The organism is Streptomyces sp. NPDC037083, assembly GCF_055606485.1.
Window position 1 is genome coordinate 1 of sequence record NZ_JBVJSQ010000003.1, and the last position, 56022, is coordinate 56022.

The 56022-nt window shown below is 72.4% G+C and carries 53 protein-coding genes, 2 tRNA genes, 1 pseudogene and 2 riboswitches (1 of these 58 only partly in view); of the genes and pseudogenes, 40 read left to right on the top strand and 16 right to left on the bottom strand.

All coding sequences use genetic code 11. From position 1 onward, the window contains the following. From ACZ7DE_RS08610 to ACZ7DE_RS08630, 5 genes are all read left to right on the top strand, one after another. The coding region (locus tag ACZ7DE_RS08610; protein ID WP_470759004.1) for a flavodoxin-dependent (E)-4-hydroxy-3-methylbut-2-enyl-diphosphate synthase at positions 1–702 on the top strand (702 nt) is incomplete at its 5' end. A gap of 26 nt (positions 703–728) precedes the next feature. Next, positions 729–2651, top strand: coding sequence for a 1-deoxy-D-xylulose-5-phosphate synthase (gene dxs / locus ACZ7DE_RS08615; protein WP_470759005.1), 1923 nt, complete (start codon positions 729–731; stop codon positions 2649–2651). After that, complete coding sequence (locus tag ACZ7DE_RS08620) at positions 2648–4033, top strand: aspartate aminotransferase family protein (RefSeq protein WP_470759006.1); 1386 nt, start codon at positions 2648–2650, stop codon at positions 4031–4033. Before dxs ends, ACZ7DE_RS08620 begins: the two co-directional genes overlap by 4 nt. Positions 4034–4104: 71 nt before the next feature. Next, the gene (locus ACZ7DE_RS08625; RefSeq protein WP_470759007.1) at positions 4105–4737 is read left to right on the top strand and encodes a helix-turn-helix domain-containing protein; all 633 of its coding nucleotides are present in this window, start codon (positions 4105–4107) and stop codon (positions 4735–4737) included. Further along, complete coding sequence (locus ACZ7DE_RS08630) at positions 4734–4856, top strand: DUF6126 family protein (protein ID WP_470759008.1); 123 nt, start codon at positions 4734–4736, stop codon at positions 4854–4856. The genes ACZ7DE_RS08625 and ACZ7DE_RS08630 overlap by 4 nt, the downstream gene beginning before the upstream one ends. 20 nt (positions 4857–4876) lie before the next feature. Here the strand turns inward: ACZ7DE_RS08630 and ACZ7DE_RS08635 are convergent, their stop codons facing one another. Then, positions 4877–5674 (bottom strand): tyrosine-protein phosphatase, encoded by a 798-nt coding sequence (locus ACZ7DE_RS08635; RefSeq protein WP_470759009.1) that lies wholly within the window; start codon positions 5672–5674, stop codon positions 4877–4879. Positions 5675–5897: 223 nt separating this feature from the next. On the opposite strand from ACZ7DE_RS08635, the gene ACZ7DE_RS08640 reads away from it, so the two are divergent. From ACZ7DE_RS08640 to ACZ7DE_RS08650, 3 genes are all read left to right on the top strand, one after another. Further along, a complete protein-coding gene (locus ACZ7DE_RS08640; RefSeq protein WP_470759010.1) occupies positions 5898–7973 on the top strand; it encodes an alpha-galactosidase in 2076 nt (691 codons plus the stop codon). Between the two features lie 304 nt (positions 7974–8277). Continuing rightward, a riboswitch (cyclic di-AMP (ydaO/yuaA leader) is annotated at positions 8278–8435 on the top strand. A gap of 4 nt (positions 8436–8439) precedes the next feature. Continuing rightward, positions 8440–9393, top strand: coding sequence for a M23 family metallopeptidase (locus tag ACZ7DE_RS08645; protein WP_470759011.1), 954 nt, complete (start codon positions 8440–8442; stop codon positions 9391–9393). Between the two features lie 308 nt (positions 9394–9701). Further along, complete coding sequence (locus ACZ7DE_RS08650) at positions 9702–10487, top strand: SGNH/GDSL hydrolase family protein (RefSeq protein WP_470760050.1); 786 nt, start codon at positions 9702–9704, stop codon at positions 10485–10487. A 264-nt stretch (positions 10488–10751) separates the two neighbouring features. On the opposite strand, the gene ACZ7DE_RS08655 is transcribed toward ACZ7DE_RS08650, so the two are convergent. Next, entirely contained in the window at positions 10752–11372 is a 621-nt protein-coding gene (locus ACZ7DE_RS08655) for a TetR/AcrR family transcriptional regulator (protein ID WP_470759012.1), read from the bottom strand. 171 nt (positions 11373–11543) lie between these two features. Continuing rightward, positions 11544–12722, bottom strand: a complete 1179-nt coding sequence (locus ACZ7DE_RS08660) for a Glu/Leu/Phe/Val dehydrogenase dimerization domain-containing protein (protein ID WP_470759013.1) — start codon at positions 12720–12722, stop codon at positions 11544–11546. A gap of 128 nt (positions 12723–12850) precedes the next feature. On the opposite strand from ACZ7DE_RS08660, the gene ACZ7DE_RS08665 reads away from it, so the two are divergent. The 6 genes from ACZ7DE_RS08665 (at position 12851) to ACZ7DE_RS08690 (ending at position 19345) form a co-directional block, all read left to right on the top strand. Next, positions 12851–14080, top strand: a complete 1230-nt coding sequence (locus ACZ7DE_RS08665; protein WP_470759014.1) for an MBL fold metallo-hydrolase — start codon at positions 12851–12853, stop codon at positions 14078–14080. 327 nt (positions 14081–14407) lie between these two features. Then, entirely contained in the window at positions 14408–17197 is a 2790-nt protein-coding gene (locus ACZ7DE_RS08670) for a sensor histidine kinase (protein ID WP_470759015.1), read from the top strand. A 65-nt stretch (positions 17198–17262) separates the two neighbouring features. Further along, positions 17263–17694 carry a roadblock/LC7 domain-containing protein gene (locus ACZ7DE_RS08675; RefSeq protein WP_470759016.1) on the top strand — a complete coding sequence of 144 codons (432 nt, stop codon included), beginning with the start codon at positions 17263–17265 and terminating at the stop codon, positions 17692–17694. Positions 17695–17696: 2 nt separating this feature from the next. Next, positions 17697–18068, top strand: coding sequence for a DUF742 domain-containing protein (locus tag ACZ7DE_RS08680; RefSeq protein WP_470760052.1), 372 nt, complete (start codon positions 17697–17699; stop codon positions 18066–18068). Then, complete coding sequence (locus ACZ7DE_RS08685) at positions 18046–18714, top strand: GTP-binding protein (protein WP_470759017.1); 669 nt, start codon at positions 18046–18048, stop codon at positions 18712–18714. The genes ACZ7DE_RS08680 and ACZ7DE_RS08685 overlap by 23 nt, the downstream gene beginning before the upstream one ends. A 61-nt stretch (positions 18715–18775) precedes the next feature. Further along, positions 18776–19345, top strand: a complete 570-nt coding sequence (locus tag ACZ7DE_RS08690) for a GAF domain-containing protein (protein ID WP_470759018.1) — start codon at positions 18776–18778, stop codon at positions 19343–19345. 46 nt (positions 19346–19391) lie between these two features. Here ACZ7DE_RS08690 and ACZ7DE_RS08695 read toward each other — a convergent pair whose 3' ends face one another. Further along, positions 19392–19997 carry a GPP34 family phosphoprotein gene (locus tag ACZ7DE_RS08695; protein ID WP_470759019.1) on the bottom strand — a complete coding sequence of 202 codons (606 nt, stop codon included), beginning with the start codon at positions 19995–19997 and terminating at the stop codon, positions 19392–19394. A gap of 348 nt (positions 19998–20345) precedes the next feature. Here ACZ7DE_RS08695 and tdh point away from each other — a divergent pair, with 348 nt between their 5' ends. The 11 genes from tdh (at position 20346) to ACZ7DE_RS08750 (ending at position 30251) form a co-directional block, all read left to right on the top strand. Beyond that, positions 20346–21374, top strand: coding sequence for an L-threonine 3-dehydrogenase (gene tdh, locus ACZ7DE_RS08700; RefSeq protein ID WP_470759020.1), 1029 nt, complete (start codon positions 20346–20348; stop codon positions 21372–21374). 28 nt (positions 21375–21402) lie between these two features. Next, positions 21403–22614: a glycine C-acetyltransferase gene (locus ACZ7DE_RS08705; protein WP_470759021.1), complete on the top strand. Its 1212-nt coding sequence runs from the start codon at positions 21403–21405 to the stop codon at positions 22612–22614. A gap of 44 nt (positions 22615–22658) precedes the next feature. After that, positions 22659–23561, top strand: coding sequence for a LysR family transcriptional regulator (locus ACZ7DE_RS08710; RefSeq protein WP_470759022.1), 903 nt, complete (start codon positions 22659–22661; stop codon positions 23559–23561). 46 nt (positions 23562–23607) lie between these two features. Next, positions 23608–24195 carry a helix-turn-helix domain-containing protein gene (locus ACZ7DE_RS08715; RefSeq protein ID WP_470759023.1) on the top strand — a complete coding sequence of 196 codons (588 nt, stop codon included), beginning with the start codon at positions 23608–23610 and terminating at the stop codon, positions 24193–24195. Next, a complete protein-coding gene (locus ACZ7DE_RS08720) occupies positions 24192–24713 on the top strand; it encodes a GNAT family N-acetyltransferase (protein WP_470759024.1) in 522 nt (173 codons plus the stop codon). The genes ACZ7DE_RS08715 and ACZ7DE_RS08720 overlap by 4 nt, the downstream gene beginning before the upstream one ends. 30 nt (positions 24714–24743) lie before the next feature. Next, complete coding sequence (locus tag ACZ7DE_RS08725) at positions 24744–25103, top strand: MmcQ/YjbR family DNA-binding protein (RefSeq protein ID WP_470759025.1); 360 nt, start codon at positions 24744–24746, stop codon at positions 25101–25103. Between the two features lie 110 nt (positions 25104–25213). Beyond that, positions 25214–25287, top strand: a tRNA-Pro gene (locus ACZ7DE_RS08730). A 650-nt stretch (positions 25288–25937) separates the two neighbouring features. After that, on the top strand, positions 25938–27167 hold the full coding sequence (locus tag ACZ7DE_RS08735) for an ABC transporter substrate-binding protein (RefSeq protein ID WP_470759026.1): 1230 nt from the start codon (positions 25938–25940) through the stop codon (positions 27165–27167). A 70-nt stretch (positions 27168–27237) separates the two neighbouring features. Beyond that, on the top strand, positions 27238–28197 hold the full coding sequence (locus ACZ7DE_RS08740) for a carbohydrate ABC transporter permease (RefSeq protein WP_470759027.1): 960 nt from the start codon (positions 27238–27240) through the stop codon (positions 28195–28197). Continuing rightward, positions 28197–29030: a carbohydrate ABC transporter permease gene (locus ACZ7DE_RS08745; RefSeq protein ID WP_470759028.1), complete on the top strand. Its 834-nt coding sequence runs from the start codon at positions 28197–28199 to the stop codon at positions 29028–29030. Before ACZ7DE_RS08740 ends, ACZ7DE_RS08745 begins: the two co-directional genes overlap by 1 nt. 33 nt (positions 29031–29063) lie before the next feature. Beyond that, positions 29064–30251, top strand: coding sequence for an ABC transporter ATP-binding protein (locus ACZ7DE_RS08750; protein ID WP_470759029.1), 1188 nt, complete (start codon positions 29064–29066; stop codon positions 30249–30251). 271 nt (positions 30252–30522) lie between these two features. Here ACZ7DE_RS08750 and murJ read toward each other — a convergent pair whose 3' ends face one another. The 6 genes from murJ to ACZ7DE_RS08780 all read right to left on the bottom strand — a co-directional run bounded on the left by murJ (position 30523) and on the right by ACZ7DE_RS08780 (position 36722). Next, entirely contained in the window at positions 30523–32166 is a 1644-nt protein-coding gene (murJ, locus tag ACZ7DE_RS08755) for a murein biosynthesis integral membrane protein MurJ (protein ID WP_470759030.1), read from the bottom strand. A gap of 140 nt (positions 32167–32306) precedes the next feature. Next, positions 32307–32705 (bottom strand): (2Fe-2S) ferredoxin domain-containing protein, encoded by a 399-nt coding sequence (locus tag ACZ7DE_RS08760; RefSeq protein WP_470760053.1) that lies wholly within the window; start codon positions 32703–32705, stop codon positions 32307–32309. A gap of 59 nt (positions 32706–32764) precedes the next feature. Continuing rightward, positions 32765–33304: an NUDIX hydrolase family protein gene (locus ACZ7DE_RS08765; RefSeq protein WP_470759031.1), complete on the bottom strand. Its 540-nt coding sequence runs from the start codon at positions 33302–33304 to the stop codon at positions 32765–32767. Positions 33305–33311: 7 nt separating this feature from the next. Beyond that, positions 33312–34454, bottom strand: a complete 1143-nt coding sequence (locus tag ACZ7DE_RS08770) for an amidohydrolase family protein (RefSeq protein ID WP_470759032.1) — start codon at positions 34452–34454, stop codon at positions 33312–33314. Between the two features lies 1 nt (position 34455). Beyond that, on the bottom strand, positions 34456–35859 hold the full coding sequence (locus ACZ7DE_RS08775) for a type I glutamate--ammonia ligase (RefSeq protein ID WP_470759033.1): 1404 nt from the start codon (positions 35857–35859) through the stop codon (positions 34456–34458). A 77-nt stretch (positions 35860–35936) separates the two neighbouring features. Next, the gene (locus tag ACZ7DE_RS08780; RefSeq protein ID WP_470759034.1) at positions 35937–36722 is read right to left on the bottom strand and encodes an SAM-dependent methyltransferase; all 786 of its coding nucleotides are present in this window, start codon (positions 36720–36722) and stop codon (positions 35937–35939) included. 122 nt (positions 36723–36844) lie between these two features. On the opposite strand from ACZ7DE_RS08780, the gene ACZ7DE_RS08785 reads away from it, so the two are divergent. Continuing rightward, positions 36845–37714 (top strand): Cof-type HAD-IIB family hydrolase, encoded by an 870-nt coding sequence (locus ACZ7DE_RS08785; protein ID WP_470759035.1) that lies wholly within the window; start codon positions 36845–36847, stop codon positions 37712–37714. A 96-nt stretch (positions 37715–37810) separates the two neighbouring features. After that, positions 37811–39055: an amidohydrolase gene (locus ACZ7DE_RS08790; RefSeq protein ID WP_470759036.1), complete on the top strand. Its 1245-nt coding sequence runs from the start codon at positions 37811–37813 to the stop codon at positions 39053–39055. 27 nt (positions 39056–39082) lie between these two features. Here the strand turns inward: ACZ7DE_RS08790 and ACZ7DE_RS08795 are convergent, their stop codons facing one another. Genes ACZ7DE_RS08795 through ACZ7DE_RS08810 form a run of 4 tightly spaced genes read right to left on the bottom strand, consistent with a single transcriptional unit; the run spans position 39083 to position 41042 of the window. Next, positions 39083–39415, bottom strand: a complete 333-nt coding sequence (locus tag ACZ7DE_RS08795) for a DUF3140 domain-containing protein (protein ID WP_470759037.1) — start codon at positions 39413–39415, stop codon at positions 39083–39085. Between the two features lie 34 nt (positions 39416–39449). Next, positions 39450–39932, bottom strand: coding sequence for a Dps family protein (locus ACZ7DE_RS08800; protein ID WP_470759038.1), 483 nt, complete (start codon positions 39930–39932; stop codon positions 39450–39452). After that, positions 39929–40186, bottom strand: coding sequence for a WhiB family transcriptional regulator (locus ACZ7DE_RS08805; RefSeq protein WP_470759039.1), 258 nt, complete (start codon positions 40184–40186; stop codon positions 39929–39931). The genes ACZ7DE_RS08800 and ACZ7DE_RS08805 overlap by 4 nt, the downstream gene beginning before the upstream one ends. A 55-nt stretch (positions 40187–40241) precedes the next feature. Beyond that, a complete protein-coding gene (locus ACZ7DE_RS08810; RefSeq protein ID WP_470759040.1) occupies positions 40242–41042 on the bottom strand; it encodes an alpha/beta hydrolase in 801 nt (266 codons plus the stop codon). Positions 41043–41162: 120 nt separating this feature from the next. Here ACZ7DE_RS08810 and ACZ7DE_RS08815 point away from each other — a divergent pair, with 120 nt between their 5' ends. Together ACZ7DE_RS08815 and ACZ7DE_RS08820 are read left to right on the top strand one after the other, a co-directional pair. Further along, positions 41163–42350 carry a thiolase family protein gene (locus ACZ7DE_RS08815; RefSeq protein WP_470759041.1) on the top strand — a complete coding sequence of 396 codons (1188 nt, stop codon included), beginning with the start codon at positions 41163–41165 and terminating at the stop codon, positions 42348–42350. Positions 42351–42423: 73 nt separating this feature from the next. After that, a complete protein-coding gene (locus tag ACZ7DE_RS08820) occupies positions 42424–43197 on the top strand; it encodes a sulfite exporter TauE/SafE family protein (protein ID WP_470759042.1) in 774 nt (257 codons plus the stop codon). A gap of 29 nt (positions 43198–43226) precedes the next feature. Here ACZ7DE_RS08820 and cobF read toward each other — a convergent pair whose 3' ends face one another. Further along, positions 43227–44000: a precorrin-6A synthase (deacetylating) gene (gene cobF, locus ACZ7DE_RS08825; RefSeq protein WP_470759043.1), complete on the bottom strand. Its 774-nt coding sequence runs from the start codon at positions 43998–44000 to the stop codon at positions 43227–43229. 42 nt (positions 44001–44042) lie between these two features. Continuing rightward, the gene (locus tag ACZ7DE_RS08830; protein WP_470759044.1) at positions 44043–44573 is read right to left on the bottom strand and encodes a DUF309 domain-containing protein; all 531 of its coding nucleotides are present in this window, start codon (positions 44571–44573) and stop codon (positions 44043–44045) included. 100 nt (positions 44574–44673) lie between these two features. Between ACZ7DE_RS08830 and ACZ7DE_RS08835 the strand changes: the two genes are divergently transcribed. The 11 genes and pseudogenes from ACZ7DE_RS08835 to ACZ7DE_RS08885 all read left to right on the top strand — a co-directional run. Next, a tRNA-Pro gene (locus ACZ7DE_RS08835) sits at positions 44674–44747 on the top strand. A 1648-nt stretch (positions 44748–46395) separates the two neighbouring features. Further along, entirely contained in the window at positions 46396–47799 is a 1404-nt protein-coding gene (locus ACZ7DE_RS08840) for an arabinofuranosidase catalytic domain-containing protein (protein WP_470760055.1), read from the top strand. A gap of 359 nt (positions 47800–48158) precedes the next feature. After that, a complete protein-coding gene (locus ACZ7DE_RS08845) occupies positions 48159–49472 on the top strand; it encodes an RICIN domain-containing protein (protein WP_470760057.1) in 1314 nt (437 codons plus the stop codon). A gap of 420 nt (positions 49473–49892) precedes the next feature. Beyond that, entirely contained in the window at positions 49893–50018 is a 126-nt protein-coding gene (locus tag ACZ7DE_RS08850; protein WP_470759045.1) for a hypothetical protein, read from the top strand. Between the two features lie 142 nt (positions 50019–50160). Next, a riboswitch (cobalamin riboswitch) is annotated at positions 50161–50338 on the top strand. 54 nt (positions 50339–50392) lie between these two features. Continuing rightward, on the top strand, positions 50393–51427 hold the full coding sequence (locus tag ACZ7DE_RS08855; protein WP_470759046.1) for an ABC transporter substrate-binding protein: 1035 nt from the start codon (positions 50393–50395) through the stop codon (positions 51425–51427). Then, positions 51424–52437: a FecCD family ABC transporter permease gene (locus ACZ7DE_RS08860; RefSeq protein WP_470759047.1), complete on the top strand. Its 1014-nt coding sequence runs from the start codon at positions 51424–51426 to the stop codon at positions 52435–52437. The genes ACZ7DE_RS08855 and ACZ7DE_RS08860 overlap by 4 nt, the downstream gene beginning before the upstream one ends. Further along, entirely contained in the window at positions 52434–53207 is a 774-nt protein-coding gene (locus ACZ7DE_RS08865) for an ABC transporter ATP-binding protein (RefSeq protein WP_470759048.1), read from the top strand. The genes ACZ7DE_RS08860 and ACZ7DE_RS08865 overlap by 4 nt, the downstream gene beginning before the upstream one ends. An 88-nt stretch (positions 53208–53295) precedes the next feature. Continuing rightward, a pseudogene (locus ACZ7DE_RS08870) lies at positions 53296–53512 on the top strand (aldo/keto reductase); the annotation flags it as partial. Between the two features lie 47 nt (positions 53513–53559). Next, a complete protein-coding gene (locus ACZ7DE_RS08875) occupies positions 53560–54132 on the top strand; it encodes a TetR/AcrR family transcriptional regulator (RefSeq protein WP_470759049.1) in 573 nt (190 codons plus the stop codon). A gap of 180 nt (positions 54133–54312) precedes the next feature. Next, a complete protein-coding gene (locus ACZ7DE_RS08880; protein WP_470759050.1) occupies positions 54313–55491 on the top strand; it encodes an acyl-CoA dehydrogenase family protein in 1179 nt (392 codons plus the stop codon). A 2-nt stretch (positions 55492–55493) separates the two neighbouring features. After that, positions 55494–56022, top strand: the 5' portion of a protein-coding gene (locus tag ACZ7DE_RS08885) for an SDR family NAD(P)-dependent oxidoreductase (protein ID WP_470759051.1). The gene runs 230 nt beyond the window's last position; the window shows 529 of its 759 coding nt (coding positions 1–529); the start codon lies at positions 55494–55496; its stop codon lies off the right edge, out of view.

Genomic DNA, 56022 nt, shown 5'->3' on the forward strand with positions numbered 1-56022 from the left:
GACCGCCGTCTGCTGCAGAAGTACGGCAGGGCGACCCCGGAGGCGCTGGTCGAGTCGGCCCTGTGGGAGGCCTCGCTCTTCGAGGAGCACGGCTTTTGCGACATCAAGATCTCCGTCAAGCACAACGACCCGGTGATCATGATCGAGGCCTACCGGCAGCTCGCCGCGCAGAGCGACTACCCGCTCCACCTCGGCGTCACCGAGGCCGGGCCCGCCTTCCAGGGCACCATCAAGTCGGCCGTCGCCTTCGGCGCGCTGCTCTCGCAGGGCATCGGCGACACCATCCGGGTGTCGCTGTCGGCCCCTCCGGTCGAGGAGGTCAAGGTCGGCATCCAGATCCTGGAGTCGCTGAACCTGCGGCAGCGGCGACTGGAGATCGTCTCCTGTCCGTCGTGCGGGCGGGCCCAGGTCGACGTCTACAAGCTGGCCGACGAGGTCAGCGCGGGCCTGGAGGGCATGCAGGCGCCGTTGCGCGTCGCGGTCATGGGCTGCGTGGTGAACGGACCCGGCGAGGCGCGGGAGGCGGACCTCGGCGTCGCCTCCGGCAACGGCAAGGGTCAGATCTTCGTCAAGGGCGAGGTCGTCAAGACCGTCCCCGAGTCGAAGATCGTGGAGACCCTCATCGAGGAGGCGATGAAGATCGCCGAGCAGATGGAGCAGGACGGCGTCGCGGCGGGGGAGCCGGCCGTCACCGTGAGTTGAACAGCACGGACCGAAGGGGGCCCGACGTGACGATCCTGGAGAACATCCGGCAACCACGCGACCTGAAGGCGCTGTCGGAGGCGGAACTCGGCGAACTGTGCGAAGAGATCAGGGAGTTCCTGGTGCACGCGGTCGCCAGGACCGGCGGACACCTCGGGCCCAACCTGGGCGTGGTGGAACTGGCCGTCGCCCTGCACCGGGTCTTCGAGTCGCCGGTGGACCGCATCCTGTGGGACACCGGCCACCAGAGCTATGTGCACAAGCTGCTGACCGGGCGTCAGGACTTCTCCAAGCTGCGCGGCAAGGGCGGCCTGTCCGGCTACCCCTCCCGTGAGGAGTCCGAGCACGACGTCATCGAGAACAGTCACGCCTCCACCGCGCTGGGCTGGGCGGACGGTCTCGCCAAGGCCCGCCAGGTGCAGGGCGGGAAGGGCCATGTGGTCGCGGTCATCGGCGACGGCGCGCTGACCGGCGGCATGGCCTGGGAGGCGCTCAACAACATCGCGGCCGCCAGGGACCGTCCGCTGATCATCGTCGTCAACGACAACGAGCGCTCGTACGCGCCGACCATCGGCGGGCTCGCCAACCACCTGGCGACCCTGCGCACGACCGACGGCTACGAGAAGGTGCTGGCCTGGGGGAAGGACGTGCTGCTGCGCACCCCGGTCGTCGGTCACACGGTCTACGAGTCGCTGCACGGCGCGAAGAAGGGCTTCAAGGACGCGTTCGCGCCGCAGGGCATGTTCGAGGACCTGGGCCTGAAGTACGTCGGCCCGATAGACGGTCACGACCTGGGGGCCGTCGAGTCCGCGCTGCGCCGGGCCAAACGCTTCGGCGGGCCCGTGCTGGTGCACTGCCTGACCGAGAAGGGCCGCGGCTACGAGCCCGCCCTCGCGCACGAGGAGGACCACTTCCACACCGTCGGCGCGATGGACCCCCTCACCTGCGAGCCGCTCACTCCCGCCGGCGGGCCGTCCTGGACGTCGGTCTTCGGGGACGAGATCGTGGCGATCGGCGAGGAACGCGACGACGTCGTGGCGATCACGGCGGCGATGCTGCACCCGGTGGGGCTCGGCAGGTTCGCCGAGCGCTTCCCGGACCGCGTCTGGGACGTCGGCATAGCCGAGCAGCACGCGACCGTGAGCGCGGCCGGTCTGGCGACCGGCGGCCTGCACCCGGTCGTCGCCGTCTACGCCACGTTCCTCAACCGGGCCTTCGACCAGTTGCTGATGGACGTGGCCCTGCACCGCTGCGGGGTCACGTTCGTGCTGGACCGGGCCGGGGTCACCGGCGTCGACGGGGCGTCCCACAACGGCATGTGGGACATGTCCGTGCTCCAGGTCGTGCCGGGACTGCGCATCGCGGCCCCGCGCGACGCCGGGCAGCTGCGCGCGCAGCTGCGGGAGGCGGTCGCGGTGGACGACGCGCCGACCCTGGTCCGCTTCCCGAAGGAGTCGGTCGGACCGGACGTGCCCGCGGTCGACCGGGTGGGCGGCATGGACGTGCTGCGCCGGGGCGAGCGGCCGGACGTGCTGCTGGTGGCCGTCGGCGTGATGGCGCCGGTGTGCCTGCAGGCCGCCGAGCTGCTGGCCGCGCGGGGCGTCCACTGCACGGTGGTGGACCCCCGTTGGGTCAAGCCCGTCGACCCGGCCCTGCCCGGCCTCGCCGCCGAGCACCGCCTGGTTGCCGTCGTCGAGGACAACAGCCGTGCCGCCGGCGTCGGATCGGCGGTGGCGCTGGCCCTGGGCGACGCCGAAGTCGACGTCCCCGTACGCAGGTTCGGGATCCCGGAGCAGTTCCTCGCGCACGCCAAGCGGGGCGAGGTGCTCGCCGACATCGGTCTCACGCCCGTCGAGATCGCCGGCCGGATCGGCGCGAGCCTCGCCGTGCGGGACGTCAGGTCCGCCGACGCTCCCCTCGCCGGCCCAGTCAAGGAGAAAGCTGAATGACCACGGAGTTCGACCTCGGCGCCCTGCTGGCCGAGCGCGGAGCCGAGCGCTACGAGCTGCACGGCAGGTATCTCAACCACCAGCTGCCGCGCATGCTGCACACCATCGGCTTCGACAAGGTCTACGAGCGCGGCGAGGGCGCGTACTTCTGGGACGCGAAAGGCAACGACTACCTGGACATGCTCGCCGGGTTCGGGGTGATGGGCCTGGGCCGCCACCACCCCGTGGTCCGCAGGGCGCTGCACGACGTCCTCGACGCCCAGCTCGCCGACCTCACCCGGTTCGACTGCCAGCCCCTGCCGGGGCTGCTGGCCGAGAAGCTGCTCGCGCACAGCCCGCACCTGGACCGCGTGTTCTTCGGCAACAGCGGCACCGAGGCGGTGGAGACCGCCCTGAAGTTCGCCCGGTACGCCACCGGCAGGCCGAGGATCCTGTACTGCGACCACGCCTTCCACGGCCTCACCACGGGCTCGCTGTCCGTGAACGGCGAGTCGGGCTTCCGGGACGGATTCGCGCCCCTGCTGCCCGACACGCCCGTCCCGCTCGGCGATCTCGACGCGCTGGCCGCCGAGTTGAAGAAGGGGGACGTCGCGGCCCTGATCGTCGAGCCCATCCAGGGCAAGGGGGTGCACGAGGCGCCCCCCGGCTATCTGCGCGCCGCCCAGGAACTGCTGCACCGGCACAAGGCGCTGCTCGTCGTGGACGAGGTGCAGACGGGGCTGGGCCGGACCGGCGACTTCTACGCCTACCAGCACGAGGAGGGCGTCGAGCCGGACCTGGTGTGCGTGGCCAAGGCGCTGTCCGGCGGGTACGTGCCGGTGGGCGCGACCCTCGGCAAGGACTGGATCTTCAAGAAGGTCTACTCGTCGATGGACCGGGTGCTGGTGCACTCGGCGAGCTTCGGCTCCAACGCGCAGGCCATGGCGGCGGGGCTCGCCGTGCTGGCCGTCATGGAGAACGAGCAGATCGTCGCGAACGCCCGGCTGACGGGGGACCTGCTGAAGTCCCGGCTCACCGCCCTGAGCGACAGGTACGAGCTGCTGGCCGACGTCCGCGGCCGGGGGCTGATGATCGGCATCGAGTTCGGCAGGCCCAGGTCGCTGAAGCTGCGCAGCCGCTGGACCATGCTGCAGGCGGCGCGCAAGGGACTGTTCGCGCAGATGGTGGTCGTACCGCTGCTGCAGCGGCACCGGATCCTCACCCAGGTCTCCGGCGATCACCTGGAGGTGATCAAGCTGATTCCGCCGCTGGTCATCGGTGAGGCTGAGGTGGACCGCTTCGTCGACGCTTTCACCGCCGTGATGGACGAGGCGCACACCGGCGGCGGGCTGATGTGGGACTTCAGCAAGACGCTGGTGAAGCAGGCGGTGGCCAACCGCTGACCGCCCGGGCGAGGCTTTGCCTCTGAGGCAAGGAATTTGCCGCAGAGGCAAAACAGGCGTGAAATGGACACATGAGCTCGCCCGAGTCCGAGCCCTCGCCGCAACAGGACGAGGCTCTTCCCACCGTCGCGCCCCAGCTGCGCGCCCTGCGCCGCAGGGCCGCCCTCACCCTGGAGGCCGCGGCCCGCGCAGCCGGACTGTCGCCCGCCCATCTGTCCCGTCTGGAGACCGGCCGGCGTCAGCCCTCGCTGCCGATGCTGCTCACGCTGGCGCGCGTCTATGGTACGACCGTCTCGAACCTGCTCGGAGAGACGGTCGCCGACCGCGACGCCGTGGTCCGCGCCGCCGACATGGAGCCGACCCGCGCGGGCGGCTGGACCTACTGGCAGGCCGGCGCCTCCGGGCGCGGGATGCAGGCCCTGCGCGTCCATGTCCCCCACGGCTCCCAGGGCGACATCGTGCGCGTGCACCCCGGGGAGGAGTGGCTGCACGTCCTGCGCGGACGGCTGCGGCTGAGCCTGGGGGACACCACCGACCTGCTGGGGCCGGGCGACAGCGCGCACTTCGACTCGCTGACCCCGCACCGCATCGCCGCGCAGGAGGCCGACGGGGTCGACCTCCTCTTCGTCCACACCTTGTTGCAGAGCCCCACGGCCACGCTGTGCCTGGGCCCCAACCCGTCAGAGAGCGACGTGACGCCATGAGCGACCGCGAGGAGAAGTTCCCCCGCACCCTCTGGATCCGGCTGATCATCTACATCGCCGTGGGGCACGCCTTCGCGGCCTTCCTGTGGCTGCTGTTCGAGGTGGGGGCCAAGCAGTAGCGCCGGCGGCCCGCGGCGGGTCAGTCGAGCAGCCGCTCCTTCAGCCGCTCGCGCGTCCCACCGGAGAGTCCGAGGCCGTGCTCCAGGTAGGCGTCGACGCCGCCCCAGGTCTCGTCGATGGTCTCGAAGGCCGCCGCGAGGTACTCCGCGCGGGCGTCGAAAAGGGGGCTCAGCAGCTCCATGACCTCGGGGGAGTAGGCCTCGGCGGCGGTGGCGCTGCGGCGCACCTTGTAGCGGCGGTGCCTGGCGTTGGACTCCAGGTAGTCGCCGAGGATCGCCTCCCGCTCGACGCCCACGGCCAGCAGCGTCACCGCGACGGACAGGCCCGCCCGGTCCTTGCCCGCCGCGCAGTGCATCAGGGCCGGGACACTGTCCTCGGCGAGCGCGTGCAGCACCTGCGAGTGCTCGGCCGTACGCCCCTTGACGATCGCGCGGTAGGAGGCGATCATCCGGCCCGCGCCCTTGCCGTCGCCGAGGATCTCGCGCAGCTGGTCGAGGTGGCCGTCGCGGACCATCTTCCAGAACTCGGCCCCGTCGGCCGGGTCGGACAAGGGCAGGTTGACGTTGCGCACGCCCGGCAGCTCGACGTCCGGACCCTCCAGTTTCTGGTCCGCCGCGTTGCGGAAGTCGAAGACGGTGTGCAGGCCCAGGCCGGAGAGGAACGCGGCGTCCTCGTCGGTGGCGTGCGCGAGATGGCCGCTGCGGAACAGCACGCCGTGACGCACCCGCCGGCCGTCGACGGTCGGCAGACCGCCCACATCCCGGAAGTTGCGCACGCCGGCCAGCTCGGGCTCGGTCGACGGGATCTGCTGCGTCACGGGAACTCCCTCCCTGTCGGTCTCCGTCGGCGCGGCTCGTGGTGGCCGACGGGACACCTCCTCGACGATACGACATGGGTTCCCGGGGCAACGGGTTGTCCACAGGCGGCCGACCGGGCGTCCGGCCAGGTGAAAGTCCTGTCCGCGGGAAGTTGCCCGGCGGGCCGACGGCATTCGATGATGTTGGGGCTTGATCGCACCTGTTCGAATCAGTGGGGGTTTGATGCCCGAGATCGCCGACAACGGCCGTACGTGGCTCCTTTCGGGGCCCACGAGCAGCTACGCCCTCCACCTCACCGAGGCCGCCGAGCTGATCCATCTGCACTGGGGCCCGCGCATCGCGCTCGCGGACGCCGAGGCCCTCGCCGCGCTCGCGCTGCCGGAACGCGGGGCGTCCTTCGAGGCCCCGCTCGACGGCCACGAGGAGTACCCGGTCGAGGGCGGTCCCCGCTTCGTCCGGCCCGCGCTGTCGGTGCGCACCGAAGCGCGGCGCGGCACCGAGTGGACCTTCGAGGCGCACGAGACCGACGGCGACGAACTCCGGCTGCGGTTCCGTGACGCCGGGCTGAGCGTCACCCTGCACTACCGGATGCGCGGCGACGTCGTCGAGCGGTGGGCGACCCTGCGCAACGAGGGTGAGCAGCCGCTGGAGCTGCTCCGGGCGGACTCGGCCACCTGGACCCTGCCCATGCGTGACGACTGGCGGCTGTCGCAGCTGCACGGGCGCTGGGCCGCCGAGTCGCGGCTCACGCGGTCCGCGCTCACCTACGGCGAGAAGGTCATCGGCAGCCGCCGCGGCCACACCGGACACCAGCACCTGCCCTGGGTCGCCCTCGACACCGACGCGACCGAGGAGCGCGGCGAGGTCTACGGCTGCGCCCTCGGCTGGTCCGGCTCGTGGCGCATCGCCGTCGCCCAGCTCCCCGACGCGCGCGTGCAGATCACCGGCGGCGCCGGATACGACGACTCGGGCCTGCTGCGCCTCGCGTCGGGCGAGGACTTCACCGCGCCCGTCTTCGCCGGCCTGTGGACCGACGCCGGTTTCGGCGGCGCGAGCCGCGCCTGGCACGCCTATCAGCGCACCCACGTGATCCCGGCCGCCGAGCAGGACCGGCCGGTGCTGTTCAACTCGTGGGAGGCCACCTACTTCGACATCTCCGAGGAGCAGCAGGCGAACCTCGCCCGGCGCGCCGCGGCGATCGGGGTGGAGCTGTTCGTCGTCGACGACGGGTGGTTCGGGGCGCGCACCGGCGACCACGCGGGGCTCGGCGACTGGCGGCCCAACCCCGACCGCTTCCCCAACGGCCTGAAACCCCTCGGGGAGTACGTGCACGCCCTCGGCATGCAGTTCGGCGTCTGGGTCGAGCCCGAGATGGTCAACCCGGACAGCGACCTGTACCGGGCGCACCCCGACTGGGTGCAGTTCCAACCGGGACGAAAGCGGACGGAGTTCCGCAATCAGCTCATGTTGAACCTCGCGCGCGAGGACGTCCAGGAGTACCTCTGGGAGCAGCTCGACGCCCTCCTGTCCAGCGCGCCGATCGACTACGTCAAGTGGGACTTCAACCGCTGCTTCACCGACGCCGGCTGGCCGGACGACCCCTACCCGCAGCGCCTGTGGGTCGACCACGTGCGCGCCCTCTACGGCCTCCTGGACCGGCTGCGGGCTGCCCACCCGGGCGTCGCCTTCGAGTCCTGCTCGGGCGGTGGCGGGCGCATCGACCTGGGGATCATGAGCCGCACCGACCAGGTGTGGACCTCCGACAACACCGATCCGCTCGACCGGCTCGACATCCAGCACGGCTTCAGCCAGCTGCACCCCGCCCGGGTCATGGCCGCATGGGTCACCGACAGCCCCAACACGCAGCTCAACGGGCGGGTCAGCTCGCTGCGCTTTCGGTTCGTCAGCGCCATGGCCGGGGTGCTCGGCGTCGGCGGGGATCTCGCCGAGTGGAGCGAGGAGGAGCTCGCCGAGGCGCGCGGATGGGTGGACCTCTACAAGGACATCCGGCCCCTGGTGCAGCACGGCGACCTCTACCGGCTGCGTCCGCCGACGGGCGGACTGAGCGCCGTTCAGTACCTGCGCGGCGACGAGACCGTCGTCCTCGCCTGGCTCCAGGCGCAGCGGTTCGGTGAGCCCGTTCCCGCGCTGCGGCTGCGGGGGCTCGACCCGACAGCCTCGTACGAATGCCGTGAAACGGGCGAAGTGCACCGGGGTGCGGTACTGCTGCACCACGGGCTGCGTACCGGTCTGCGCGGCGACCTCGATGCGACGGTTATCCGCCTGCGTCGCATCTGAGCTTTCTGTCCGAATTGGATCCTTTGTTTGAACTCGCTATGTAATAAAGGGTCCTGGAGAAGTGTCACGTGAGCAGCGTCATAGCTGTGACCGTGCGTCGCCCGTCATGTTCACGTAATTCGCGTGTGATTCAAGGGTGCTTGGTGAATTGGCGGCGGTGCGATTCACGGAGCGTGACCGGGAATTCCCGCAGGGGATCAAGTAGAGGGCGTCGGCCGTACAACCTCTGCTTGTCCCTGTGCGTCCTGGTCGCTTACGTTCCACACCAATCCGGACGGACGCCCAATCCTGCCGCCGCCCGGAGACCGCACACTCACCCGTGAACGGCAGGAGCGGGGGACCCACAGGCACAACCGCCTGTTCCGGTCCCGGAACAGGCTTGGGGTAAAGCCGCGCCTCGGCGCGGCCGGGCATCTCCAGTCCGCACCCGACAGCTCACCTCGCAGGCGCCGGAGAGGAATTCGCCATGCCCGCGAAGGGTAAGCACCGCCGTCCCAAGGCCCAGCGTTTCACCCGTTCCATAGCCGTCGCCGGAACCGGCGGCGCCGCGCTCGCCCTTCCGCTCATGGGCGCCTCCGGCGCTCACGCGGCCACCCCGGAATCCGTTGCGCAGACCGCCGGCCAGTCGGTCGCCCGAACCGTTTCGGAAAAGACCGTTCAGGCCGCCGCGGTGACCCGGAAGACCGCCACCTCGAAGACCTACACCGTGCGGTCCGGCGACTACCTCTCGAAGATCGCGGACGAGCAGAAGGTCAGCGGCGGCTGGCGGAAGCTCTACCAGGACAACCGCGAGGCCGTCGGTGACGACCCGTCGCTGATCCACCCCGGCCTCAAGCTGTCGATCGGCAAGAAGGCCGCGACCGGCGCCCCCAAGCCGTCCGGTTCGTCCTCTTCCTCCTCCAAGAGCTCGTCGAAGTCCTCGGCGTTCTCGAAGTCGTCGAAGGCCTCCGACGCGAAGGCGTCCACCTCGTCGTCCTCGAAGGCCACCCAGGCCTCCGAGACCGGCTCCAACGGCTTCGTGCTGCCGGTGGCCGGCGCCACCGTCGGCACCCCGTACCACCAGTCGGGCAGCATGTGGTCGAGCGGCTACCACACGGGCGTGGACTTCGTCGTCCCGACCGGCACCTCGCTCAAGGCCGTCGGCGCGGGCACCGTCGTGTCCGCGGGCTGGGGCGGCGCCTACGGCAACCAGGTCGTCATCCGGCTCGCCGACGGCTACTACGCCCAGTACGCCCACCTCTCGCAGCTCTCCGTCTCGGCCGGCCAGACCGTGACCGCGGGCCAGCAGGTCGGACTCTCCGGGGCGACCGGCAACGTGACCGGCCCGCACCTGCACTTCGAGATCCGCACCACGCCGGACTACGGCTCGGACGTGGACCCGATCGCGTACCTCCGCTCGCACGGCGTCAGCGTCGGCTGACCCTGCCGGTCTCGCCCGCTCGACGTCGATCGAGCGGGCGGACCCCCTCGCCTGACACGCAGTCGAAGGCCGCACCCGCCCGGGTCCGGCCTTCGACTGCGTGTCAGGCCCATGTCGGGTTCCGCACCGCCCGGAGTCATTCCCGTTTCAACGACTTTCGGGTGTGGCTCCCTATTCCCTGGTTGGCAAATTCTTTAGGAGTGGCTTATCTCACCGACCGTCAACCTCTGCCTACGGTCGCGTAAGTCACATTCGAAGGTGAATCATGAACTGCTGTGGCAGACGATTCGAAGAGTGACAACAGATCAGTGATCGGGTCGTACGTGGCGGTGGGGGACAGCTTCACCGAGGGCGTGGGCGACCCCGGCCCCGACGGGGCGTTCGTCGGCTGGGCGGACCGGCTCGCGGTCCTCCTCGCGGACCTGCGTCCCGAAGGCGACTTCAACTACACCAACCTCGCGGTCCGCGGAAAGCTGCTCGACCAGATCATGGAGGACCAGCTCCCCAGGGCGGTGGAACTCGCCCCGGACCTGGTCTCCTTCTGCGCGGGCGGCAACGACATCCTCCGTCCAGGAACCGACCCGGACGAGGTCGCCGAGCGCTTCGAGCGCGCGATCTCGGCCCTGACCGCCGTAGCCGGCACAGTCATGGTGACCACCGGCTTCGACACCCGCGGCGTCCCCGTGCTCAGGCACTTGCGCGGCAAGATCGCCACCTACAACGGGCACGTCCGTGCCGTCGCCGACCGGTACGGCTGCCCGGTGCTCGACCTGTGGTCCCTGAAGTCGGTTCAGGACCGCAGGGCCTGGGACGGCGACCGGCTCCACCTCTCCCCGGAGGGGCACACGCGCGTGGCGCTGCGCGCCGGCCAGGTCCTCCACCTGGAGGTGCCGGCCGACCCGGAGCAGCCGTGGCCGGCGCTCCCGCCGCGCGGCACCCTCGAGGTGCGGCGCGACGACGTCCAGTGGGCCCGCGAGTACCTGGTGCCGTGGATCGGGCGCCGGCTGCGCGGCGAGTCCTCCGGCGACCACGTGATAGCCAAGGGCACGCTGTCGCCGGACGACATCAGGATGCGGATCGCCGCCGTGGCCTGAGCGGGCCTCAGTGCGCGGACGCGGCCGGCCGTGGGCGTCCCACGGCCGGCCGCTCCACCCGTGAGGTGACCGTACGGGTGTGGCGACCGGAAGCGCGCCGACACGCGCGCTTGGGCGACCGCACGCACTCACGCCCGTCCGGCACACTCGGGGACCGGGCCCGCGCGCCCTTTTCCCGTACGCCCGTCACACCCGGAGAGGTCCGGGCGGAGGTGACGCGACGGTGGTCCACGAGTTCGACCGACCGCGGCCTGCCCCGGCGGCTCAGCGCTCCTCGGCGCTCGACGTCCCTGCGTCCAGGCCGAGTTCGCGGTTCAGTGCCTCGTCCACCCACTCCTGCGCCCTGGCCCGGGACACCGCGCCCTCGTACGACGTCAGTTGTACGGCGAGCCCGTCCAGCAGGGCCGTCAGGCGCAGCGCCGTGCCCTCCGGGTCCGGGCAGCGGAACTCGCCCGCGGTCACGCCCTCCGCGATCACCCCGGCGAGCGCGGCCTTCCACTCCCTGTCGAGATCCCGGGCGACCTCCCGCAACGCGGGCTCGCGCAGCGACACGGCCCAGCCCTCGATCCACAGCCGCCAGCCCTTGGCCTGTCCCGTGGGCGCGTACCAGCGCACGGCCGCGCGCAGCCGGCGCAACGCCGTCGTGCGGCGGCCGGCCAGCTTGCGCAGGTGCGCCAGGTCGTCCTGGGCCGCGAGGGCGAACGCGTCGGCGACCAGCCTCTCCTTCGTCGAGAAGTGGTAGAGGACCAGCGCGTTGCTCACCCCGAGGGCCGCGGCCACGTCGGCGATCCTGACCGCCGCCACGCCCCGCGCCTCGATCTGCTCGATGGCCGCCCGCAGCAGCTCCTCGCGCCGCTCGGCCACACTCAACCGGACCCTCGTCACCGGGTCACCCTAATCCGTGGACGACCGCGGCGAGCAGGGAGGTCCGGCGCACCGCACCGCGGCGCGGGCGCACACGCGCGGCGCGCCCCCGGTCCCGTCCGAGGAGCGGCGCGGCCCCGCACGGCGGTCAGGCTCGCGGCGGCAGGGGGGTGCGAGCGCCGTCCGCCCGTCTCAGCGGTGGACGCCGAAGCGTCGTGCGATCGCCGGGAGTCGCCGTTCGGCGATCGAGTGCGCGGCTGCCCGGGGGGTCGTTCCGTCCGCCTCGGCGCGGGCCAGCACCAGTTCCACCAGGGCGCGCATCGAGCGGCGCGTGTGCGCGAAGGCTTCGTCCGGGTCCGCACCGATGTCGCCGAAGAGCGTCCACCACCACCAGGCGTTGGTGGCGGAGTTGACGACGACGTCCGGCAGGACGCTCACCCCGCGCGCGTGCAGCAGCGCCTCCGCCTCCGGCAGGACGGGCATGTTGGCCGCCTCGGCGATCCACCGGGCGCCGATCCGTTCCTGCTCCTCTACCCCGATCGCGTACGACACGGCGGCCGGCACGAGCACCTCCGCCTCCGCCGAAAGCCAGGCGTCGCCGGGCAGTTCGCGGTCGCCGGGACGCAGTACGGCCCGATCCACGGCGCCATGGGCGTCCCGCCCCGCGAGCAGCGCCTCCACGTCGAGTCCGTCCGGGTTGGCGATCGTGCCCTTGACGTCGGCGACGGCCACGACCGTCAGACCCGCGCGCGTGAGGAAGCGGGCGGTGGCCCCGCCCATGGTGCCGAGACCCTGGAGGGCGACCCTGATCCCGGCGTGCGCCACCCCGGCCCGGTCCAGGGCGGTCAGCACGGACTCGGCGACCCCGCAGCCGCCGACCAGTTCGTCCAGGCCGATGCCGTCGACCTCGACGGCGAAGGCGTCCGCGAGCCGCGTCCGGGCCGCGCTCTCGTCGTCGAGCAGCGGGTGCACCGCCTGCACGGACGACACCAGCCCCACCTCGGCGATCGCCCGGTCGACCAGGTCCTGGGTCAGCCCGAGGTCCTCGCCGGTGGTCCAGCAGCTCTCCACGTACGGCCGCACCGCGCGCAGGTAGCGCACCAGCAGCCCGTACGCCTCCGGGTCCCGGGGATCGCAGTCGATGCCGCCCTTGGCGCCGCCCAGAGGGACGTAGCGGGCCTCGGGGTCGTAGTGCAGCGCCTCCTTGAGGCTCATGCCGCGGGCGAGTCCGGTCACCTCCTCCAGGGTGCAGCCGGCCCGCATCCGCAGGCCGCCGCTGCACACTCCGCGCACGAGCCGGTCGACGACGAGGAACCCCTGGCGGCCCGTGAAGTGGTCGGTCCAGGTGAGCGACAGGAAGGGGGAGGTCACACGGGCTCCTCGACCGGCACGGTTACTGAACAGTGGGTCAGTATTGGGAGGTGTGACGAAGCCTGTCAACGCGTTGTCGGAAGAGGCGACCATAATGGAATGCCTCAGCGACTCCACCTGGAGGTACCGTGTCCGGTTTCCGTTCCCTGAGCTCCGGGCTCCGTGCTCTGCAGCCCGAGGCCTTCGGCGCGGATCCCCGTGGTGAGCGCCTGGCGCGCATCCGCAGATCGCCCCACTTCAAGGACGGGGTCTTCCTGAACCCCGGCGGCCCGGCGCGAATCCGTCCCTCCGCCTCGACGCTCGACTTCGCCAAGGTCTTCTTCGACCGGGAGCAGCGGCCCCGCCGCGCCCCCGCGGGCACCGTGCCGGTGCACGCCACCACGCTCGCCGACCTGGCCAAGCCGCCCGCCACGGGTCTCAGGGTGACCTGGATGGGGCACTCCAGCGTCCTCGCGGAGATCGACGGGCAGCGCGTCCTGTTCGACCCCGTCTGGGGCGAGCGCTGCTCCCCGTTCCCCTTCGCCGGCCCCAAGCGGCTGCATCCGGTCCCGCTGCCGCTGGCCGCGCTGGGCCCGGTCGACGTCGTCGTCATCTCGCACGACCACTACGACCACCTGGACATGCCCACGATCAAGTCGCTGGCCGGCACGGACACGCTGTTCGCGGTGCCGCTCGGCGTCGGCGCCCACCTCGAGCACTGGGGGGTGTCCGCCGGCCGGCTGCGCGAGCTGGACTGGCACGAGGAGACGAAGGTCGGCGCTCTCACCCTGACCGCCACCCCCGCCCGCCACTTCTGCGGTCGCGGCCTGCGCAACACCCAGCACACCCTGTGGGCGTCCTGGGTCGTGGCCGGCGAGAAGCACCGGATCTACCACAGCGGCGACACCGGCTACTTCGACGGATTCCGGGAGATCGGCGCCGCACACGGGCCGTTCGACGCGACGATGATCCAGATCGGGGCGTACTCCGAGTTCTGGCCCGACATCCACATGACCCCCGAGGAGGGCATGCGAGCCCATGTCGACCTCCAGGGCGGTTCCGGCGGGGTGATGCTGCCCATCCACTGGGCCACGTTCAACCTCGCCACGCACGCGTGGACCGACCCGGGGGAGGGCACGCTGGCCGCCGGACGGGCGGCCGGCGCGCGTGTGGCCCTGCCGCGCCCGGGCGAGCCCTTCGAGCCCACGGCCGAGTCCGTCCCGGGCGAGCCGTGGTGGCGGGGTGTGGCGCGCACTCCGGCGGGCGGCTGGCCCTCCACGGACGAGACGGCAACCGAGGCCAAAGCCGATACCGAGAGTGACATCACGGCGGGTGCCGCCGAGGGCGGTGAAGCGTCGGAGGCGGTTCCGGCGGGCTGACCGGGGCGGGTCGGCGTTCGACCGTGCGGGCCGGGGGGCGGAGAGCCTCCGGCCCGCACAGTCATTTTCTGAACGCGCCTGACCAGCCCTGATCGAACTTTTTCCTCGTTGTGCCTCGCATCGCTCCGGCTTATCGGTCTGTCGTACGAAGCCTCATACCAGAGCGGGACGCTGCGTGTGGGACTTTGTCAACTGCCCACCGCACATGATGGGTTGCCGACTACTGTGAGTGGCCGTCGGGCGACACCGGGCCGAATTCTTCGGCTCTTCCGACCGACGGCTCTTCCGACCGACGACCCGGCTCGACGGACCAGTACGAGGACACCGATGTCTCACCTCCGCGCACCCGCCGCACGTGCAGACCGCCGTGAGGGCGGGCGGCACGGGCGGCCGCCCGCCCGCACCGCACCGGCGTCGGCCGAGACACACATACGGCCCCAGTTGCTGCGCCTCGCCGTGCTCCCGCCGATCGCGGTGGCCCTCAGCGCCTGCGCGGTGGTCCTGTTCACCGTGCGCTCCACCGGCGTCCGGCCCGGACCGACCCTGTGGGCGGTCCTCGCGGGCGCGGTCGCGGTGACCGGCGCCGGCATCGTGATCGCCGCCGTGGCCGCGGACCGTGCCGCCCGCGTCGTCAGCGACCGCGTCGCGGCCCTGCGCCGCGGCAGCGCGCGCGGCGAGGCCGAGCTGCGCGGCGTCATCGAGGCGCTGCGCCGGGGTGAGGCCCCGCCCGCCCGCACGTCGCGGGGCGGTCCGCCCGGCGACGCCGACGACTTCGAGCTGCTCGCGGCCGACCTGGCCCGCGCCCACGACGGGGCCGTCACCGCCGTCGTGCAGGCCGCACAACTGTCCAGCCAGACGGGCAGCGAACAGAAGCTGGAGGTGTTCGTCAACCTCGCGCGGCGCCTTCAGTCCCTGGTGCACCGCGAGATCTCGATTCTCGACGAGCTGGAGAACGAGATCGAGGACCCCGACCTGCTCAAGGGCCTCTTCCACGTCGACCACCTCGCCACCCGCATCCGCCGCCACGCCGAGAACCTCGCCGTCCTCGGCGGGGCCGTCTCGCGCAGACAGTGGAGCAACCCGGTCTCCATGACCGAGGTGCTGCGCTCCGCGATCGCCGAGGTCGAGCAGTACTCGCGGGTCAAGCTCGTCCCGCCGATCGACGGCGAACTGCGCGGCCACGCCGTCGCCGACGTCATCCACCTGCTCGCCGAGCTCGTCGAGAACGCCACGGTGTTCTCCGCCCCGCACACCCAGGTGCTGCTGCGGGCCAACCTCGTCACCTCGGGGCTGGCCGTCGAGGTCGAGGACCGCGGCCTCGGTCTGCCCGTGGAGGAGCAGAGCAGGATGAACGCCCTGCTCGCCGATCCCGACCAGGTCAACGTCGGCCGCCTCCTCGCCGACGGCCGGATCGGCCTGTTCGTCGTCTCGCAGCTGGCCCGGCGGCACGGCATCCGGGTCCGTCTGCAGAGCAACATCTACGGCGGCGTCCAGGCCGTCCTCGTCGTCCCGCAGGCCCTGCTGGGCTCCGCGCCCGGCATCCTCGGCGCCGTACCGCAGGGCCCGGACACCGACGGCGGCGGCCTGCCCCTCGTCCCCGCCTCGACGCCCGCCGCGTCGCCCCCCACGACGCCCGCCGCCGCGTCCGGGCGGCCGCCGATGCCGCCGCCGCCCCAGGGCCGGCCGGTCGGAACCGGGGCGCACTCCGCGCCCGGCGCCGGCCCGGCACCCGCACCGCCGCGCCTTCCGCACCAGCCCGGCACGGGCCGCCGTCCGCACTCGGCGCAGCAGCCGGCGGGCCGTCCGCCCGCGCCCGGCCAGGCCGGGGACGCCGGGGGGACGGCCTGGTCACCGGTTCCGGGCGTCGGCGACGCGGGAGCGCCGCCGGTCCCGGCTCGGACCGGGGACGCCGACGACGGCGCCGGCCGCTCGCTCGGCGCCGCACGGGCGCACGAGGGCGGCCCCGCGGGCCCGGCGAGCCTGTCGCCGCAGGCCTGGGAGGTCTCGGACGCCGACCGGTGGACCACCCCGTCACACACCCGGCCCACCCAGCACACCCCTGCCGCCGGTACACCCCTGCCCTCGCCGCGTCCGCCCGAGGTTCCCGGTCCAGCCGGTACACCCCCGGCCCCGCCGCGTGCGCAGGACGCTTCAGGTCCCGCCCACACGGCGACGCCGCCGTCGCGGCCGGAGCCCGCACCCGGGCCCGGGCGGCACGGCGCGTCCTCGGCGGGGTCCGCCGAGCCCGGCCCGCAGCCGGACGTCCCGCCCGCGGACGGGGCCCGGCCCGCGCCGCTGCCCGTCCGTGGCGCCCGCGGGGAACGGCCCACCCCGGCCGAGGCCGTCCCCGGCATCCGGCCCGGTCACCGGCCCGTCGTCGAGGAGCACGAGGGCATCGCGCCCACACCGCGCACCGGCACGGTGCGCGGCACCATGGGCAAGCCCCAACTGCCCCGGCGCCGGGCGCAGGAGCACCTCGTGCCCCAGCTGCGCGGCGGTCCGGCCCCGCGTCAGGAGGTCGAGCAGCCCGTCGGCCACGATCCCGGCCTGATGGCGGCCTTCCAGCGGGGCATCGGCCTGGCCGAGGCCCAGCAGAGCCTGGAGGCGGACGTCATGGAGCCGTCCCCGTATCCGGTGCCGGACCCGCCGGTGCCGGCGGACCCGCCAGGCCGCTCGCCTGCGTCCTTGCCGGCGCCCTCGCCTTCGTCTTCTTCGTCCTCGTCCTCGTGGTCCCTGGACCCGGCGTCGTTCCTCCCGTCGGACCCGGCGGGTCCGTCCCCGCACGCGGCGCCTGGGAACACCGCCCTGTCCCTCCACGGGCCGTCGTCGGCCCGCCTCGGCGCCGCCCCGGACCCGGAGACGGCCACCTCGCGCGAGGCCTTCCCCGTCGGCGGCGACACCGGCGACACCGCGGACGGCGTCCCGGAAGGCGTCCGGCTCGTGTCGCCGATGTCGCTCTCGGCCGACGTACGGCCGTCGCGCCGGTCCGGGATATCCGAGGCCCGCCCCGCGCACGCGGCCGCGCCGCCCGAGGCGTACGGCGCGCGCGAGGGGCTGGACCTGCCCGGTCCCGACCAGTCCACCGCCCGGCACGACGGGAGCGCACCCGCCGGATGAGCACGCTGAGCACCCCCACCCCCAGCGCTCCCGCAGACCTTCGTACCTCAAGGAGTCGATCCACCATGGCGAGCGATGCGCCGACCGGCCATGTATCCGATCTCGACTGGCTGATGAGCGGCCTCGTGCAGCGCGTACCGCACACCACGAGCGCGGTGCTGCTCTCCTGCGACGGGCTCGTGAAGTCGGTCCACGGCCTGGACCCCGACAGCGCCGACCACATGGCCGCGCTGGCCTCCGGCCTGTACTCCCTCGGCCGCAGCGCCGGCGTCCGGTTCGGCGACGGCGGTGACGTGCGGCAGGTCGTCGTCGAACTCGACTCGACGCTGCTGTTCGTCACCACCGCCGGCTCCGGCACGTGTCTGGCGGTGCTCGCCGGGCGTGAGGCCGACGCGGCCGTGCTCGGATACGAGATGGCGATGCTGGTGAAGAGCGTCCGGCCGTACCTGATGACCGCGCCCCGGCAGCACGCGGAACCCTCGGTGATGGGACCTTGAACGTGGCGGCGGCCGGCGACGGGCCCTGGCTCGACGACGCGGCAGGGCGGCTGGTGCGCCCGTTCACGGTCAGCAACGGCCGGACCAGGCCCAGCGTCGCCCTCGACCTTCTGTCGCAGGTCAGGGCCACCGGGGCGACCCCTCTCGGCTACCTCGGCCCCGAGCACGCCCAGGCGCTCGACCTGAGCCGTGCGCCCGTGTCGGTCGCCGAGGTCGCGGCCCATCTGAAGCTGCCGGCAGCGGTCACCAAGGTGCTGCTGTCCGACCTCCTCGACTGCGGGGCGCTGACCACCAAGCCCCCCGAGTTCCACCACAACCCCACCGACCGGGCCCTTCTGGAGGCAGTGCTCGATGGACTACGACGACAGCTCTGACCGCGACGAGCGCGCCGGGCACGGCGACGGCCGCGCCCACGGCCCGCACGACGACGCCGGCCCCGACCCCTTTCCCACCGCCCTGAAGATCCTGGTCGCGGGTGGCTTCGGGGTCGGCAAGACCACCTTCGTCGGCGCCGTCAGCGAGATCGCGCCGCTCAGCACGGAAGAGCTGCTCACCACCGTCAGCGCCGCCACCGACAACCTGGACGGCATCGAGAACAAGGTCGAGACGACCGTCGCCATGGACTTCGGCCGCATCACCCTCGACCCGCAGCACGTGCTCTACCTGTTCGGCACACCCGGGCAGGAGCGGTTCTGGTTCATGTGGGACGAGTTGTCCGAGGGCGCCCTCGGCGCGGTCATCCTCGCCGACACCCGCCGACTGGAGGAGTGCTTCGCGGCCGTCGACTTCTTCGAGGAACGCGGACTCGCCTTCATCATCGCCATCAACGAGTTCGACGGATCCCACCGCTACCACCCCGAGGAGGTGCGCGCCGCGATCGATCTGGACCCGTCCGTCCCCGTCGTGCGCTGCGACGCCCGTATCTCCGCGTCCGGAGTCCAGACCCTGCTCACCCTCGTCAAGCACCTCATCGCCCACGCGCCGGCCGCACCGCAGCCGAGCCGCGGCGCCCACATGTGACGCCCGCCCCCAACGCCCCGGAGCCGCAAATGACGTACGTCCACCGCGACGGAACCCGGCCATGAGTTACGACCCGCCGCGCCCGGCCGGTCGTCTGCTGCTCACCCCGCAGGACAGGGAAGCTCCCGCCCGGGCCCGCCGGCTGCGCCGACTCGGCCTCGGGGAACAGCCGGAGCCCGCCCTGGACGCCTTCGCGCACCGTCTCGCCGAGGTGACCGGAGCGCCGTACGCCATGGTCAACTTCCCGGACGAGGAACGGCAGTTCTTCGCCGGACTGCACACTCCGGCAGGCGGCCGGGCCGCCCGGGGCGGCAAGCCCGCGCTGGGCCGCCTGCTGCCCCGCGAATACGGCTACTGCCCGCACGTCGTGGTGCGGCGCAAGGCGCTGGTCCTGGAGGACGTGGCCGACTACCCGCGCTTCGCGGGCAACCCCGTCGTCGACGAGTACGGGATCCGCTGCTATCTCGGCGCCCCGCTCATCGACTCGACCGGCATGGTGCTGGGCACCGTGTGCGTCGCCGACCTCACGCCCCGGACCTGGGGGAAGGCCGGCCTGGAGACCATCAAGGCGACGGCCGCCGATCTGGCCGGCCACCTGCAGCGGCGGGCGCCCGAGGGGTTGTCGCCGTGAGCGGCGCGGCACGGGCGCGGGCCGGGAGCGGCGCGGCCGGGCTCCGTCAGAGGGCCTGCCACATGTTGTCGAAGCCCGCGTCCTCGATGGACCGTCGCTGCCGCACGGCCTCCAGTTCCGCCAACGCGTCGCCGACCCCCGCCAGCACCGTCACGACCGAGTCGTCCAGCGGTCCGGGGAAACCGTCCGCCGGCTCCTCGCGCAGACCGACGGCGGTGGCCAGCGTGGCGAGGACGGGTTCGTCCGACGCCCAGCGCGCGGTGGCGCGGCGACGGGCCGGTGAGTCGAGGGGCACCGGCTTCGCGGACCGGGCGGCCAGCAGCCCGCCGCGTGGCCGGGACACCAGCCCGTCCGCCGCCAGCCGGGCGGCGTAGGCGGCCGCCAGGTCGCGGCCCCGCCGCCACAGCCAGTCCTCGACCGTCTCGTACGGCTCCGCCCGGAGAAGCGAGTCCGCGGCCTCGGCCAGCAGCGGGTCCTCCGGCGTCGTCGGCGGGCCGGGCACGATGAGGTCGCCGTCCAGGGCGAAGGCCCGGGCCCTGACCAGGTCGACCGCCTCCGCGCCCGCGAGGGCGAGCGACAGATCGCCCTGCCCGACGTCGCGCACGGGCGGCACGTCCAACGCGGCGATCATCAGATCCCGTGCTGTCGTCATCGGGGACTCCACCTCGGTCGGTCAGCGGTCGCCCGGTCGATCGTTCGGCGGCCGGGAGGGCGGACGGGAGGTCCGTCCTCCCGGCCCGGTCGGTCCGGTCGGCCGGTCAGTCGGTTGGCCCGGTGCGGGTTGCGGTCCAGGGTGTCACGGCCCAGCGTGGTGTGCGAGGAGCCCGTCCGCAGGAGCGGAGCCATCCGTGTGAAGCACAGCTGTGGCGGCGCTTAAGAAAAGCTCGATGGACCCGGCCGGGTCGAGTGCGGCAGATTGCTGGGCGAATCCACACGTCTTCCCGGATGCGGGGCCCTTCGGCCTGCACGCGCCCGGGCCCTCACCACAGGAGCCGTTGCGTTGAAGGCGCTGGTCAAGCAGAAGGCGGAACCCGGGCTGTGGCTCGCGGACGTCCCGGAGCCGGCCGTCGGCCCCGGCGATGTGCTGATCAAGGTGCTGCGCACCGGCATCTGCGGCACCGACCTGCACATCCGGTCCTGGGACGGCTGGGCGCGCCAGACGATCAGCACGCCGCTCGTGCTCGGCCACGAGTTCGTCGGCGAGGTCGTGGAGACCGGGCGGGACGTCGACGGCATCGCCGTGGGCGACCGGGTCAGCGGCGAGGGGCACCTGGTCTGCGGCAAGTGCCGCAACTGTCTGGCCGGGCGCCGCCATCTGTGCCGGGCCACCGTCGGCCTCGGCGTCGGACGGGACGGCGCGTTCGCGGAGTACGTCGCCCTGCCCGCGTCCAACGTGTGGGTGCACCGCGTCCCGGTGGACCTCGACGTCGCGGCGATCTTCGACCCGTTCGGCAACGCCGTCCACACCGCGCTGTCCTTCCCGCTCGTCGGCGAGGACGTCCTGATCACCGGCGCCGGGCCGATCGGCCTGATGGCCGCCGCCGTCGCCCGGCACGCCGGGGCCCGCAACGTGATGGTCACCGACGTCAGCGAGGAGCGGCTGGAGCTGGCCCGCAAGATCGGCGCGAGCCTCGCCCTCGACGTCTCGCAGGCCTCCATCGCCGACGGGCAGCGGGAGTTGGGGCTGCGCGAGGGCTTCGACATCGGCCTGGAGATGTCCGGCAGGCCGGAGGCGATGCGCGACATGATCGCCAACATGACCCACGGCGGCCGGATCGCCATGCTGGGGCTGCCCGCCGAGGAGTTCCCCGTCGACTGGGCCCGGATCGTCACCTCGATGATCACGATCAAGGGCATCTACGGCCGCGAGATGTTCGAGACCTGGTACGCGATGTCGGTGCTGCTGGAGGGCGGCCTCGACCTCGCCCCCGTGATCACCGGCCGGTACGGCTACCGCGAGTTCGAGGCGGCCTTCGCCGACGCGGCGAGCGGCCGCGGCGGCAAGGTCATCCTCGACTGGACCGCGTAAGTCACCTGCATTTCCTAGGAGCCTTCTGATGTTCGACTCCGTGCGCGACGACCTGCGCACCACCCTCGACGAGATCCGCGCCGCCGGTCTGCACAAGCCCGAGCGCGTCATCGGCACCCCGCAGTCCGCGACCGTCGCCGTCACCGCGGGCGGCCGTCCCGGTGAGGTGCTCAACTTCTGCGCCAACAACTACCTCGGCCTCGCCGACCACCCCGAGGTGATCGCCGCCGCCCACGAGGCCCTGGACCGCTGGGGCTACGGCATGGCGTCCGTGCGCTTCATCTGCGGGACGCAGGAGGTGCACAAGGAGCTGGAGGCGCGGCTGTCGGCGTTCCTCGGCCAGGAGGACACGATCCTGTACTCCTCCTGCTTCGACGCCAACGGCGGCGTCTTCGAGACCCTGCTCGGCCCCGAGGACGCGGTGATCTCCGACGCCCTCAACCACGCCTCGATCATCGACGGCATCCGTCTGTCCAAGGCCCGCCGCTTCCGCTACGCCAACCGTGATCTGGCCGACCTGGAGCGGCAGTTGAAGGACGCGTCCGACGCGCGTCGCCGGCTGGTCGTCACCGACGGCGTGTTCTCCATGGACGGCTATGTGGCGCCCCTCGACGAGATCTGCGACCTCGCCGACCGCTACGACGCGATGGTCATGGTCGACGACTCGCACGCCGTCGGCTTCGTGGGACCCGGCGGCCGCGGCACCCCCGAGCTGCACGGCGTCATGGACCGCGTCGACATCATCACCGGCACGCTGGGCAAGGCGCTCGGCGGGGCCTCCGGCGGCTATGTCGCCGCGCGCGCGGAGATCGTCGCCCTGCTGCGTCAGCGCTCCCGCCCGTACCTCTTCTCCAACACCCTCGCCCCGGTCATCGCCGCCGCTTCGCTGAAGGTCATCGACCTGCTGGAGTCGGCCGACGACCTGCGGGTGCGGCTCGCCGAGAACACCGCCCTGTTCCGCCGCCGGATGACGGACGAGGGCTTCGACGTCCTGCCCGGCGACCACGCCATCGCCCCCGTGATGATCGGCGACGCGGCGCGGGCGGGCCGGATGGCCGAGCTGCTGCTGGAGCGCGGAGTGTACGTGATCGGCTTCTCCTACCCGGTCGTCCCGCAGGGCCAGGCCCGCATCCGCGTCCAGTTGTCCGCCGCGCACTCCACGGACGACGTGAACCGGGCGGTGGACGCCTTCGTCGCGGCGCGGGCGGAGCTCGGGGAGCCCGAGCCGGCGGCGGTCTGAGCCCGCGGTCCGAGCGGCCCGGACATATTGCGATAATCGATCCCGTGATCGAAGCGCGGCGGCTCCACATCCTGCGTGCGGTGGCCGACCACCGCACCGTGACGGCGGCTGCCGCCGCGCTCTATCTCACCCCGTCCGCGGTCTCCCAGCAGCTGACGGCGCTGGAGCAGGAGACCGGCCACCGCCTGGTCGAGCGCGGCGCCAGGGGAGTGCGGCTCACCCCGGCCGGCGAGATCCTGCTCGCGCACACCAACGCCGTCCTCGCCCAGCTGGAGCGGGCCGAGGCCGAGCTGGCCGCCTACAGCTCCGGCGCGGCCGGCACGGTCACCGTCGCGGCCTTCGCGACCGGCATCGCCCTGGTCGTGGCGCCCGCTGTGGCCCGGCTCGCCGGCACCGCGCCGGGGATACGGATCCGCGTCCAGGACGCCGAGGGCGACGCCAGCCTGCCCATGGTGCTCGACCGGCAGGTCGACGTCGCCGTGGCGGTCGAGTACCGCGGCGCCCCGGCCGCCGACGACCCGCGCCTCACCCACCTCCCGCTCTACGCCGAGCCCTTCGACGCGGTGGTGCCCGTCGCCCACCGCCTGGCCGACGCCCCCGAGGTCCCCCTCGCCGACCTGGCCAAGGACTGCTGGATCGGCCCCTACCCCGGCAACCCCTGCCATGACGTCGTCGTTCTGGCCTGCGAGAACGCCGGGTTCCAGCCCCGGCTGGAGCACTCCTCGGACGACTTCCGCGCGGTCGTCGCACTGGCCTCGGCGGACGCGGGAGTGGCGCTGGTGCCGCGTTCGGCGCTGCGCGGCATGGACCTCACGGGCGTGGTCGTGCGGCCCGTGGACGGCGTGGCGCCGACCCGCCGGGTCTTCGCGGCCGTCCGCCGGGGCGCCGAGGAGCACCCGCTGATCCGGCCGGTGCTGGAAGCGCTGGGCGAGGCGGCCCGGGTGTGAGCCTTCCGTCATCCTGCTGTCTCATATCCGGGATAACGTCCCTCGTATGAGACACGAAGTGGAGGGCGTCGGGTCCCCGGAGGGAGTCGACGCGCGGCTGGCCGCCCGCCTGGCCGAGCTGCGGGCCGAACACGGCTGGTCACTGGGGGAGTTGGCGGAGCGCAGCGGGATCAGCCGGTCCACCCTGTCGCGGGCCGAGCGGGCGGAGATCAGCCCGACGGCCGCACTGCTCAACCGCCTGTGTCACGTCTACGGCCGGACCATGTCCCGGCTGCTCAGCGAGGTCGAGGCGGAGCCCGCGCCGCTGGTGAGGGCCGCAGAGCAGTCCGTCTGGGAGGACCGGGCCTCCGGGTTCGTCCGGCGTTCCGTGTCGCCGCCGCACCCCGCGCTGCGCGGCGAACTGGTCGAGGCGCGACTCGCCGTGGGCGCCGACATCGCCTACGACCGGCCGCCCGTGGCGGGCCTGGAGCAGCACGTGTGGGTGCTGGAGGGCGCCCTCGACGTGACGGCCGACGGCGTCGAGCGGCGCCTCGAAGCGGGGGACTGTCTGCGGCTGCGGGTGTGGGGGCCGACCCGGTTCCGGTGCGCGGGCGCCGAGCGGGCCCGCTACGCGCTGGCGGTGGTGCTGCCGTGACCACGATCCGACTGGACGCCCCCGGACTGATCGCGCGGGCCGAGGAGTTGGCCGGCCTGCTGCTCGACACGGTGCACGGCGGAGCCTCGGTCGGCTTCCTCGCACCCCTCGACCGGGCCGAGGCCGTCGCGTGGTGGCACGGCCGGGCCGCCGGTGTGGCCGCCGGGGAGCTCGCGGTCTGGGCGGCGCAGGACGGCGAGAGGGTCGTGGGAACCGTCGCCCTGGCCTTCCCCGGCAAGCCCAACAGCCGCCATCGCGCCGAACTCGTCAAGCTGATGGTCCACCGGGACGCCCGTGGCCGGGGCCTCGGCCGCACGCTCCTTGCCACCGCCGAACAGGCCGCCGCGGCGGCCTGCGTCACCCTGCTGCACCTGGACACCGAGACCGGCAGCCCCGCCGAGCACCTGTACCGCACCGCCGGCTGGACCCGGGCCGGCGTGATCCCCGACTACGCGGCAGACCCGTCCGGGATCCTCCGCCCGACCACCCTGTACTACAAGCACGTCGCCGTCGACTGACTGTCAGTGGCAGCCGCTACGGTGCGAAGCATGCCGGACGCCGAAGACGTACGCCGTATCGCCCTGTCCCTGCCGGACACCACGGAGAAGATCGCCTGGAGCATGCCCACCTTCCGGGTCGCGGGGAAGATGTTCGCCACCCTGCCCGAGGAGGAGACCTCCCTCGCCGTGCGCTGCCCCAAGGAGGAGCGCGACGAACTGGTGCTCGCCGAGCCCGGCAAGTTCTGGATCGCCGACCACGAGGCCCAGTTCGCCTGGGTACGGGCCCGGCTGTCCGCCCTGGAGGACGAGGACGAGCTGCGGGACATCCTCGCCGACTCCTGGCGGCAGGCGGCCCCGCCGCGACTGCTGGAGGCCTACCCGGAACTGGGCCGGGCCCCGGGGGAGTGACGACGCCCCCGGCGGCCGGGGTGCGGGAAACGGGTGCGCGACCATCGACCCGAGTGCGGTATTGTTTCCATGCGCGTTCGGCCAGGGGAAACCCCAGGTCAGACGGGCATCGGGACGTGGCGCAGCTTGGTAGCGCACTTGACTGGGGGTCAAGGGGTCGCAGGTTCAAATCCTGTCGTCCCGACTTTACGAAGTCGCAGGTCAGAGGCCGTTTCAGAGGAGATCTGAAGCGGCCTCTCGATCATTTGCGGGGACCGGTCGGGGACCGGCGCACTCGACGGGGCGGAAGCGCACCTCGACCCGCTCGACGTCCCCCATGCGCGCCCGTGGACCTGCGCGCAACCAGCTGACCCCGACGAACACCGGGTGGGTCTCCTCCAGTTCCCCCGCGTCGATGGCCAGGACCTGGCCGGCAGCGACATGGGTGCGGCTGATCGTCCCCTTCGCACGAGCCCGCGCGGCAGGCTCGTCCGTGACGCCGATTTCCTTCGGGCTCAGGTTCTTTGGATACCTCCGCGGCTCCCGGATCCGCGTTTCTGGAACAGGTCACCGGCGCGCCGGAAAGGCGGCCGCCATGAGGATCGGCTCGGTGCGCGCCCATGCCCGCGGGGTCGCCGAGCCGGCCCCCGGTGAGACCGTCTGGGTGATTCGATGCGGTATGTCCTTGATCTTGCCTTACGTGGCTTTTAGTGTTCGCCGGGAGGGAAACGCTGTGAGGTCCGTGCCCCCGTCCGGAAGCGAGGTGTGGAGCCCGTGTACGCGAGGTGCGGCTGCCGGCCCGTTTCGGGCCGGAAGGGACGTCCCGGAGGGAAGCGATGGCTGCGGGCTTTCGCCGTGCTGCCGTTGCTGGCGTCGGCGCTCGCCGCGTGCGGCGGTGACGAGGGCTCCGGCACGCCCACCCTCAACTGGTACAACTTCCCCGACGACTCCGGTGCGCTCCAGAAGGCGGCCGACCGGTGCAGTAAGGCGTCGGGCGGCCGCTACCGGATCAGCTACAACAAGCTCCCGCGCGCCGCGGACGGCCAGCGCCAGCAACTCGTCCGCAGACTCGCCGCCGAGGACGACTCGCTCGACATCCTGGGCCTGGACGTCACCTGGGCGGCGGAGTTCGCCGAGGCGCGCTGGATCCGGGAATGGACGGGGGCGGCGAGGCGGCAGGCCGTGGCGGGCACCCTGCGCGTACCGCTGCGGACCTCGACCTGGAAGGGCAAGCTGTACGCCGTCCCGTACAACACCAACACCCAGCTCATGTGGTACCGCAAGGACCTGGTGCCCACCCCGCCCCGGACCTGGGCCGAGATGCTGGACATGGCCGGCGCCCTCGCCCGGCAGGGCAAGCCGCACTTCGTGGAGATCCAGGGCGCCCAGTACGAGGGCCTCACCGTCTGGTTCAACACGCTGATCAACAGTGCGGGCGGCTCCATCCTCAACGCGAGCGCGACCGAGCCTTCGCTCGGCCCTCCTGCCGTGCGGGCAGCCGGGATCATGCGCGATCTGGCGAGGTCCCCGGCCGCGGACCCCTCCCTTCCCAACCAGATGGAGGACCAGAACCGCCTGGCCATGGAGTCGGGGGTGGCGGCGTTCGAGCTCAACTACCCGTTCGTCTATCCGTCGATGAAGGCGAACAACCCCCAACTGTTCAAGAACTTCCGCTGGGCGCCGTACCCCCGGGTCGACGCGAACCGCCCGGCACGGCCCACCATCGGCGGCATCGACCTGGCGGTCAGCGCCTACTCCCGCCACCCCGGGCTGGCGTTCGAGGCGGCCCTGTGCCTGCGCAACCGGGAGAACCAGCTCACCGCCGCACTCGAGGGCGGTCTCCCGCCCACCCTGCGCGCCGTGTACGACGAGCCCGCGTTCATGAAGGCGTACCCCTTCTCCAGAGAAGTGCTGGCCGCCCTGCAGTCGGCGAGCGTGCGCCCGATCACTCCGGCCTACCAGAACGTGTCGATCGCGGTCTCCCACACGCTGTCGCCGCCCTCGGGGATCAAGCCGGTGAGTTCGGTCGAGACGATCAGGGACCAGATCGACGATGCGCTGCGATCCGAGGGTGTGATCCCGTGAACCACCACCACCCGAACCACTCCGTCAGCCGGCGCCGCGGCGCGCGGGCCTCGTCCTCGAAGGGCCCGAGATGAGCACGCGGGCGCAGCCGGCGGGAACCCCGCCGCCCCCCGGGGCGGAGACGAAGCGGACGGGGCCGGACCCGGCGGCACTCTCGGCGGGCGCCAGGCAGGAGCGGCGGCTCGGCTGGCTGCTCTGCGCGCCCGCGGTCGTCGTCATGATCGCCGTGACCGCCTACCCCATCGGATACGCCGTCTATCTGTCCCTCCAGCGGTACGACCTGCGCTTTCCCGGACGGGCGGAGTTCGTGGGCCTGAGCAACTACGGGGCGGTGCTGTCCTCCCCGTTCTGGTGGGACGCCTTCTGGGTCACGCTGTTCGTCACCGCGGTGTCCGTGAGCATCGAACTGGTCCTCGGCATGGGGCTCGCCCTGGTGATGCACCGCACGATCTTCTGGCGCGGCGCCGTCCGCACGTCGGTCCTGATTCCGTACGGCATCGTCACGGTCGTCGCCGCCTTCTCCTGGCAGTACGCCTGGACCCCGGACCTCGGCTACCTCGCCGAGCTGCTGCCCAGCGGCGACGCCCCGCTGACCGAACAGTGGCCCGCCCTCTGGCTGATCATCCTCGCCGAGGTGTGGAAGACCACGCCGTTCATGGCCCTGCTGCTGCTCGCGGGCCTCGCCCTGGTTCCCGAGGAGACCCTGAAGGCGGCCATGGTGGACGGCGCCACCCCCTGGCAGCGCTTCACCAAGGTCATGCTGCCGCTGATGAAGCCCGCCATCCTGGTGGCCCTGCTCTTCCGCACCCTGGACGCGTTCCGCATCTTCGACAACATCTACGTCCTGACCGCGGGCGCCCACGGGACCGGCTCCTTGTCGATCCTCGGCTACGACAACCTGTTCACCGCGCTGAACCTCGGCATCGGCTCGGCGATCTCGGTCCTGATCTTCATCTGCGTCGGGATCATCGCCTTCGCCTTCGTCAAGCTGTTCGGCGCGGCCGCACCCGGCGCGGAGGTGAAGCGCTGATGGCCGCCGTAGGCAAGACGCATGCCGCCCGCTGGGGTGTCCTGAACGTGGTGGTGGTGCTCTACGCCCTGTTCCCGGTGTGGTGGATCGCCGCACTGTCGTTCAAGGACCCCAGCACCCTCACCGACGGCGACTACATCCCCCGGGACTGGACCTGGGAGAACTACCGGGGCATCTTCGAGACCTCCGAGTTCACCCGGGCGCTCGTCAACTCGATCGGCATCGCTCTGATCGCCACGGTGATCGCGGTGGTGCTGGGCACGATGGCCGCCTACGCGGTGGCCAGGCTGCGGTTCCCCGGCAAGAAGGTGCTCATCGGCATGTCGCTGCTGATCGCGATGTTCCCGCCGATCTCCCTCGTGTCGCCGCTGTTCAACATCGAGCGGATCATCGGGATCTTCGACACCTGGATCGGGCTGATCATTCCCTACATGACCTTCTCCCTGCCCCTCGCGATCTACACCCTGTCGGCGTTCTTCCGGGAGATCCCCTGGGACCTGGAGAAGGCCGCCAAGGTGGACGGGGCCACGCCCGCGCAGGCCTTCCGGTTGGTCATCGTGCCGCTGGCCGCGCCGGGCGTGTTCACCACGGCCATCCTCGTGTTCATCTTCTGCTGGAACGACTTCCTGTTCGCGATCTCGCTGACCTCCACCGAGGCCGCGCGTACCGTGCCGGCCGCGATCGCGTTCTTCACCGGCAGCTCGCAGTTCCAGCAGCCCACCGGGTCGATCGCCGCCGCCGCGGTCGTGATCACCATCCCGATCATCGTGTTCGTTCTGTTCTTCCAGCGACGGATCGTCGCCGGACTGACCTCCGGGGCGGTCAAGGGATGACCCGGAAGGCATGAAGGCAAGGAGGCACCACCCATGGCCGAGATCGTCCTCGAGGGAGTCACCAAGCGTTTTCCCGACGGATCCCTCGCCGTCAAGGACGTGGACCTCGACATCGCCGACGGCGAGTTCGTGATCCTGGTCGGTCCGTCCGGATGCGGCAAGTCCACCACCCTGAACATGATCGCCGGACTCGAGGACATCACCGACGGCACACTGCGCATCGGTGGGCAGGTCGTCAACGACCTTTCACCCAAGGAACGCGACGTCGCCATGGTGTTCCAGAGCTACGCCCTGTACCCGCACATGAGCGTCCGGGAGAACATGGGCTTTCCACTGCGCCTGGCCAAGGTGGACAAGGACACGATCAACACCAAGGTCGAGGAGGCCGCCCGGGTCCTCGACCTGACCGAGCACCTGGACCGCAAGCCCGCCAACCTCTCCGGCGGCCAGCGTCAGCGCGTGGCCATGGGGCGGGCGATCGTCCGTGACCCCAAGGCGTTCCTGATGGACGAGCCGCTGTCCAATCTGGACGCGAAACTCCGGGTGCAGATGCGCACCCAGATCTCCCGGATCCAGCGGCGGCTCGGCACCACCACCGTCTACGTCACCCACGACCAGACCGAGGCGATGACCCTCGGCGACCGGGTCGTGGTCATGAGGGGGGGCCTGGTCCAGCAGATCGGCACGCCCGCCGAGCTCTACGACCACCCGCGCAACCTCTTCGTCGCGGGCTTCATCGGCTCCCCGGCGATGAACTTCCTGAACGCCACCCTGGAGAACGACGTCCTGCGCTCGCCCCTGGGCGACCTGCCCCTGGACGACCGTACCCGGCAGTCCCTGGAACGGCAGAACGCGCCCCGCGAGCTCATCGTCGGGCTGCGGCCCGAGGCGTTCGAGGACGCGGCCCTCGCGCACGACCTGGCGTGGGGCGGACCCGCCTTCACCGCCACCGTGGACGTACTCGAGTCGCTGGGCTCCGATGTGTACGTGTACTTCAGCGCGGAGGGCGGGCCCGTGACGACCGCCGAACTCGAGGAGCTCGCCACGGACTCGGGCCTGCGCGACACCGGCGCCGAGGTCGGCCAGATCGTGGCCCGCCTGGACGCCGCCACACGCGCCCGCGAGGGCGAACCGGCGGAGCTGCGGGTCGACATGGCCAAGGCTCATGTGTTCGACCCGGCGAACGGAGCGAACCTCACGCATCCGGCGAGGGCAGACTGACGGGACACGCGGAGACGGTCTTCGGCGCGTTCGCCACCGCGGACGCGCTCTCGCCGCGAGCCGGCCGGGCGTCGATCCGCCCGGCCCCGCCCCGCGCCCACCGCTGCCGGCGGCCGTCCGGCGGGAGGCGTTCGTCCGCACCGACTGCTGGGGCGGTCCTGCACAAAGGCGGCGGAGGCGGGCGGACGCCCGGGCGGGAGGGTCCGCTCGCGGGCGGCCCGGGCCCGTGGAACCCTGGCCGCCCTCGTCGCCGAGGCGGGCCGGTGAGCGGTCAGCGCAGCCTGCGCAGCTCCCGCAGTTCTCCCACCTTCGCCATCCGGGCCAGAGCGAGGTAGACCAGCGTGAGGGTGAGGACGCCGGCGGCGAGGGCGGCGGCGTCCGGGAGGGGTCCGCCGCCGAGCCGGGCCGCGCAGGCCCGGTCGGCCGCCCAGGCCGCGACGGCGGCCACGCCCGCCGCTCCCGTCAGCCTGGTGTAGGTGCGGCGCAGCGCGCCGTCGTCCAAGCGGCCCCCCGTCCGCCTCCGCAACAGCCGGGCGGTGAGGGCGAGACCGGCCAGGTAGGACAGGGTGTAGGCGCCGGCCATGCCGGTCACCGACCAGCGGTCGGGCAGCAGCAGATGGCAGGCGGTCGCCAGGGCGATGTTCACCGTCGCGATCCAGACCGCCATGAAGAACGGGGTGCGGGTGTCCTCGAACGCGTAGAAGCCGCGCAGCAGCAGGTACTGCGCGGAGAACGGGATCAGACCGAGTCCGAAGGCCTGGAGCATGTGCCCGAGCGGCTGCGCGGAGGCCGCGTCGGCCGCGCCGTGCGCGAACAGCAGGGTCGAGATCCGCGGGCCGAGAGCCAGGAACAGGAACGCGGCCGGGACGATGACGACGCCGCTCACGCGCAGCCCGCGCGAGAGGTCCGCCCGCACGTCCGCGATCCGTCCCTGCGCCACGGCGCGGCTCATCCGGGGCAGTAGCGCGGTCACCAGGGAGACGGTGACCACCGACTGCGGCAGCATCCAGATGGTCTGCGCGTACGTGTACGCCGTGTAGCCCGCGCCGGCGTCCGGCAGCTTCTGGTCGACCGCGTTGGCGTAGTTGGTGACCACCGTGAGCGAGACGAGATTGGTCAGCACGAGCAGCAGGGTCCACTTGGCGGCGTGGACACCCGAACCCAGGCCGGAGCCGCGCCAGTCGAACCGCGGCCGCAGCCGGAACCCGGCGGCCCGCGCGAACGGGACCAGCGCGAGTGCCTGCACCGCTATGCCGGCCGTCGTGCCCACCCCCAGCAGCCGGACCTGGGCGTCGGTGATGTCCTCCACCCGCCCCGGCACGGTCATCAGGCCGAGATAGGCGCCGAACATGCCCAGCAGGACGACGTTGTTGAGGACCGGCGTCCACATCATCGCGCCGAACCGCTCACGGGCGTTGAGGACCTGGCCGTAGATGTTGAACAGGCCGTAGAAGAAGATCTGTGGGAGCAGGAACCGGGCGAAGACCACGGTGAGCCGGTACGCCTCGTGGTTCGCGGGGGTGTCGCGCATGTACAGCGAGACGATCTGCGGCGCCGCCCACACCGCCAGCGCGGTCCCCACGGCGAGGACGGACACGACGAGGGTGACGAGCCGCTGCTCGTACGCCCGCCCGCCGTCGGGATGCGTGGCCCTCGCCCGTACCAGCTGCGGTACCAGCACGGCGTTCAGCGCGCCGCCGATCAGCAGGGTGTACAGACTGGTCGGCACGGTGTTCGCCGTGTTGTACGTGCTGGCCAGCAGGCCGGTGCCCAGGGCGGCGGCCTGGAGGACCTGGCGGATCAGACCGGTCGCCCGGGACGCGACCGTGCCCAGAGCCATCAGCGCCGTCGAACGCGCCGCCCCGCCCTTGCCCGCCGCGCGTTCCTCGACCTGCGGTGATGTCGTAGCCCCCATCCGGACAACCTACGCCATCAAGATCCGCAGCCCGAACTCCCCTGTCCGCAGGGCTGGTTGGCCCGGCACGGCCGCGGGAGGCGCCGGCGTCGTCCACCCACGTGCGGTACGAGGCTCCGCCGCCGGGCCGGTCGGTGTCGTCACCGGCGGCTGCGGCTGCGGACCCGGCCCTCGCGCGGCGGGCTGATGAACTGCAGTTCCAGCGTGGCCGGCGCGGCCGCGACGCCCGGGCCGCCCGCCGCCGCCCAGGCCAGGATCTCGTCCGTGCAGTCGTCGTCCATGGCGAAGCCGACCCAGGTGGCCCGGCCGCCGGCGCGGCGTCCGGCGGCCGAGGGCTGGACGACGATCACGTTGGCCTGGTCGCAGGGGCCGAGGCAGTCCGTCGTGCGGACCTGGAAGCCGCCGTCCGAGGCGGCCGCCGCCGCGCGCAGACGCTCCAGCTGCCAGGCGTGGTCGAAGCCGGGGTGCTTGCGGGCGTCGCCGCAGCAGCAGCCCCGGCACACGACCAGGGTGCAGGGCCGGCGGGCGGCGGCGCCGATCGCGGCCCGCCCGCCCGCCGTGCGCTGAGGGGGCGGAGCGGAACGTTCATCCACGCCGGTCAGGAGGCCGAGAGGCCCACGTGGGCCAGGGCCTGCCGCAGCAGGAACCCGTGCCCGCCGGGCATCTCGCTCTGCACCGCTGGCGACGCCGCCTCCTGCGGGCTGAACCACACCAGGTCCAGCGCGTCCTGCCGGGGCCTGCAGTCGCCGGTCACCGGGACGATGTAGGCCAGCGACACCGCGTGCTGACGGGGGTCGTGGTACGGGGTGATGCCCTGCGTCGGGAAGTACTCGGCCACCGTGAACGGCTGGAGCGAGGTCGGCACCCGGGGCAGGGCCACCGGGCCGAGGTCCTTCTCCAGGTGGCGCAGCAGGGCGTCCCGGACGCGCTCGTGGTGCAGGACCCGGCCGGAGACCAGGGTCCGGCTGACATTGCCGTCCGGTCCGATCCGCAACAACAGGCCGATGCTGGTGACTTCGCCGCTGTCGTCGACGCGCACGGGCACGGCCTCGACGTACAGGATCGGCATACGGGCGCGCGCCATCTCGAGCTCGTCGGAGCTCAGCCAACCCGGCGTGGTTTCGGTCAAGTCAGACATTGCTTGATCATACTTTCAGTCCGTCGGGAAGCCGGTAGACCCGGCGGGCGTTGTCGGCCGCGGCCCAGCGCGCCAGGCGCAGCGCGTCGGACAGGCCCAGTTCGTCGGCGTCCACCCTGTCCTGGAGCAGTTCCCCCAGTCCCCTGCGGAACGCCAGTGCGCCGAGCGCGTAGAACTCGGCCACACCATAGGCGTCGGAGCTGTACAGCAGTTTGCGGAACGGTGTGATCTCCAACGCCTCCTCCAGGACCGCCCGCGCCCGCACGGGACCCACGTGGTGCAGGGTGAGCCCCACGTCCAGATACACCTGCTCGAACACCGCGGCCAGATAGCCGGCCTGCCGCTGGTAGGGCCAGCAGTGCAGAAGCAGCACCGGGATCGTGCCCGCCGTGAGGTGCAACCAGTCCGTGAGAAGCGTGGGATCCACCCGGTGCAGACGGATGTCGTCGTCGCCGAAACCGGTGTGCAGCTGGAGGGGCAGCCCCAGGTCGACGGCGGTCCACAGCAGGTGGCGCACCAGCACCGGCTCGTCCAGTCGTCCGCCGCGCGCCAGCCAGCGCCGCGCGGCCCGGGTGACCTCGTGGTCCGAGGGCCGGGCCGGGTCGAGGTCGAAACCCGTGCGGTACGCGGCCACCGACTTCACCGCGATCACCCCCGGCCGCCGTACCGCGTCCAGCGCGGCCGCCCGGAACGCGTCGGCGTACCCGCCCGCGTCGACGCCCCGCGCGGCCACGTCCTCCGCGACCGATTCCAGCCGTACGACCTCGTGGGCGACCGCCGCGCCGGCCGCTCCGGCGAGTTCCTCGGGCGTGGTGACGCGGTGCGGGGCGAACCCGGTGTCGACGCAGAACACCCCGGTCCGGGCGGCCGCGAGGAAGCGCCGGTTCACCTCCCGCGGTCCCAGCTCGGCGCGCCGGGCCAGATAGACGTCGGCGGGGGCGTGCCGCTCCAGGCCGAGCAGCGGCGCGCAGTGCCGTCGTACGGACACGCCCGCCGGTGTGTCGAAGGTCGAGTCGCCGGGCCAGCGGCCGCCCTCGGTGAGCAGGGCCTCGAATCCCGGCCGGTCCAGGGGGTCGACGGCGACGCCGTGGCAGTGGTGGTCCACCAACTCCAGCTCCGCCAGCGCCTCGTGGACCGCGGTGCCGGCCATGTCAGTACGTCCAGCGGTAGGCCGCCGCCACCCGGTCGTCGTCGAGTCCGTCGACGGCGTCGATCTCGCCCTGCCGCACCGCGCTCACCGCGTCGGCGAGGACCGGGCCGAGCGCGGCCCGCAGCACCTCGTCCCCGCGAAACGCGGCGACCGCCTCGGAGAGCGAGGCCGGCAGCCGCCGCACGCCCCGGGCGGCGGCCTCCTCGGCGTCCAGCCGCACCGGGTCTCCCCGGGTCTCCTCGGGCAGGACGGCGCCCGACGCCAGCCCGTCCAGGCCCGCGGCGATCAGACAGCCGAGGGCCAGATACGGGTTGGCGGCCAGGTCGACGGGCTTGACCTCCAGGTTCGCCTGCTCCGCGCGCCGGCCCGCCGTGCCCCGCACCAGGCGCACCGCGCACTCGCGGGTCTCCAGACCCCAGGCGGTGAACACTCCCGCCCACTGGGAGGGCTTGAGGCGCAGATAGCTCGCCGGGCTCGGCGCGGTCACCGCCGTGAGGGCGGGCAGGCGGGCCAGGACACCCGCCGCGAAGGCCTCCGCGTCGGCCGTCATGCCGTGCCGCCGCTCGCCGCCCGCGTGCAGGTTGACGCCCTCGCGCCAGGCGGAGAGGTGGATGTGCCCGCCGTTGCCGACGCCCTGCGCGACGACCGCGGGGGAGAAGGAGACCCGCAGGCCGTGCCGCCGGGCCACCGCGCGGATCGTCTGGCGGACCAGGACGCTGCGGTCGGCAGCGGCCACCGGGTCCAGGGCGCCCACCGAGATCTCGAACTGGCCGGGCGCGTACTCGGGATGGATCTGGTCGACGTCCACGCCCTGCGCCGCGCACGCGGCCAGCAGGTCGGCGGTGTAGTCGCTCAGCTCGACCTGCCGGGTGGCGCCGTACGCCGGTCCCGTGGCCGCCGGGACGAACTCCCCGTCGGGCGCGGAGTCCAGGCCGACCGCCCACTCGATCTCGACGGCCGCCTTGAACACGAGGCCGTGCTCGCGGGCCGCGTCCGCGACGACGCGCCGCAGGAAGGTGCGCGAACAGCCCGGATGCCGTTCGCCGTCCTGCGTGACGCGGTCGACCGGCGCCCATGCCCAGCCGGGCTGTCCCGCCAGGACCACCGTCCGGTCCAGGTCCGGGTACAGACGCAGGTCGCCGTCCGGGGAGCCCAGCACGTCGGTGGCGACGATGCGGTCGCTCGCGAGGAACGTGTCGAACACCGGCGACATGCCCACGCCCCAGGCCGCGGCCGAGGCCAGCGCGGCCGTGGGGACCGTCTTCACCCTGCCGACGCCCGCGGTGTCGACGTAGGCGAGGACGACCCCGTGCACCCCTCTCCCGGACAGTTCCCCGGCCAGGGCGCTCGCCCGCTCGACGTCTCCGGGGCGCCCGCCGGGGACGGGATCGGCAAGGGTGGTCATACGTCCTCCACGAGCGGTGCGATGGGGGCGCCCCCGCGTGGGCCCGTGCGAGCGTGCGGGAGCGTGCCGTACGTCCGTCAGGGTTTCACGGCGACCGCGCCGTACTGCGGCACCACCGCGCCGGTCTCGCCGCGCCAGCGCGAGCAGGACACCAGGCCGGGCTCCAGCAGTTCCAGGCCGTCGAAGAACGCGGCGATCTCCGCGCCGCTGCGGGCGGTGATCGGCGGCTTTGCGTTCTCGTTCCAGAACTTCATCGCCGGGATCTGGCCCTCGCCGCCCACCTCGCCGTCGTGGGTGGGGTGCGTCAGGACCAGGAAGCTTCCGGAGGGGACGTCGGCCATGACCTTGCGCACGATGTCCCGGGCCGCGTCCACGTCCAGCACGAAGTTCAGGATGCCCAGCATCATCACCGCGACCGGGCGGGTGAAGTCCAGGGTGGCCGCCGCCCGTTCGAGGATCGCGGCCGGGTCGTGCACATCGGCGTCGACGTAGTCGGTGACGCCCTCGGCGGTCCCGGTCAGCAGTGTGCGGGCGTGCGCCAGCACGATGGGGTCGTTGTCGACGTAGACGATCCGCGACTCGGGCGCGACGCGCTGCGCGATCTCGTGGGTGTTGTCGGCCGTCGGCAGCCCGGTGCCGATGTCGAGGAACTGCCGCACCCCGCGCTCCTCGGCGAGGTGGCGGACCGCCTGGCCCAGGAACCAGCGGTCCGCGCGGGCGATCTCCCGGATGAGCGGGAACATCCCGGCCACGTGTTCGCCGACACCGCGGTCGACCTCGTAGTTGTCCTTGCCGCCGATCCAGTAGTTCCACACCCGCGCGTTGTGCGCCACGCTGGTGTCCAGCCGTGCCGGCCCGCTCACGTGACCGCCCCTTCCCACGTCCCGGCCCGTGTCACGGACCTCTGTGCGTCATTGTGCCGCCGGATGATCACCGCTGTCCCCGGTAGGGTGAAAAACCGGTGACCCCGTACAGGAAGCACGACATGCCCTACTCCCACGCCCTCGGCCCGACCGCCTCCGAGCCGCCGGCCGACGCCGCCGGCATACGCCTGGTCGTCACCGACATGGACGGCACCCTGCTCGACGACGACAAGCGGATCCCGGCGGGGCTGTGGGAGGTGCTGGAGCGGCTGCGTGAGCGCGGGGTGCTGTTCAGCCCGGCGAGCGGGCGTCAGTACGCGTCCCTGGCCCGGGAGTTCGCCGAGGTGGCCGACGGCATGGTGTTCATCGCGGAGAACGGCGCCTATGTCGTGCGCGACGGCGAGGAGCTGAGCTCCGATCCGCTGGCGCCGGACGTGGTCGCCGGGGTCGTGGCGGCGGCGCGGCGGCTCACAGCCGCCGGCGTCGACATGGGCGTCGTCGTCTGCGGGAAGCGCTCGGCGTACGTCGAGCGGTCCGACGAGCCGTTCCTGGCCGAGGTGGCGAAGTACTACGTGCGCCACCGGATCGTCGAGGACGTCGCCGCCGTCGACGACGAGATCGTCAAGGTCGCCCTGTTCGACTTCGGCTCCGCGGAGGAGCGCACGGCGCCGGCGCTCGCGCCGTTCGCGGACACCCACCAGGTCGTGGTGTCCGGCGAGCACTGGGTCGACGTCATGAACCGCACCGCCCACAAGGGCGCCGCCCTGCGCCGGCTCCAGCGGGAGCTCGGCATCACCCCCGCGCAGACCATGGTGTTCGGCGACTACCTCAACGACCTGGAGATGCTCGACGCCGCCGAGTGGTCCTTCGCCATGGCGGGAGCCCACCCCGAGGTCGTCCGCCGGGCCCGTCACCTGGCCCCGTCGAACAACGACAACGGGGTGCTGCGCACCGTGGTCCGCCTGCTCGGCCTGCCGGTGAGCGGGGTCTGACCCCTCGGGTCCGGGGCGGTGCGCGACCGCGGCCCCGCTCACCGGCCGTTCGGCCTAGGCTGCTGGGAACAGTGCCGGCACCGGAGAGGGAAGCGGATGAGGGAACCTGCCGTCGTCGCCCGCCTGGCCCGCGAGATCACCGCGGGGCTGAAGCCCGCTGATCTCGCGGACTTCTACCAGGACCTGCACCGCCATCCGGAGCTGTCCTTCCGGGAACACCGCACCGCCGCGAAGCTCGCCGGGCGGCTGCGTGCGGCCGGGTACGAGGTGACCGAGGGCGTCGCCCGGACCGGCGTCGTCGGGGTGCTGGCCAACGGCGACGGGCCGGTGGTGTGGCTGCGCGGCGACATGGACGCGCTGCCGGTGAAGGAGGCGACCGGCCTGCCGTACGCCTCCGCCGTCGACGGTGTCATGCACGCCTGCGGCCACGATCTGCACGTCACCTGGCTGACCGCCGCCGCCGAGACGCTCGCCGCCGCCCGTGAGACGTGGTCCGGGACGCTCGTCGTGGTCGGCCAGCCCGCCGAGGAGGCCGGGGGCGGCGCGGCGGCGATGGTCGCCGACGGGATCCACGACCGCTTCCCGCGCCCGGACGTGCTCTTCGGTCAGCACGTCGCGCCGGGTCTCGCCGGGTTCTTCCCGCACACCCCCGGCCTGACCCTGTCGGCCTCGGACGACGTCGATGTCGTCGTGCACGGTGTGGGCGGGCACGGTTCGCGACCCGAGTCGACCGTCGACCCGGTCGTGACGGCCGCGTACGTCGTGACCAGGCTGCAGACCGTGGTCTCGCGCGAGGTCGCGGCGAACGAGGCGGTGGTGCTCACCGTGGGGCGGTTCCACGCCGGCACGACGGCCAACACCATCCCCGCCGAGGCGCGGCTCGGACTGAACGTGCGCACCCGGGACGGCCGGGTGCGCGAGCGCGTCCTGACCGCGATCCGGCGGGTGGTCGAGGCGGAGTGCGCCGCCGCCGGCTGCCCGCTGCCGCCCGAGGTGACCGTCCTGCCCGGCTGCCCCAACACGGTCAACGACCCTTCCCTGGACGGGGAGATCGCCGCCGTCCACCGTGAACTCTTCGGTGCGGACACCGTGTTCGACTTCGGTCAGGCGCTGGGCAGCGAGGACTTCTCCCTGCTCGCCCCGAAGGGGGTGCCGTACGACTACTGGTACGTCACCTCGACCCCGACGGCCGTCTGGGAGGCGGCGCCGGGGGAGGAGTTGAAGGAGAAGGTCGCCGGGGTGCCGGGAAACCACAGCCCGCTGTTCGCGCCGGACCTGTCGGTGCTGGCGCCGGGCGTGCGCACCCTGGTGTCGGCGGCGCTCTCCCGGCTCGCCGGCTGAGACGCCCGTGCGGGCGCCGGGCCGGCGCTACGGCCGGAGCGGGTCGTGGCCGATCGTCATCAGAAGGTGGCGCCGGCGCGTCTCCTCGGCCTCGGGCGCGTTCTCCACGGGCGTCTGCGCGGCGACGGTGTCGACGACCTGGTACATCACCTCGATGTCGTCGTCGGTCAGATCGGTGCGCCGCTTCTGCAGGATCGCCAGCACGTGCAGTCCGGTCGGACTGCCCGCGTGCTCGGGCAGCGGCTCCGCGTCCTCGTCGGCGTCGCGCACCCGCAGCCACGCGGCCAGCTCCTGCGAGGTCATGTTCACCGCGCGGTGGAAGTCCTCCCACAGCGCGTCCATCTCGAGGGCGTCGGTCATGGCAGGTCCTTCTCCCGCGGTGCGTCCAGGTGGGTCACTTCTCGTGCGGCCAGTTCTCCGCCTCGAACATCCACCGCTGCTTCTCCAGCTCGGCGGTGATGCCGATCAGCAGGTCCTGGGTGACCGGGTCGGCCTCCTCGGTCGCCGTGATGCGCTCGCGCAGCCGTCCGATGGCCGCCCCCAGGGTCTCCGCGATCACCTGGACGACGTCCTCGTCGCGCACCCAGCCGTCCTTCGGAGCGGGCAGGGTGAACGCCGAGGCGATCGTCTCCGGGCGGCCGTCCGGCGGCAGCCCCAGCGCGGCGGCGCGCTCGGCGACCGTGTCGGCGTACGTCCGGGCGGTGGTGACCACCTCGTCGAGCTGGAGGTGGATCGAGCGGAACCGGGGGCCCACGATGTTCCAGTGCGCCTGCTTCCCGATCAGGGAGAGGCCGAGAAGGTCCACGAGGGTGCTCTGCAGGGCGTCGTAGGTCACCTGGCGGGCGGGTTCGGGCAGCGGGCTCTTCACGACAGTCATACGGAACTCCTCCTCCTCGCGTCATACCGTGCGGTACGGAGCAGTTCCGCGCGTTCCTCCTCGCCAGTCCCGCCCCACACGCCCGAGGTCTGTGCGGTGCCCAGGGCGTAGGACAGGCAGTCGGCGCTCACCGGGCAGCGGGCGCAGACGCGTTTGGCCTCGGCGGCCTCGCGCAGCGCCGGCCCGGTCGTGCCCACGGGGAAGAACAGCTCGGGATCCTCGCCCACGCAGGCGGCAGCGCGCAACCACTCCATGAGGGCGCGAGTGCCCCGGGCGAACCGCTGCAAACAGGCGTTTCTCCCGTTCTCCTCAGGAAGGGAGCACGCGGTCGAGGAAGTCCGTCACGTCCGCGAACACATCGGCCCTGTTCGTCTCGTGGAAGACCTCGTGCCGCGCGCCCGGGTAGACCCGCTGCGTGTGCGTGCCCGCGCTCAGCCGCTCCACGCCGACGCGGCTGCCGGGCAGCGGGACCAGCCGGTCGTCGTCGCCGTGCAGCCACAGCAGGGGCAGCGGGCCGACGTCGCCGGCCTCGGCCACGGTCCGCAGGGTCCGTACGAAGGCCTCCAGCGTCGGCCTCTTCATCGGCCCGTGCCACACCAGCGGATCCGCCGCGTACGCGGCGCCGACGGCCGGGTCGCGGGAGAGGGCGGCCGGGTTGACGGGCACGTCGGGGATCTCCTCGTGCGCGAGGAGCCGCCCGGGCAGCTCCCAGGCGCCGATCACCGGGCCGGAGAGCACCAGCGCGGCGAGCCCGTCGCCGTGGCGTTGGGCGTACCGGGCCGCGATCAGGCCGCCCATCGAGTGCCCGACCACGACCAGGGGCAGGCCGGGGTGCGCCGAGTGGGCGAGTCGCGCCGTGCTGTGCACGTCCTGGACCACGTCCTCGAAGTCCTCGATCACCACGCGGTCGCCCGACGACCGTCCGTGCCCCATGTGGTCGGGGGCGTAGACGGCCGCGCCGTGCCGGGTCAGCACGTCGGCCAGTTCCTGGTAGCGGCCGGCGTGTTCGCCGTAGCCGTGCACCAGCAGAACGAGGTGGCGGGGGCGCGGGCAGGACCGTTCGAGCACGGAGATCGTGCCGCGGGTCCCGGTCAGGACGTGCCGGGTCATCGCTCCTCCAGCGGTGTCGGCGGGGGCTTCCGGGATCTTCCCGGACGGCCGGGATCTTTCCAGGGGGCACGAACGGCGTCTATAGTCGAAAACTAGCAGTGCTAATCAAGGAGTCCTGTCGTGCGCCCCGTCCACTTCGCGGCCGCCCGCCGCACCCCCGTCGGCAGACTGCGCGGAGCCCTCTGCGGCATCCGCCCCGACGACCTCGCCGCAACCGTCATCCGCGGTCTGGTCGCCGACGTGCCCGCGCTCGACCCGGCCCGCATCGACGACGTCTACTGGGGCGCCGCCAACCAGGCCGGCGAGGACAACCGCAACGTCGCCCGGATGGCCGCCCTGCTCGCGGGCCTTCCCGAGACCGTGCCCGGCGCGACCGTGAACCGGCTGTGCGCCTCCGGGCTCGAGGCCGTCACGACCGCGGCCCGCACCATCGCGGCGGGCGAGGCCGACATCGTCCTCGCGGGCGGCTCCGAGTCGATGAGCCGCGCGCCGTTCGTGCTGGCCCGCCCCGACGAGGCCCTCCCGCACCGCGTCGAGACCGTCGACACCCGGCTCGGCTGGCGGCTGGTCAACCCCGCGATGAAGGACCTGCACGGGCTGCTCGCGATGGGGGAGACGGCCGAGGAGGTCGCCGCGCGGTACGGCATCGCGCGTGAACGCCAGGACGAGTTCGCCCTGCGCAGCCACCGGCTGGCCGCGCTGGCCCGCAAGGACGGCCACTTCGACGACGAACTCCTGCCCGTGCGGCGCCCGGACGGCGTGGTCGTCGACGCCGACGAGGGCATCCGCGAGGACACCTCCTACGAGAAGCTCGCGAAGCTCAAGCCCGTCTTCCGGGAGGGCGGCACGGTCACCGCGGGCAACGCCTCGCCGATGAACGACGGTGCCGCCGGACTCCTTCTCGTCAGCGAGGAGGCGCTCAACGAGCTGGGACTGGAGTCCCTGGGGCGCTACGTCGCCGGCGCCTCCGCCGGTGTCCACCCCGACGTGATGGGCATCGGACCGGTCCCCGCCACCCGCAAGGCGCTGGCCCGCGCCGACTGGAGCGTCGCCGACGTCCAGGAGGCCGAGTTCAACGAGGCGTTCGCCGCCCAGGTGCTCGCCTGCGTCGACCAGCTGGGCATCGACCCCGACCTGGTCAACGCGAGCGGCGGAGCGATCGCCCTCGGCCACCCGCTGGGCTGTTCGGGCGCCCGCATCCTCACCACGCTGCTGCACCGCATGCGCCGTACGGGAGCGGAGCGCGGGCTGGCCACGATGTGCGTGGGCGTCGGCCAGGGCAGCGCGGTGCTGGTCGAGAGGCACTGACCGGGCTCACCCCGGCCACCAGTCGAGACGGGCGTGGGGCCGTGCGATGGATGTGCGTAGCATCGGCCTCCGCATGAACACGATGACGTTGTGGCACATCACCGGTTGGGAGTTCGCAGCGCTCGCGCTGGCGGCCCTGCTGGTCGGCTTCTCCAAGACGGCCGTCAGCGGGGCCAACACGGTCAGCCTCGCGATCTTCGCGGCGATCCTGCCCGCCAAGGCCTCCACGGGCGTCCTGCTGCCGATCCTGATCGCGGGCGACGTCCTGGCCGTCCTCACCTACCGGCGGCACGCCCACTGGCCCACGCTGTGGCGGCTGTTCCCGGCGGTCGCGGCCGGCGTGGTCGTCGGGACGCTCTTCCTGGTGTGGGCCGACGACGGGGTCGTGCGGACGTCCATCGGCGCGATCCTGCTGCTGATGGCGGCCGTCACGATGTGGCGCCGCCGCACGGCCGACACGGCGGACGGACCGGACGCCGTGGTCACCCGGGCCGGCCGGATCAAGGCCCGCTCCTACGGCGTCCTCGGCGGCTTCACCACGATGGTCGCCAACGCGGGCGGCCCGGTGATGTCGATGTACCTGCTCTCGGCCGGCTTCCGCAAACTCGGCTTCCTCGGCACCTCCGCCTTCTTCTTCCTGATCGTCAACGTCTCGAAGGTGCCGTTCAGCGCCGGCCTCGGCCTGATCGACGGCCGGTCCCTGTTCCTGGACGCCGCGCTCGTCGTGTTCGTCGTCCCCGGCGCGCTCCTCGGCACCTGGGCGGTGCACCGCATCAACCAGCGGCTGTTCGAGCAACTGGTGATCGCGGCCACGGTCGTGGGCGGCCTGCAACTGCTGCTGCGCTGACCCCGGCAGGGGGAGGACCGCCCGGACTCCTATTCCTGGGCCGGGTTGCGGCGCAGCAGATAGGTGTCCATGATCCAGCCCTTGCGCTCGCGGGCCTCGGCGCGCAGCCGCTCGATGCGCGGTCCGGCCTCGGCGATCGGACCCGAGACGAGGATCTCGTCCGGGGTGCCTATGTACGCGCCCCAGTAGATGTCGACGTCCTCCTCGGCGAACCGCCGGAAGGTCTGGTGGGCGTCCAGCATCACCACCACGTCGTCCACCCCCTCGGGGAAGCCCTCCGCGAGCCGCCGGCCCGTCGTGATCTGCACCGGCCGCGCCACCCGGTTCAGGCCCGTGCGGTGCCGGGCGGCGAGCGCCGAGACGCTGCTGATCCCGGGGACGACGTCGTACTCGAAGGCCACCGCGCCCCGGGCCAGCACCTCCTGAAGGACGCCCAGCGTGCTGTCGTACAGCGCGGGGTCGCCCCACACCAGGAACGCGCCGCTCTCGTCCTCGCCCAGCTCCTCGGCGATCAGCCGTTCGTAGATGTCGGCACGGGCGCTGCGCCAGTCGCCGACGGCGGGGGAGTAGGCCGCGCCGCCGGCCCGGCGGTCGCGCTCCGGATCCCGCGCCTCGACCACCCGGTAGCCGCCCTGCGGCAGGTGCGCGTCCAGCATGTCGTGGCGCAGCCGCGTCAGATCGCTCTTCACCTCGCCCTTGTCCAGGACGAAGAAGACGTCCGTGCTCCTCAGCGCCCGCACCGCCTGCAGGGTCAGCTGGTCGGGGTCGCCCGCGCCGATACCGATGACATGAATCCTTCGCACACCAGGAGTCTGCCGTACCGCACCGACAGCGACCCTGCCGGGTCAGCCCAGCCGCGGCGCCACTGCCCTCGCGTCCACGGCCGCGCCGGTCCGTTCCACCGAATCCGCCAGCTCGCCCGCCCACCGGGCCAGCCCGGCGAGATCCATCCCGTACGGCCGCTCCTCGCCCGCGGACGCGGCCCACTCCTCGACGGCCCCGGCGCCGCGCCGCAGCAGCCGAGCCCCGCCCGTCAGGTTCCCCCGGGCCGCGTGCGTGAGCCCCACCGCGAGCTGGGCGAGCCCGCGCCACAGGGCGCGCTCGCCGTCGGGGCCCGACTTCCAGGCGTCCTCGAAGACCTCGTGCGCGTGGAACGGCTTCCCCGCGTCCAGCAGCGCCTGCGCCTCGCCGACCGTCTCCCGCGGGGTGCGGACGATCCCTTCCGGCTGCCGTTCCACACCGGCCGCGCCGTACGGCAGGGGCCGCCCGAGCCCGTCCCGGGGCCGTGCGCTGCGCGCCCGCCCCTCGCCGTCCCGGTCCCGCTTCCCGGCGTCCCGGCCGCCGCCCGTGCCTGCTGTGCTGCCCAAACGGTCCATACGTCGATTGTCCCGCGCCCGGGCCCTCTTCGGCGCAGCGCCCCGGGTGGGGTAAAGTGCTGTTCGCGCGATCACACGGCGAACACCGTGGGCAGCGCACCGGGACGTGGCGCAGCTTGGTAGCGCACTTGACTGGGGGTCAAGGGGTCGCAGGTTCAAATCCTGTCGTCCCGACTTTACGAAGTCGCAGATCAGGGGCCATTTCAGAGGACATCTGAAATGGCCCCTCGATCGTTCCGGGGAACCGTCGGGGACCGGCTCACGGGCGTCGAGTCCGAGGCGGGGGTGGCGTGTACGGCGTCGCGGTCGCCCGGGGACTCGTCACGGACGGTGTGGTTCACCCCGGTGCCCGGCGGGGCGCGCAGTCGGCCCGCGCCCGGCGGTCCCGGGCGGACGAGGGTGCCCGAGTGTCATGAGTCGCGGGGAACGGCGTCGGGCTGCCCGGACCGTCACGCGTTCGCCTCTCACGGCGTACCGGAAGGCGCGGGGCGAACCGATTCCACGCAAGCGCTTCGACGGGAGGCTACGACCGGCGGGGTACGGGGTCAACGGAGTCCGCGCGGCGAAGGCGGCGCGGACGCGCGGGCCGAGCCGCCGCCGCTTCGGCCCGCGCCTCCCGGACCGGCAGTGCGGCAGAGGGGGTTGGCGACCGAACCCCCTGTTCACCGGCATGACGGACAGTCACCCGGTGGGCCGGGACGGGCCGCCGGACACATCGCGAGCCCCACCGCGGACCTCGCGGCGGGCGGATCCGCCGCCGTCCGCGTGGCTCCGTCCCGGAGCTGTTCGAGCGGGCGAACCGGCCCCGAACCGCAGGAATCAGCCGTCGAACCGATTCCGCGACAACGTTCGCAGGGGAAGCCTCAGCACCCTTGACAGTCCGTGAAGCCGGGAGCACCGTCTCCCCCCGGAACCTCTCTGCAACCTCGCTGCGAGTACGGCACCTTGAAGCGCTTGCGGTCCGTCGACGCCACGCGCACGACCCGATCGTGTCGCGCCGGCACGGGAGGGAGATCGGATGGGCCCCATGCGCACCACGGCTCCAGACCGTGTCCGGCTCACCTCGGCCACGGGCCGCCGCGACCGGACGCAGGCACCTGCCCCGACCCGGCCCGCATGCGCCACAACCGGAGGATGACGATGTCCACAGGCGGAGCGCTCCGCGGCCTGTGGGCCGCTCCCTTGGCCCTGCTCGCCCTGCTCGCCCAGTGCCCGGCCGGGGCATCGAGAGCCTCAACTCCCTCACTGACCGTTGCACGCCGGTCCAGTCGATCAGCGGCAGAACCGTCACCATGCGGCAGCCCGCGTGGATCAACAACTCCTGGGGCTACGACACCGTCAACGCGCCGTTCGGCGGCGGGACCGCGGAGGAGTCGGGTGGTCGGCCTCGGGTGAGGTGACCGGCCTTGGGCGCGCCCTTGCCGCCGGATCGCTTCGGTGGACCGTAACGAACCCCCGCGTCCGGAACGAACCCCCGCACCCGGCACGGCGGCTGTCGCCGGACGTGGGTTCCGCCGCACCGTCACTGCGGCCTGACCGGGCAAGGACATGGGATGGATGGCGAGTTCAGGCCGGAAGAGACGCGGCTATTGACACGAAGAATGGCGTATGGAATCACTAACGACATGGGATGTCTAAGGGTTCTTCGTGAGCCCTCTCGGGCGTCCTGGCCCCCTTCGGGCAGGCACGGCACTCTCTGTCCCTTTCCCCCACATACGCAAGGAACAGAATGCAGCCTTCATCCGTTCGACCCCGAAGCCCCGCGGCTCTCGGACGACGTGTACCGGCGGCCGCCGCCGTGTGCGTGACGGCACTGCTGGCCATGCTGCTGGCCGCCACGCCGACCTGGTCGGCGCCGACGGCGTCGGCACCCCTGGTGAGCGCGGCGTCGGGGCGGTGTCTGGACGTCAGGGGCAACGTCGACACGCCGGGAACGGCGTTGGACATCTGGGACTGCAACGCCCAGGCCAATCAGGCGTTCGCGTTCACGTCGGCGGGTGAGCTGAGGACGATGGGCGGCACCCGGTGCGTGGACGACAACCGGACGGCTCAGGGAACCCCGGTGGTCATCCGGTCGTGCGACGGGCAGCCGAACCAGATGTGGCGACAGAACCCCGACGGGTCCGTCACCGGGGTCCGCTCCGGCTTGTGCCTGGACGTCAACGGGGCGGGCACGGCCAATGGCACCGCGGTCGTCCTGTGGAACTGCAACGGCCAGAGCAACCAGAAGTGGAGCACCCCGGCGCCTCCGCCCGGCGGATCGGGCCGTCCGTGCGACATCTACTCCGCGGGCGGTACGCCGTGCGTGGCCGCGCACAGCACGGTGCGGGCGCTCCTCGGTGCGTACAACGGCCCGCTGTACCAGGTCAGGCGCTCCTCGGACAACGCGACCAGGGACATCGGCGTGGCGGCGGCCGGCGGCTTCGTCGACGCGGCGGCGCAGGACTCGTTCTGCGCGGGTACCACGTGCGTGATCACGGTCGTCCGCGACCAGTCCGGACACGGCAACGACCTGTGGTACCAGGGATCGACCCAGGTCCCCGGATCGAGTCAGAGCAGCCCCGCGAAGGCGACCACCGAGTCGTTGACCGCGGGAGGCGCCAAGGCGTACTCGCTGTACATCAACCCCGGGAACAGCTACTGGCGGGACGGTCACCTGACGGGCGTGCCGACCGGCAGCGCGCCCGAAGGGGCGTACGTGGTGACCAGCGGCACCCACGTCAACGCCGGCTGCTGCTTCGACTACGGCAACAGCGAGACGACGAGGAAGGCCGACGCCGCCGGGGCGATGGACGCGATCAACTTCGGCACCCAGTGCTGGTTCGGCGGCTGCGCAGGCACCGGCCCCTGGGTGCAGGCCGATCTCGAGTGGGGCCTGTACTCCGGCGGAAGCCAGTCCTGGAACCCCAACCAGCGGGCGTTCGCCAGCAAGTTCGTCACCGCGATGCTGAAGAACAACGGGACGTCGAGGTTCGCCCTCAAGGGCGGCAACGCGCAGTCCGGCGGCCTCACGACCCTGTACGACGGCGGGCTCCCCGGCGGGTACAGCCCCATGAGGAAACAGGGAGCCATCGTCCTCGGGAGCGGCGGCGACTGCTGCAAGCCCGGCGGCGGCGCCAACCTCAGCGCCGGCACCTTCTACGAAGGAGCGATCGTCGCCGGCTACCCCTCCGACGCGACCGACAACGCGGTACAGGCCGACATCGCGGCGGCCGGCTACCGCTGAGCCGCCCCCACCGGCGGGGGCGGTCCTCCGGCACGTCTGAAGGACCGCCCCGAGACCTGCCCCGGTGCCATGCGGGTGTTCTCCCGTGCGTTCTCCCGCAACACGGCCCAGGGCCCGGGCCCCGGCGCCATGGCGGACGTCTGGGCGCTGGGCGGTGCCCTGGCCCCGCGGCGTCCAGCCGATCGCTGCCGCCGCCCCGCGGCCCGCCTGCCGAGGCGTCCGTCCCCTGCCCCGGTCGCCGCCGCCACGGCAACGTCGCTCCCGCCCGGCAGGGGGTCCGCCCCGGGCGAACCGACCGGAGCTCCCTGACCATCCCTCGACCACGGAAGAAGGCGTGTATGAAACGCAAACCGCTCCTGATGGCCATCGTGGCTGCGGTACTTCTCGTCCTGACAACTGCGGGCACCTCGTTCAGCAGCGTCCTCGGCGCGCCCGCGCCGCCCCCGACCGCCGGCGCCCTCCGGGCGACCGCCGGCTGCGGCAAGGCCCCCACGCTGACGAGCGGTACGCACACGATGCAGAGCGGCGGCCAGACCCGCAGTTACATACTGCGGGTTCCTGCCGGCTACGACAGCAACCACCCCTACCGGCTGGTCTTCGGTTTCCACTGGCGCGGCGGCACGGCCAACGACGTCGACTCGGGCGGTACGGACGGGTACAACTGGTCCTACTACGGCCTGAGGCGCCTGGCGGACAACGCGAACAACAGCACGATCTTCGTCGCCCCGCAGGGCATCGGCAACGGCTGGGCCAACTCCGGCGGCCAGGACGTGGCCTTCGTCGACGCCATGGTCAGCCAGATAGGCGCAGGTCTGTGCGTCGACACCACCCAGGTGTTCTCCGCCGGCTTCAGCTACGGCGGCGCGATGTCGTACGCCCTCGCCTGCTCCCGGGCGACGGTCTTCCGCGCGGTCGCGGTCTACTCCGGCGCGAACCTCAGCGGGTGCAACGGCGGCAGCCAGCCCATCGCCTACATGGGTCTGCACGGCATCAGGGACAACGTGCTGCCCATCTCGGCGGGACGGGAACTGCGTGACACGTTCGTCCGGGCCAACGGCTGCACCCGGCAGAACCCGCCCGAGCCGGCCAACGGAAGCCTGACGCACATCATCACCTCCTACTCCGGATGCAGGTCCGGATATCCCGTCGTCTGGGCCGCGTTCGACGGAGCGGGCCACGACCCCGGTCCCATAGACGGATCCACCGGTGACGGATGGCGCACCTGGACATCGGCCGCGGTGTGGCAGTTCTTCACACAGTTCGGCTCGAACCCGCCGCCGTCCTCCGGCAACCAGAAGATCGTCGGCCAGCAGTCGGGGCGCTGCCTCGACATCAACAACTCCACCACGGCCAACGGCACGCAGGCACAACTGTGGGACTGCAACGGCGGCTCCAACCAACGGTGGACCCTCACCGCAGCGAAGCAGCTGGTCGTCTACGGCAACAAGTGCCTGGGCGTCGGCCAGGGGGCGGGCAACGGCGCCCCGGCGGCGATCTGGGACTGCAGCGGACAGGCGGACCAGCAATGGAACGTCAACTCCGACGGCACGATCACAGCAGCGCAGTCGGGGCTCTGCCTGGACGCCAGCGGCCAGGCAACCGCCAACGGGACGAAAGCCCAGCTGTGGAGCTGCTCGGGAGGCGCCAACCAGCGCTGGCGCCTGGAGAACTGACGGGCCGGGGCCAGGCACGCACCGTGCGGGCCTGGCCCCGCAGACAGACCCGGTGTCACCCGCAGCCGTGCGGCGCAGGCCCCCTGGGCGCGCCCCCGAGCGGCTGCTCCCCGACGATGCCGCGCACCAACAGCGCGCCCGCCGTCCCCCGACTGGGCCTGCAGCAATACTCGTACTGGAGCGAGGGGCAGCACGGCATCAACGCCCTGTTCGCCAACAACCAGGCTCGGCTTCCTCGGTACCGCCGACTACGGCAACGCCTCCGGCACCGGCCTGATCACCTACACCGACGGCACCAGCCGGCGCTGCACCCTGTCCTTCTCCGACTGGTGGAGCAACAGTGCGGCCGACGGCAGCGAGATCGTCGCCACCACCGACTACCTCAACAGCGGCGGCGGCAAGGTCCAGCAGAGGGTCAGCGTGTACGCCGCCACCGTGCCGCTCCAGGCAGGCAAGACCGTGGCCTACCTGACCCTGCCGAACGTGGGCCCCGACGCGGTGTCGGGCCAGGTTGCCATGCACATCTTCGCCACAGCGGTCGGCTGACCGCCCATCGCGGGCGGGCGCCGCGTCCTGCGGTCCCGCCGGCCGGTCCCCGCGGATCGAGCAGAGCACCGGCACGTTCGTCCCGCACCCGTGACCGATCGCATGAACCGACCGATCGCATGAACCGACCGTGCGACGCGCTTGATAGCCTCATCGGGCCAGTCGAGCCACATCCGAGGCCAGGGAATCCGGTGCGAACCCGGAACTGACGCGCAGCGGTGAGGGGGACGGGCGGGGCACGGAACGCCACTGGGAGACCGGGAAGGCGCCCCGTCCGGACGAACCCGAGTCCGAAGACCTGCTGGTGCCTCCGCGTCCCGCGCGGGGGGACGTCCGTAGGCCAGGCTCCGCGTACGAGCCCCGACCCCCGAGGCATGCCCGTGCTCCGTACCCCCGCGCTCCTCCTCGCGTCCGTCCTGCTGCTCACCGCCTGCGGCGGCTCCGGGAGCGGCTCCGAGAGCCCTGGGAAGTCCGCCGCTGCGGGCTACCCGGTGACCATCGACAACTGCGGCCACAAGGTCACCCTGGAGTCGGCCCCGAAGCGGGCCGTCTCCCTGAACCAGGGGACCACGGAGATCCTGCTCTCCCTCGGTCTCGGCGACCGCATGGCCGGCACGGCGACCTGGACCGACCCGGTGATGAAGGGGCTGGAGAAGGCCAACGCGTCCGTGCCGCGGCTCGCGGACGACGCGCCCTCCTTCGAGAGGGTCCTGGACGCCGAACCCGACTTCGTCACCGCGTCGTTCGTCTCCACCCTCGGCAAGGGCGGCGTCGCCACCCGCGCGCAGTTCGAGAAGCTGGGCGTGCCCACCTATGTTTCGCCCTCCGACTGCTCGGCGGGCAAGGACAACGACAGCGGGGGCGACGGATCGCGCAGCACACCGCTCACGCTGGACGTCATGTACGACGAAATCCGTGACCTGGCACGGGCGTTCGGCGTCGAGGAGCGCGGCGAGGAACTCGTCGCCGCGTCGCGGCAGAGGGTGCGCAGGGCCACCGCCGGACTGCACGCCTCCGACGTCTCCCTGATGTACTGGTTCGCCAACTCCCAGTCGCCCTACCTGGCCGGCTGCTGCGGCGCGCCGGGCGCCGTCACCCGCGCGGTCGGCGCGAGGAACGCCTTCGCCGACACCCATGACGAGTGGCCCCAGATCAGCTGGGAGACGGTCGCCGACCGCGACCCGGACGTCATCGTGATCGGCGACCTGACCCGCAGGCAGCAGACCGCGGAGACCGCGCAGGCCAAGATCCGCTTCCTGGAGACCAACCCCGCCACCCGTCACCTGACCGCGGTGAGGAAGAAGCGGTACGTCCTGCTCAGCGGGCAGGCGATGAACCCGTCCATCCGTACGGTCGAAGGGATCGAGAAGGTCGCCGCCGGGCTGCGGGACTTCGGGCTCGCCAAGTGAGCACCCGCCTGCTGCTGCTGACCGGCGGCGGACTGCTCGCGCTGCTCGCATCGGTCGCGGTCGCCGTGACGATCGGCCCCGCCGACATCTCCACGGCGGATGTGTGGGCGTCCGTCGCGGCACATCTGGGCCTCGGACAGGGCGCCTTGGCGCCGCTGCGCGACGGCATCGTGTGGGACCTGCGCATGCCCCGGACCCTGCTCGCCGCCGTGTGCGGGGCCGGGCTCGCCGTGTGCGGGGCCGTCATGCAGTCGCTGCTGCGCAACCCGTTGGCCGACCCGTTCGTGCTCGGGGTGTCCTCCGGCGCGTCCACGGGTGCCGTCGCCGTGGTCGTGCTGGGGGTGGGCGGGGGAGCCGTCTCCCTGTCGGCGGGCGCCTTCCTCGGAGCGCTGCTGTCCTTCGCGCTGGTGCTGCTGCTCAGCCACACCCTCGGCGACAGCGTCGACCGGGTCGTGCTGTCCGGGGTCGCGGCCATGCAACTGTTCTCCGCGCTGACCTCGTTCATCGTGCTGACCTCTGCCGACGCCGAGACCACCCGGGGCGTGCTGTTCTGGCTGCTGGGCTCCCTCACGGGCGCGGACTGGGGCCAGGTGCTGCTCTGCACGAGCGTCCTGGCCGTCGCCCTCCTGGTCTGTCTGGGCCACGCCCGCACCCTGGACGCGTTCGCTTTCGGCGAGGAGGCCGCCGCCTCACTCGGGGTCCGCGTCGCCCGCACCCGGCTGCTCCTGCTGTGCGTGACCGCGCTGCTCACCGCGGCCCTGGTCAGCTGTGCCGGCGCCATCGGCTTCGTCGGCCTGGTCCTGCCCCACACGACCCGTGCGCTCACCGGTTCCGGTCACGCCCGCCTCCTGCCGGTCACGGCCCTGACCGGAGCGGTCTTCCTGGTGTGGGTGGACACCGCCGCCCGTACCGTCCTCGACCCCCAGGAGGTCCCGGTGGGCGTGGTGACGTCCCTGATCGGCGTGCCGGCGTTCGTGGCCGTGCTCCACCGCGGACGGAGAAGGACGTGACCAGTCTGCACGCGGACCGCGTCGCCCGGCGCATGGGCGACCGGACGGTCGTCGACGGCGTCACCCTCACGCTGAAGCCAGGCGAGACCGTCGGCCTGCTCGGCCCCAACGGCTCGGGCAAGTCAACGCTGTTGAGGCTCCTCGCCGGGACCCTCGCACCCACCGCCGGGGTCGTCACCCTGGACGGACGCCCCCTGTCCGAGGCCGGCCGCCGGGCCACTGCCCGTCGCGTCGCCACCGTCGAGCAGCACGCCCACACCCAGACCGAACTGACCGTCCGTGACGTCGTCGCCCTGGGCCGCATCCCGCACCGCCGAGCCTGGGCACCGGCCTCGGCCGCCGACACCGCGGCCGTCACCGAAGCCCTGGCACGCACCGGACTGACCGGCCTCGCCGCCCGGTCCTGGCACACCCTGTCCGGCGGTGAGCGCCAGCGCACCCAGATCGCCCGCGCCCTCGCCCAGGAACCCCGCGAGCTCCTCCTCGACGAACCCACCAACCACCTCGACATCCAGCACCAGCTCGACCTGCTGGACCTCGTCGCGAGGCTGCCGGTCACCACCGTGGTCGCCCTGCACGACCTCAACCTCGCCGCGATGTACTGCGACCGCCTGCTCGTCCTGTGCGACGGCCGCGCCGTCGCGGAAGGCGCCCCGGCCGAGGTCCTCACCCCCGCCCTCATCGAGCGGGTCTACGGCGTCCGCGCCGAAGTCACCCACGACCCCGGCCACCCCGTGATCCGCTTCCTGCGGCCGGCCGCCCGGGACTGATCCTTGCGGTGGAGGGGCGCCGCGTCGCGTCGTGGCAGCCGTCGGCCGGAACCGGTGGCGATCCGAACGAGGCGCGGCTATGCCGTTGCCAGGCGCCCCGGCCCGGCTCGCCGTGCTGGGCGAGGTCGCGCGCGAGACGGGGGGCGAGCGTCAACCAGGTCGTGCCGGCCTGGCAGTTGGGCGGGGAGCTGCCGATCGTTCCGCTGGCCGGGGCGTCGTCGGTGGCGCAGCTGGAGGAGAACCTGGCCGCCGTCGGCCTGGAGCTGACCGCGGACCAGCGCCCCCGGCTGGACGCCGCGCACTGAGGCCCGGTCGGTGACCGGGGAGTAACCGAAAAGGCTACGCTGGGATCATGCCGTCCCCCCGCCGCACCGCCCGACAGGCCGACCTGTTGGAGAGACTCGTCGCGCTGCTCACGGCGGAGGGGTTCTCGGACTTCACCCTGGACGACCTCGCCGAGCGGCTGCGCTGCTCCAAGACGACGCTCTACCAGCTCGCCCGCAGCAAGCAGGGCCTGGTGGTGGAGGCCGTCAAGCACTACTTCCGGGGGGCGACCGAGGCCGTCGAGAAGCGGGTGGCGCAAACGGTCGACCCCTCGGACCGCGTCCGCGTGTACCTGACCGCCGTGGCCGAACAGCTGCGTCCGCTCTCGCGCCGGTTCCTGGAGGACGTGGCGGACTTCCCGCCCGCCCGTGAGGTGTACGAGGCCAACACGCGGATGGCCGCGGAGCGGGTGCGCCGGCTGATCGCCGAAGGAGTCTCCGACGGGGCCTTCCGCGAGGTGCACACCGCGTTCGTCGGCGAGGTCGCCGCCGCGACCATGCGGCAGATCCAGCAGGGCGAGCTCAAGGCGCGCACCGGGCTGACCGACGCGGAGGCGTACGAACAGCTCGCCTCGCTGATCGTGCACGCCGTCTCGTCCTGACCTCTGGCGCCGCCTCCGCCTCCGCCTCCGCCGTCTCCGGGCCGCCCGGCCCCTCACGCCGCTCACCCGACTCGTTCGCGGGATACCTCCGGGCACCCCGCTGGCGTACGCTTAATGATACGTTCGTACACACCGCAGTATCATTTCCGGTACTGCCAGCACTCCTACGTGGAGGTCACCATGCCTGCCACTCGCGCCCTGCCGTCCGAGGAAGCCGTCGAGCTCATCCAGCTCACGCGGACCCTCGCCGCCAAGGAACTCGCACCCCGGGTCGCCGACGCGGAGGCGGACGGGGCCTTCCCCCGGGACGTCTTCCGCACCCTCGGGCGCAGCGGCCTGCTCGGGCTGCCCTTCGCCGAGGAGGCCGGCGGCGCGGACCAGCCCTACGAGGTCTACCTCCAGGTGCTGGAGGAGGTCGCCGCCGTCTGGTCGAGCGTCGCCGTGGGCATCTCCGTGCACGCCCTGTCCTGCTTCCCGCTGGCCCGGTTCGGCACCGAGGAGCAGCGGCGCAGGTGGCTGCCGGACATGATCGGCGGTGAGCTGCTCGGCGCGTACTGTCTGTCCGAGCCGCACGCCGGCTCCGATCCCGCGGCGATGCTCACCCGCGCGGTGCGCGACGGGGACGGCTACGTCCTGAACGGCGCCAAGGCCTGGACCACCCACGGCGGTTACGCCGACTTCTACACGGTCATGGCCCGCACCTCCGACGACCGCACCCACGGCGTCTCCTGCTTCCTGATCCCGGCGGACACCCCCGGGCTGAGCGCCGACCCGCCGGAGCGGAAGATGGGCCTGACGGGCTCGGCGACCGCGACCATGCGGCTCGACGACGTCCGGGTGCCCGTGGAGCGCCGGATCGGGGAGGAGGGACAGGGGTTGAAGATCGCTCTCGCCTCCCTCGACTGCGGCCGCCTGGGCATCTCCGCGGTCGCCACCGGGCTCGCCCAGGGCGCCCTGGACCACGCGGTGCGCTACGCCCGCGAGCGGGAGACCTTCGGCAAGCCGATCATCGAGCACCAGGGCCTGGCGTTCGTCCTCGCCGACATGAGCGCCGCGATCGAGTCGGCACGGGCCGCCGCGCTGTCCGCCGCCCGGTTGAAGGACCTCGGCCTGCCCTTCACACGGGAGGCGTCGATCGCCAAACTCGTGGCCACGGACAACGCCATGAAGGTGACCACGGACGCCGTGCAGGTCCTCGGGGGGTACGGGTACACCCGTGACTTCCCGGTGGAGCGCTACATGCGCGAGGCCAAGGTCATGCAGATCTTCGAAGGAACCAACCAGATCCAGCGCATGATCATCTCCCGTGCGCTGGACCGCGACGAGGGCGGTGTGCTCACCGTCCTCGGCAAGGAGTGATGATGCAGCTCGAGAACACCGCCGCCCTCGTCACCGGCGGTGCGTCCGGCCTCGGCGCGGCCACCGCGAAGGCCCTCGCCGGGCGTGGCGCCCGGGTCTTCGCCCTCGACCTCAAGGACGGCGTCGACAAGGCGCCCGAGGTCGACGGCGTCACCTACGTCCCGGCCGACGTCACCGACCCCGAGCAGGTGCGCGCGGCGGTCGCCGTCGCGGCCGGCTCCGGCGTCCCGCTGCGCACGGTGGTCAACTGCGCGGGCATCGGACCGTCGGCGCGGATCCTCGGCAAGAAGGGCGTGCACGACCTGGGCCTGTACGCCAAGGTGATCCAGATCAACCTGATCGGCACCTTCAACGTGCTCGCGCTCGCCTCCGAGGCCATCGCCGAGACCGAGGCCGACGCGGACGGCCAGCGGGGCGTCATCGTCAACACCGCCTCCATCGCCGCGTACGACGGCCAGATCGGCCAGGCGGCCTACTCGTCCTCCAAGGGCGGGGTGGTCGGTCTGACCCTGCCTGCCGCGCGCGACCTCG

What these genes read in the sequence shown, in the direction of transcription:
- ACZ7DE_RS08620 (WP_470759006.1), top strand. Translation starts at nt 2,648, where the DNA reads ATGACCACGGAGTTCGACCTCGGCGCCCTGCTGGCCGAGCGCGGAGCC.
- ACZ7DE_RS08625 (WP_470759007.1), top strand. Translation starts at nt 4,105, where the DNA reads ATGAGCTCGCCCGAGTCCGAGCCCTCGCCGCAACAGGACGAGGCTCTT.
- ACZ7DE_RS08630 (WP_470759008.1), top strand. Translation starts at nt 4,734, where the DNA reads ATGAGCGACCGCGAGGAGAAGTTCCCCCGCACCCTCTGGATCCGGCTG.
- ACZ7DE_RS08640 (WP_470759010.1), top strand. Translation starts at nt 5,898, where the DNA reads ATGCCCGAGATCGCCGACAACGGCCGTACGTGGCTCCTTTCGGGGCCC.
- ACZ7DE_RS08645 (WP_470759011.1), top strand. Translation starts at nt 8,440, where the DNA reads ATGCCCGCGAAGGGTAAGCACCGCCGTCCCAAGGCCCAGCGTTTCACC.
- ACZ7DE_RS08670 (WP_470759015.1), top strand. Translation starts at nt 14,408, where the DNA reads ATGTCTCACCTCCGCGCACCCGCCGCACGTGCAGACCGCCGTGAGGGC.
- ACZ7DE_RS08675 (WP_470759016.1), top strand. Translation starts at nt 17,263, where the DNA reads ATGGCGAGCGATGCGCCGACCGGCCATGTATCCGATCTCGACTGGCTG.
- ACZ7DE_RS08685 (WP_470759017.1), top strand. Translation starts at nt 18,046, where the DNA reads ATGGACTACGACGACAGCTCTGACCGCGACGAGCGCGCCGGGCACGGC.
- ACZ7DE_RS08690 (WP_470759018.1), top strand. Translation starts at nt 18,776, where the DNA reads ATGAGTTACGACCCGCCGCGCCCGGCCGGTCGTCTGCTGCTCACCCCG.
- ACZ7DE_RS08695 (WP_470759019.1), bottom strand. Translation starts at nt 19,997, where the DNA reads ATGACGACAGCACGGGATCTGATGATCGCCGCGTTGGACGTGCCGCCC.
- ACZ7DE_RS08705 (WP_470759021.1), top strand. Translation starts at nt 21,403, where the DNA reads ATGTTCGACTCCGTGCGCGACGACCTGCGCACCACCCTCGACGAGATC.
- ACZ7DE_RS08715 (WP_470759023.1), top strand. Translation starts at nt 23,608, where the DNA reads ATGAGACACGAAGTGGAGGGCGTCGGGTCCCCGGAGGGAGTCGACGCG.
- ACZ7DE_RS08725 (WP_470759025.1), top strand. Translation starts at nt 24,744, where the DNA reads ATGCCGGACGCCGAAGACGTACGCCGTATCGCCCTGTCCCTGCCGGAC.
- ACZ7DE_RS08740 (WP_470759027.1), top strand. Translation starts at nt 27,238, where the DNA reads ATGAGCACGCGGGCGCAGCCGGCGGGAACCCCGCCGCCCCCCGGGGCG.
- ACZ7DE_RS08745 (WP_470759028.1), top strand. Translation starts at nt 28,197, where the DNA reads ATGGCCGCCGTAGGCAAGACGCATGCCGCCCGCTGGGGTGTCCTGAAC.
- ACZ7DE_RS08750 (WP_470759029.1), top strand. Translation starts at nt 29,064, where the DNA reads ATGGCCGAGATCGTCCTCGAGGGAGTCACCAAGCGTTTTCCCGACGGA.
- murJ (WP_470759030.1), bottom strand. Translation starts at nt 32,166, where the DNA reads ATGGGGGCTACGACATCACCGCAGGTCGAGGAACGCGCGGCGGGCAAG.
- ACZ7DE_RS08765 (WP_470759031.1), bottom strand. Translation starts at nt 33,304, where the DNA reads ATGTCTGACTTGACCGAAACCACGCCGGGTTGGCTGAGCTCCGACGAG.
- ACZ7DE_RS08770 (WP_470759032.1), bottom strand. Translation starts at nt 34,454, where the DNA reads ATGGCCGGCACCGCGGTCCACGAGGCGCTGGCGGAGCTGGAGTTGGTG.
- ACZ7DE_RS08775 (WP_470759033.1), bottom strand. Translation starts at nt 35,859, where the DNA reads ATGACCACCCTTGCCGATCCCGTCCCCGGCGGGCGCCCCGGAGACGTC.
- ACZ7DE_RS08785 (WP_470759035.1), top strand. Translation starts at nt 36,845, where the DNA reads ATGCCCTACTCCCACGCCCTCGGCCCGACCGCCTCCGAGCCGCCGGCC.
- ACZ7DE_RS08790 (WP_470759036.1), top strand. Translation starts at nt 37,811, where the DNA reads ATGAGGGAACCTGCCGTCGTCGCCCGCCTGGCCCGCGAGATCACCGCG.
- ACZ7DE_RS08795 (WP_470759037.1), bottom strand. Translation starts at nt 39,415, where the DNA reads ATGACCGACGCCCTCGAGATGGACGCGCTGTGGGAGGACTTCCACCGC.
- ACZ7DE_RS08800 (WP_470759038.1), bottom strand. Translation starts at nt 39,932, where the DNA reads ATGACTGTCGTGAAGAGCCCGCTGCCCGAACCCGCCCGCCAGGTGACC.
- ACZ7DE_RS08805 (WP_470759039.1), bottom strand. Translation starts at nt 40,186, where the DNA reads ATGGAGTGGTTGCGCGCTGCCGCCTGCGTGGGCGAGGATCCCGAGCTG.
- ACZ7DE_RS08810 (WP_470759040.1), bottom strand. Translation starts at nt 41,042, where the DNA reads ATGACCCGGCACGTCCTGACCGGGACCCGCGGCACGATCTCCGTGCTC.
- ACZ7DE_RS08820 (WP_470759042.1), top strand. Translation starts at nt 42,424, where the DNA reads ATGAACACGATGACGTTGTGGCACATCACCGGTTGGGAGTTCGCAGCG.
- ACZ7DE_RS08830 (WP_470759044.1), bottom strand. Translation starts at nt 44,573, where the DNA reads ATGGACCGTTTGGGCAGCACAGCAGGCACGGGCGGCGGCCGGGACGCC.
- ACZ7DE_RS08840 (WP_470760055.1), top strand. Translation starts at nt 46,396, where the DNA reads ATGCTGCTGGCCGCCACGCCGACCTGGTCGGCGCCGACGGCGTCGGCA.
- ACZ7DE_RS08845 (WP_470760057.1), top strand. Translation starts at nt 48,159, where the DNA reads ATGGCCATCGTGGCTGCGGTACTTCTCGTCCTGACAACTGCGGGCACC.
- ACZ7DE_RS08855 (WP_470759046.1), top strand. Translation starts at nt 50,393, where the DNA reads ATGCCCGTGCTCCGTACCCCCGCGCTCCTCCTCGCGTCCGTCCTGCTG.
- ACZ7DE_RS08875 (WP_470759049.1), top strand. Translation starts at nt 53,560, where the DNA reads ATGCCGTCCCCCCGCCGCACCGCCCGACAGGCCGACCTGTTGGAGAGA.
- ACZ7DE_RS08880 (WP_470759050.1), top strand. Translation starts at nt 54,313, where the DNA reads ATGCCTGCCACTCGCGCCCTGCCGTCCGAGGAAGCCGTCGAGCTCATC.